The following is a 55,343-nucleotide window of genomic DNA, read 5'->3' as shown; positions in this document are numbered from 1 at the left end:
AGCGCGAGACGGCAGTAGGAATGGTTAGGGAACCGCAAGCCCCGCCGGGCAGTTAAGCCAGCGGGTCACGGTTGGCTCAATTCAAACAGGAGAGCGTTCCCAATGAACAATTTGATCTGGCTTGTCGGCGCTGTCGTCATCGTGCTCGCAATTTTGAGCTTCTTTGGCTTTCGCTGATTTAAGACCTTACCGATGTAAATTGTGGCGACGGGCCTTCTCTCCATTCAGATGGAGATGGGACCCGCTGGCGCCAACGGATCGATAAGCTTCGGAGCGACTTGTCTCTGTTGGCTTGACGTGACTGGGCCTATTTGCGCGCCTTGTCCGCCAAGGTCGATCTAAGATCCGCTGCCCTTTCATCGACAATCCACCGAATGTCTGTCGGATAGGCTACATCACCCCCGCCGGCGCGCTTCCCAGAGCCGACTATCTCGCCCATTCCTTCAGCCAGGCGCGCCCCTGGGAGGCTTTCGGCATCAGCCGCCGGACATGGGAGCGCCGCGGCAAACCCGTGCCGGGGACCGAGGCGATATCGGATTGCGGTTCGATGCCGCTGGCCGCTTAGACTAGGCCGCAATCTTTTCGGCATTAGCCAGGTGGTCCGAACCAGGTCGTCATCGCCTCGTGGAGACCATCCGGCTTGCCCTCGCCCACCCACGCCACATAGCCGTCGGGCCGGATCAGCACTGCGGCTGGGGCAGAGACCGCGCCCAATGCCGGCAGCTCCCATGCGCCATCATAGCTGGCCTCAACCAACTGGACGCGGGCCGACCACGGCGTGATGTCAAGGCTGCTGGGTGTGCCGAAATTCAGAAGCGCTGCCCGCGCATTTCGGAGCAGCGCATTGACGCGCAACGGGCCATCGGGCGTGATGAGGTCGAGGTCGGGCATGCGGCGGCCGAGCAGCGGGTGGCCCTCGCCGAGATCGTAATGGATGGCCAGTCCGGACATTTCGGCGGCGATCTTTTTGCGCGGCTCGTCCATGGCGAGGAGTTCCAGGACGATGTCCCGCAAGGCTTCGCTGCGGTCATCGGTCCGTTGCAAGGCGACCTGCGCCATCGTCGTGCGCAGCACGCGGGCAGCCACCGGATGGCGCTCGGCGTGATAGCTGTCGAGCAAGCTTTCCGGCGATATTCCCTTCACCACCTGCGCCAGCTTCCAGCCGAGATTGACGGCATCCTGCACGCCGGTGTTGAGGCCCTGCCCGCCCACTGGAGAATGCACATGCGCGGCATCGCCGGCCAGGAAGATGCGGCCCTTGCGATAAGCCTCCGCCTGCCGCGACATGTCGGTGAACCTGGAAATCCACCTCAGGCTATGGATTCCATAATCCGTGCCGCATGTTTCGATCAGGGCTTGCCTGAAATCGCTGAGCGTCGGCTCGGCCGTGCCGCCGGCACTCTTTTCCGTCACCATGACATTGACCGGGCCTTCGCTGGCAAAGACGACCTTGCCGTCGCGAATTTCATATTCCTCGCGGCCGAAGGCGTGCAGGCCGAGCACTGTGCGATGGACGCCGAGCGGCGGCTCCACCTCCATCTCGGCCTCAGCGAGAATATTGCTGGTGGTCGCATCCCATCCCGGAAATTCAATGCCGGCGATCTTGCGAACCAGGCTGCGGCCGCCATCGCAGCCGACGAGGTAGCCTGCCCTGAGCTTGAAATCATCGGAAAGTTCGACGGTGACGCCGGTGTCGTCCTGTACGAATCCGGTCAACTCGCAGCCACGATAGATCGTCACCGGCAGTTCGCCGACCCATCCGGCCAGAATGCGCTCGATATGCTTCTGCCGCAGCGCCAGCCCGTAATTGTGCCGGGTCGGAAAATCGCTGATATCGAGCCGCGTGACCGCAAACCCGGTAACCTGGGCGATCTGCCCTTCCGCGAGGAACCGGTCGACCACGCCGCGCTGATCGAGAACCTCAAGCGTGCGCGCGCTGAGACCGCCGGCACGCGAACCGACGATTTCCTGGTTCGGCCGGCGTTCGACGATCGCGACGTCGACACCTACCAGGGCCAATTCGCCCGCCAGCATCAGCCCCGTCGGCCCTCCTCCGGCAATCACGACAGCATGTTCTCTCATCCGCAAACTCCTCGGTTTGGATGTCCAGGCGCGATATAGGAGTTCAGGTGCTACCGGGAAGCCAAACCGATCGGGCTGGCCTGTTGTCGGTTTTGCCTGTCGCAGGTTGTTCCCTATCAGGCTGGCTCGTGAGCCCGCTCACAAAGCCATGCGCAGAGTTGCCTGGGCGCGAGACGGGAGTCGTCGGCGCGCATCAACGCGAAATGCCAGGCCGGCCCGGTCAACACATATTGAAAGGGTGCGATCAGCAGTCCCTTTTCCAAAAGCGGTCGAAACAAGGACGGCGACAACAGCGCCACGCCGACACCTGCCACCGCCGCACTGGCATCCAGTTCGTGCGTGGGATAGTCGACCATCACGAACCGCAGAGCCGGCGGCGTCTCGCATTGAGCGCCCCTGAACCAGGCATCCCAATCCGGGTGCGGCAAAAGCTCGAAATCGGCCAGCTCATTCGGCCTATTCAGGGTTCTTGTTCCAAGCAGAGAGGGCGCCAGCATCGGAGTTGCCTCAACCGGCGCGAGCCGATACTCGTCAAGCCCTTCCCATCCGCCACGCCCTGTCCGTATGGCGACGTCAAATGCGCTGGGATCGCGAATATCGGCGGAGACATCGACCTCGATCGGTGATGTTCCTCCTGAGTGATATCGTGACAGCCGGGGTGCGAGCCAACGCGAGGCGAATGTCGGAGGCGCTGTCAGCCGGAGCGGCGGCATGGCCGCCTGGAACTCATCAAGCGCGCCGGCAATGCCATCCAATGACGTCCGAATTCGGCCCGCCAGAACAGTGGCAGCAGCCGTCGGGACAACGCGGCGCCCGGCGCGCTGGAACAGCGACTGGCCAAGGTCGGCCTCCAACGTACGGATACGCAGGCTGACTGCCGCTGGGGTAAGGCATAAACGCTCTGCCGCGCGGGCAAAGCTGCCGACAGAAACGCACGCTTCCAGAATTCGCAAGGACTCCAACGGCGGCCGCATAATCTCTTCGCTTTTCATGAGTTTTTCTTGTGATGCTCACAAGCAAAGCGCGTTTTGGCGACAGAGCGCTTGCGGCTAGGGTTGAAGTCAACGATAGGCGATCTGACATGACCCTGCAATCTCGGCCCTTATTCAGACTTTTCATGACACTTCAGCCGGCCCTGGAGCTCGGCCAGACGCCGGCCGGAGGCCGCCGCATATTTTCCGTTTCCGGTGGATATTTTGAGGGCGAGCGCCTGAAGGGCGAGGTGTCGCCGCTGATTGGCTCCGATCTGCTGCTTGCGCGCGCAGACGGCACGTTTCAGCAGGATGTCAGGCTCCTGCTCGTCGCCGATGACGGCGATCTGATCTTGATGACCTATCGCGGCATCAGGCGCTCCACCGCGGCCGTTGATGAGCGTCTGGCACGCGGCGAAGCGGTCGACGCCTCCGAATATTATCTGCGGACAACTCCCTGGTTCGAGACGGCCGCGCCACGGCACGCGTGGCTCAACCAAATCGTCGCGGTTGCGCAGGGCGGACGGTGTCCGGGCGGCGTTGAGTATGACGTATTTGAAATTCTCTAGATGTGCTCCTAGGCCATCGGCGATGGGTAAACATCAAGCCGCAACGGCTTCTTTCAGCGGAGGCTGATTCCGTGTCGCAGGTAATTCTCCCTATAAATAAAGACCCTACTGGTTGGAACGACTTGCGACAGGGGTTTCTGCCCTGCTTTCCAAAGCCATGTTGCTTGCCGCTTGCTGCCTTCTTGCCGTGGAACCCGGACTTTTCAACACGACCAGACCGGGTTGGAAGCCCGTGTGGCAGGCACTCTCCCGGCCACCGTTTGTTCTCGAGGGGCGATCAATCAAATAGTTGGTGTGATGTGCCTCAATGCGGAGCCGCGGTTTTTTGCGGAATCGTCTCAGCCGCTGGTCGCTCGGACGGATCGGCGGGATGGCCATAAATCGTGTAGGCGGCGCCCGCCAGAACGCCCAAGACGAGAAGGGCGAGTACGTACAACATCATTCCGCGGATGGCTGTTTTCGGTGTCTTGTCCATTGGGATCTCCAGGATTGCTCAGTGCTCAAATTCACTGCGCGCGCTTCTGGTTCCGAGAATGGAGGTCTGTCGATGATCGCTTTTCTCACATGCCAGGTTGCGCTTCATCGAAGGCGCGACCGGCGCGCACAAGCCGCCGGCGAATGCCGGCGGCTTGAGATAGGCGATGTCTCTCTGATTACCAGGGCTGGCGGCCGTACCAGTCGTCTATGTCTCTCTTCGCACGGTCTTTTTCGTAACCGTAGCGCTCCTGGATCTTGCCTTCGAGCTGATCGCGCTTGCCAGCGATAACGTCAAGGTCATCGTCAGTGAGCTTACCCCACTGCTCCTTTACCTTGCCCTTCATCTGCTTCCAGTTACCTTCAACACGGTTCCAATCCATGGGTATTTCCTCCTATCGTTGGAATAGAAGAACGGGGATGGAGGTTAAGTGTTCCGATCCATAAATGGACAACCCGAAAGATGCAGTCACCCGGGAACAATCAGATCCAGATCCAGTTTAACGTGCACCCTTGTCCGTAGCGGAGGCGACGATGTGGGCAATCCTGATCGGTGCGGCTCTCATAATTGGAGGACTTCTTTTTCTCTTTCGGTCGACGCTCAGCCGAAGGCCGAGTGACTCGCGCCAGATGCCGCAAGGCGGCAGCACACTGGAACCGCGGCACCAGGGCCTCAGGTTCCTGGGCGTATCGCAAAATTGGCCGGCCCTGGCTGTGATTGCGGTTGGCGTGCTTCTATTGGCTTTTGGCGGATATTCATGACCACCGGCTATGTGTGTCCCACCCCGCACGGTTGAACCAGGCGACCAGCAGCGCCATGAATCGGTCGACCAATTAGACCGACCGTGCGACTTTGCGGTCGTCGCAAAAGCCGCACGCAACACCAGTATCTAATTGATTTTATGGTGAGAGCGTCGGGGTTCGAACCCGAGACCTACTGATTAAAAGTCAGTTGCTCTACCGGCTGAGCTACGCTCTCCCTCTCCGCGGGTGAAGCACCCCGGCTGGAAGTGGGCGGAACATAGGCAGGCGACCCATTGCGGTCAACCGAAAAATTCAGCTTTTTCCGGCAGTCGGCACATTTCTTGCGGACGCAAGGCACATCCTTGCGGACGCAAGGCACATGACGAGAAAATCGGCGGTGAGCTTGTCATCGAATCCTTGGCGATGCTCTGCGACCCGTGAGAAAACCGCAAGATCGGTCGAGCGCATCAGGCCGGCCTGCGCTTAGTTGATGCTGCCACGGAGAACAGACGGATGAAGGCGGCGCTTCAAAACTACCATGCCCGGATGCAGCGGGTGCTTGACTACATAGACCGCCACCTGGACGACGATCTGGACCTGGAAACGGTGAGCGGCGTTGCGGCATTCTCGAAGTTTCACCTCCACCGGCAGTTCACGGCGACCTTCGGTCTGTCTGTGCATCGCTATGTCCAGCTTGCCCGGATGAAGCGCGCTTCGCACCGGCTGGCCTACAGGGATGCGCAAAGCGTCACCGAGATAGCGATGGATGCCGGTTACGACGCACCGGATGCCTTCGCCCGCGCCTTTCGGCAACGGTTCGGGCAATCGCCTTCGTCGTTCCGGAAGTCTCCCGAATGGGAGCCGTGGCTTGCGGCCTTCGGGCCTCTCAATAACGCTAGGAGCAAGCGCATGCAGAAGAATTTTACCACTGACGACGTGACGATTCGATATGTGCCGCCGACGCCGGTGGCGATCATCGAGCATCGGGGCGACCCGACGACGCTCGGCGCCACCATCCAACGGTTCATCGTCTGGCGCACGGCCGCAGGCCTGCACCCCAGGACAAATCCGACCTTCAACGTCTGGCGTTCCGAGCGGCGTCCCGCCTCGCCTGCAGATTATAGCGTGGACCTTTGTGTCGGGACCGATCAGCCGATCGCGGCGAACGGCGATGAGATCAAGGCCGGCGAGATCCCCGGCGGACGCTGCGCCGTGCTGCGCGTCGTCGGCAACACCGATAATCTGGAGCCCGCCGCGCTCTATCTCTATCGCGACTGGCTTCCGCTGAGCGGCGAAGAAACTCGCGATTTCCCGATCTATTGCCAGCGGCTGAGCTTCTTTCCGGAGGTGCCGGAGCATGAGGCGGTTGCGGAATTGTTTCTGCCGCTGAAATAGCGCTCTCTGGTGGCGGCCTGTCGCTTCTGATCGCAAGATACGGACAGGCCGCTATCCCCCCATTTGCGGCTCAGGGCTCGCCAAACGCAAAAAGGTGATTGGCAATCCACGGCCTGCAAAGCTAGGAACATCATGCAGATTGCAGCCGGAGAGAATGCGTGTCGATTGCCGATATTTCCCTGTGGAGCGCGCTGATTGCCGGGGCGCTTTCCTTTCTGTCGCCCTGCGTGCTTCCCCTCGTCCCACCCTATCTCTGCTATATGGCCGGCATTTCAGTCGAGCAGTTCCGCGGCGGCGGTGCGGTTGCCGTCTCGCCGGACGTCCGACGCGGCGTGTTGTTTTCCGCTCTGCTCTTCACGCTCGGTTTTGCCACCGTCTTCGTGGCGCTTGGCGCCGGCGCCTCCAGCATTGGCATGGCGCTTCGCCAGCATCTCGACCTGTTGTCGAAGCTCGGCGGTCTGATCATCATCGTCATGGGGCTGAATTTCCTCGGCCTTTTCCGAATCGGCATCCTGGCCCGCGAGGCGCGCTTTCAGGGTGGCGGCAAGCCGGCGACGTTGACGGGGGCCTATATCATGGGCCTTGCCTTCGCCTTCGGCTGGACACCCTGCATCGGCCCGGTGCTCGGCGCGATCCTCGGCGTCGCCGCCTCGCGCGAGACGGTCGGCTCCGGGGCCGGGCTGCTCGCCGTCTATTCGCTCGGCCTTGCCATCCCCTTCTGGATCGCCGCCGGCTTTTCCGGTGCCTTCATGCGCTTCCTGTCGCGCTTCCGCCGCCATCTCGGCACGGTGGAAAAGGTGATGGGCGTCTTCCTCGTGCTGACCGGCCTCGCCTTCCTGTTCGGGTGGGTCAGCGATGTGGCGATCTGGTTTCAGCAGACCTTCCCGATCCTGATGCAGATCGGCTGAAGCGCGCCCGGTCGGTCGATCCGCGCCGGTTGTCCGACGCCGGTACCCTGCATGACAGGACCTATGCCGTGGTATAGGCCGCCCTCTCCCTCGACCCATCCGCCCTTACCTTCGACCCAATCGATCGAAAACACGCCTCGATGTAGCGTCGTCGATGCCGTGTTTAAGCGGCGGTCAGAAGGAGACAAACATGAGCCTCGCGACAAATATGAGCCTGGAAGACACCTCACATCCCGGTGGACCAGGGCCCGGTGAACTGGTTCCCTCGCGCTACGCAGTGCAGATCGGCGAGATCGAGGTGCTGGTGATCAGCGATGGAGTGCTGCCGCTCCCCACCACGATGTTGGCGCACAATGCCGAGCCTGCGGTGCGTGAAGCCTGGCTGAACCACATGTTCCTGCCGCAAGACTCGCTGGATTGGCCACTAAACGTGGTGGTGGCGCGCAGCGGCGGGCAGACCATACTTCTCGATGCCGGGCTCGGCCTCGACCCGGACCTGCACTTGCCGCGGGCCGGGCAGTTGATCAAACGACTGGAGGATGCCGGCGTCGATCTTGCATCCGTGACCGATGTGGTGTTGACCCACTTGCACATGGACCACATCGGCGGGCTTCTCGTGGACGGGGTGAAGGAGCGGCTGCGCCCCGACCTCAGGATCCACCTGGCGGCGGCCGAGGTGAAGTTCTGGGAAGCGCCCGATTTCTCCCGGACCCGCATGCCGCCGGGCTTCCCGGATGCGCTTCGGGCGACCGCCAAACGGTTCGTGAACGAGTACCGCAGCCACCTGCGGCTATTCGATGACGAGTGCGAAGTGGCGCCAGGCGTCGTCGCCCGCCGCACCGGCGGCCACACCCCCGGGCACAGCGTGGTTCGCCTGGCCTCCGGCGGCGACCGGCTGACCTTCGCCGGCGACGCGGTGTTCGCCGTCGGCTTCGACCAGCCTGACTGGCATAACGGCTTCGAGCATGACCCCGAGGAAGCGGCGCGCGTCCGGGTCGCTCTCCTGCGGGAACTGGCGGCGACCGGCGAACTACTGGTGGCCACCCACCTGCCCTTCCCCTCCGTCTGCCATGTGGCGGTTGAGGGCGAAACCTTCCGCTGGGTGCCGGTCTTCTGGGATTACTGACCGCTCTCTGGTCAGGTCTGCAACAAAAGGCGCCCCGCCTGTAGAGCGTTTCCGTCTTTCCCTCGAATGACGAAAACGCTCTATCGATTTGTTTTGCACAACTCCCGAGACCAAACCGCTACACAGTTTCGCTGGAATTGCTTAAGTCAGATCCTGACCCGCCGATCCCCGCGCACTGGAAGACCTCTTGGCCGATATCCTCAGCCTGCTCCTGCCGTTCTTCGGCCTGATCCTCATCGGCTATGCCGCCGCCAAGGCGACGAAGCAGCCGGCCGAAGCGCTGGGATGGCTGAACACCTTCATCATCTATGCCGCCCTGCCCGCCTTGTTTTTCAAGCTCGTCTCGCGCACGCCGATCGAAGAGCTGACGCGCATCGATTTCATCGTCACCGATATCGCCGCGACCTATGCGGTGTTCACGCTGCTGTTCGTCATCGGCCGCCTCGTGCGCCGCAATTCGCTTGCCGACTGCACCATCCAGTCCTTTGCCGGCGCCTATGGCAACATCGGTTATATGGGGCCTGGTCTGGCGCTGCTGGCGCTCGGTGAAGGTGCCGCCGTGCCGGTGGCGCTGATCATCTGTTTCGAGAACGCGCTGCATTTCATCGTGGCGCCGGCGCTGATGGCGGCGGCCGGCGACGACAGGCGTTCCGCCGGACGGCTTGTCGCCGATATCGCCCGCAAGGTGGCGCTGCATCCCTTCATCCTGTCGACGGCGGCAGGTTTTGCGGTCGCCGCCCTGCATCTCGACCAGCCGCTGGCGTTTCAGCGCCTGGTGGATTACCTCGCCCAGGCGGCCGCGCCCTGCGCTCTGTTTGCCATGGGCGTGACGCTGGCGCTGCGGCCGCTGAAGCGCATCCCGGCCGAAATCTCATATATCGTGCCGGCTAAGCTGATCCTACATCCGATCGTGGTGTTCCTGGCGCTGACTGCCGTCGGCGGTTTCGAGCCGGTGTGGATCCAGGCCGCGGTGCTGCTCGCCTCGCTGCCGACGGCGACCAATGTCTTCGTCATCGGCCAGCAATATGGCGTGTGGCAGGAGCGCGCCTCGGCGACGATCCTGATCACGACGGTGCTTTCAGTGGCGACGGTTTCGCTGTGGCTGATCGCGATCCGCTCAGGCCTTCTTCCGCTTCAGCTTTTCCCGTAGCGCATCGGGAATATCGCGGAAGCCCCGGCCGGGCTCGATGCCTTCGCGCATCACGATGCTGCGCAGCGGCGGAATGGCCGAGAGGATATGCAGGCCGGCGGCCCGTAGCATCTGCACCGGCAGGAAATCCGAGAGCAGCGAGCGGTTGAGAAGATCGACGCTTGCCGTGCGCGTCATGATGTCGGCACGGCGCTTGTGGTCGAAACTTTCGCCGGCATCGGCTGGCACCGGCAATTCCGCCCTGTCGCAAAGGATGTCGGTCAGCGCCATGATATCGCGCAGGCTGAGGTTCAGCCCCTGCGCCCCGATCGGCGGGAAGACATGGGCGGCCTCGCCGATCAGCGCGATGCGTCCCTTGCCGAAACGATGCGCCATCATGCCCGACAGCTGCCAGAGCTGGACGCCCTCCTCCACATCGACTTTGCCGAGCATGGACTGCATCTGCGCCTCGACAAGCCGGCCGAGTTCGACAACCGGCAATTCCATGCGGGCGGCCGCCTCAGCCGGATCCTGCACCCAGACGAGGCTCGAGCGGCTCCCCGGCAGCGGCACCTGGGTGAAGGGGCCGTGTTTGGTGTGGAATTCGCTCGAGATGTTCTGGTGCGGCAGGGAATGGGCGAAATTCAGCACCATGGCCGATTGCGGATAAGACCACTTGCGCACGCCGATCCCGGCCGTCTCGCGCAGTTTCGAGCCGCGACCATCGGCGCCGACGGCAAAATCGGCGAAAAGCGTCTCGCCGCCGGCTAGTGCGATCGACACTTTCTCGGCCGAGATCTCGATCGATTCGGCCATATCGGTGAAGCGGGTGATATTGCCCTCGTCGGCCGTGGCCTGTTCGAGGATCGCGGTCAGCGCCTTGTTGGGGAAATTATAGCCGAAGGCATCGAGGCCCACTTCGGCGGCGCGGAAGGTGGTGGTCGGCGCGCGCAGCAGCCGGTCGGTGCCGTCGATGATGCGCATGCTGGCAAGAGGTGCCGTCGCCGGGCGGAGCTTGTCCCAGAGCGCCAGCCGATCGAGAAAGCGGATCGACTGATCCATCAGCGCCGTGGTGCGCCGGTCCTCCTTTGCGGCAACGGGCGCCACCAGCGCCACGCTGCGGCCGCCGCGGGCGAGCGCGATTGCCGCGATCATACCGGCGAGGCCGCCGCCGATCACCGCCACTTCGAATGTCTTCATGCTACCGTTCCGTCATCGTGAAAAGACGGAGCGGCCGCTTATGCGGCCGGCTTCGCCTGACGGCGCCAACTATAGCCCTTGCCGGCTTCGGCGTCACGCACCGCCGGCTGATAATGATGGGGAATGGCGGGAAGACGGTTTTCGGAAAGCCGCTTCAGCGCCGTGGCATTGCTGACAGCAAAACTGTCGATGCCGACGCGCTGCATCAGCGGCACCTGATCGATCAGCACGTCGCCGACGGCGCGCAGCTCGTTGGTATAGCCGAGACGCTGGCGCAGCAGCGAGGCATGGCTGAAGGCGCGGCCGTCGTTGAACGCCGGAAAGGCGACGGCAACGATGTCGAGGCGGGATAGATAGGGCTCTAGCCGGCGCACGTCGTCGGCCGGCTTGATCAGCACGCCGAGGCCGACATCATTGCTTTCGTCGGCCTTGGCGATCAGTTCGTCGAGGCCGAGCAGCGGCTTCTGCTGCCCGCTCGCCTTCACCTCATCGGTCTCGATCACCCAGGGATCGTTCTCGACAAAACCGGTCTCTCTCCAGATCTTCGTCATCATCGCCTCCTTACGCCGCTTCCGCGGCGGCGCCATAGAGCGCGGTCTTGAAAGGCTGCGGTCCGACGCGGCGATAGGCAGCAAGGAAGATTTCGGACGGATCGAGGCGCAGGCCGAGATAGGTGTCGACGATCGTCTCGATCGCGTCCGTCACCCGGTCCGGCTCGAAGCCGCGGCCGATGATTTCACCGATCGAGGTATGTTCGTCGCCGGAGCCGCCAAGCGTGATCTGGTAGAGTTCGGCGCCCTTCTTCTCCACACCGAGCAGGCCGATATGGCCGACATGGTGATGGCCGCAGGCATTGATGCAGCCGGAGATCTTGATCTTCAGCTCGCCGATCTCGGCCTGGCGTTCGGCGCTGCCGAAGCGGCGGGAGATTTCCTGCGCCAGCGGAATGGAGCGCGCATTGGCGAGCGCACAGTAGTCCAGCCCCGGACAGGCAATGATATCTGTGATCAGGCCGGCATTGGCTTCCGCCAGATCGATAGCGACGAGACCGCGATAGACGGCTTCGAGATCGGCCAGCGCCACATGCGGCAGGATCAGGTTCTGCTCGTGGCTGACGCGGATTTCGTCGAAGGCATATTCCACGGCGAGATCGGCGATCGCATCCATCTGCGCGTCGGTGGCATCGCCCGGAATACCGCCGATCGGCTTCAGCGAAATCGTCACCATGCCGTAATCGGGGTTCTTGTGCGGCTGCACATTCTGCTGGACCCAGCGGGCGAAAGCCGGATCGGCCTTCTTCCAGCGGGCGAGGTTTTCCCAGCCCTCGGCGCGCTGAGGCAGGTCAGGCAGCGCGAAATAGCTGGTGATCGCCTCGACATCCTGTTCCGGCAGTTTCAGCTCACTATCCCTGAGCGAGGCGAATTCGGCCTCCACCTGGCGCGTCAATTCCTCGGCGCCGGTTTCGTGCACCAGGATCTTGATGCGGGCCTTGTATTTGTTGTCGCGGCGGCCATGCAGATTGTACACGCGCACGATTGCCGTGGTGTAGGAGAGCAGATCCTCCTCGGACAGGAAGTCGCGGATCAGCTTGGCGATCATCGGCGTGCGGCCCTGGCCCCCGCCCACATAGACGGCAAAGCCGATCTCGCCCTTGTCGTTCTTCTTCAGGTGCAAGCCGATATCATGGACCTGGATGGCGGCGCGATCGCGCTCGGCGCCGGTGACGGCGATCTTGAACTTGCGCGGCAGGAAGGAGAATTCCGGATGGACCGACGACCACTGGCGGAGGATTTCGGCATAAGGCCTGGGATCGGCAATCTCGTCGGCGGCTGCACCGGCGAAGTGATCGGCGGTCACGTTTCTAATGCAGTTGCCCGAGGTCTGCAGCGCATGCATCTCGACGCTGGCAAGATCGGCGAGCGCATCGGGGATTTCCGACAGCTTCGGCCAGTTGAACTGCAGGTTCTGGCGCGTGGTGAAATGGCCATAACCGCGGTCATAGGTGCGGGCGATATGGGCGAGCATACGCATCTGGCGCGCGCTCAGCGTGCCATAGGGAATGGCGATGCGCAGCATATAGGCATGAAGCTGCAGGTAGACGCCGTTCATCAGGCGCAGCGGCTTGAACGCATCCTCGGCAAGCTCGCCGGCAAGGCGGCGCTGAACCTGGTCGCGGAACTGCTCGACACGCTCGCTGACAAAGGCATGGTCAAATTCGTCGTAACGGTACATCGTCTTCCTCAGACTGCAATGAATTCGGGATCGGCCGGAGCGTAGCCCGGTGCATATTCCATGGTCGGACCTTGCGCACGGATGCGCTCACGAAGGCGAAGCGGCCAGAGAATACCGTCAGTTTCCTGAACGTCGACGACGGCGACGTCAACCACCTCGTTGTCGGCATAGGACTTCTTGCCGATCGCCTCCAGCGCTTCGACGGCTTCGTTATGACGGGCGACAAGCGCCTCCTGCAGCGAGGTGGACCATTTCCCGTTCGCATCCAGCCAGACGGCAATGCCGTCCGTCAGCCGGTTGGCCGTCAGAACCTTGTCTACCATATTCAGCTCCTTGCAAGTTCCTCGAGCCGGGCGTTCGCACGCACCAGCGGCTCGGACAGTTCGAAATTGGCGCCGGCAACCGCATCGCCGATAATGACCATGACTGGTCCCGTCAACTCGTCACGGTGCTGCAGATCGGGAAGATCGGCAAGCGTGCCATGCAGCAGACGGCGCTCCGCGCGGCTGGCATTTTCGATAACGGCGACTGTGGTCTCGGAGGGAATGCCGGCCTGCATCAGCCGCTCGGCGACCGAGGCGGCAACCGTGCGGCCCATATAGACGGCGATCGTCGCGCCCGAGACAGCAAGGCTTGCCCAATCGGGTAGCACGTCGCCGGTGAGATCATGGCCCGTGGTGAAGACGAGCGAGGAGGCAACGCCGCGTAGCGTCAGCGGCAGCTCGAAATCGGCAGCAGCGGCGAAAGCCGAGGTGATGCCGGGCACGACCTCATAGGTGATGCCGGCAGCGCGCAATGCGGCCATCTCTTCGCCTGCCCGGCCATAGACCAACGGATCGCCCGACTTGAGGCGGACGACGCGCTTTCCCTGGCGGCCGAGCTCGACCAGAAGCTCGTTGATCTCTTCCTGCGATTTCGAATGGCAGCCCTTGCGCTTGCCGACGGAAAGCCGCTCGGCGTCGCGGCGGCCCATATCGACGATCGCCTGCGGCACGAGCGCGTCAAAGACGATGACATCGGCTTCCATCATGACCCGCTGGGCGCGCAGCGTCAGCAGATCCTCGGCGCCTGGGCCGGCGCCAACCAGCCAGATATGGCCGGCGACCTTGTCGATAGACCTTAGCAGCCGGTCGGCGGCATGACGGGCCTGCGGCAGGTTGCCGTTGGCGACCGCATCGGCCACAGCGCCTGAGAAGAAGCGGCGCCAGAAGACGCGGCGGGAAACGCCGCGTGGCACCAGTTGTTCGACGACTTTGCGGTAGCTCGTTGCGAGTGCAGCAAGCCGCCCGAGCGAGGGGGAAAGAAGCTGATCGATCTGCGCCCGGATCATCTGCGCCAGAACCGGCCCTGCCCCTTCGGTGCCGATCGCTACAGCGACCGGGGCGCGATTGACCAGCGCCGGGGTGAAGAAATCGCAGTAATCGGGCTGATCGACGGCATTGGCCGGAATTCGGGCGGCGCGGGCGGCATCGACGATCTCGCGATCCTCGGCTTCATCGCCGGTGGCGGCGAAAACCAGTGCCGAATCCGCGACCTGCTCGGCGGAAAAGCCGGCGCGTACGGTCTCGATGCGGTTGGCAATCAGGAAGGCGTGATAATCGGCTTCCGGCCTGTCGGCATAGGCAACGATCCGCGCCCGCGTGTTGAGCAGCAGCCGCACCTTGGCGAAAGCCTCGTCGCCATTGCCGAAGACAGCCGTCTTCTGGCCTTCCACGCGAAAGAAGGCTGGAAATACCGAAAGCTGCTCAGTCTTGGGAGACATCATCAATCCACTTCGAAGTTGCCAGAATATGCCCGTGATCGACAAGGGATTGAAGGAACAGAAATTCGAAAGCCCCAGCAAGCGCGTATTCTTTTGCTCGCGTCGTCGGCGATTTGAGAAAAGTCACCCGTGCTGACGAAAACCACCTGATCCCACTCTCTTTGCTGCAGCGCAGTATAAAGCCTGTGACAAACGGCGTCCACCGGCGTTTGGCGCATTTCGCTCGCGCCGCCAAGACGATAGACTGAGGGAAAACCGGAGACGCCAATGCCTGACAAGACGATCGCCGCCCGCCTGCTTTCGGTCATCGAGAACGATATCCTGCCGCTGACCGAGCACGGCGTTTCCCTGGGCAACAAGGTGTTCGGCGCGGCGATCCTGCGCAAATCCGATCTGTCGCTCGTCGTCGCCGAGACCAATAACGAGTTGGAGAACCCGCTCTGGCACGGCGAGGTGCATACGCTGAAGCGCTTCTACGAACTTGGCGAGAAGCCGGCGACCAAGGATCTGATCTTCCTGTCGACGCACGAACCCTGCACCATGTGCATGTCGGCGATCACTTGGGCGGGCTTCGACAATTTCTATTATTTCTTCAGCCATGAGGATTCCCGCGATGCCTTCGCCATTCCGCACGACCTGAAGATCCTCAAGGAGGTCTTCGGACTTGAACCCGGCGGCTATCGCAGGCAAAACGGCTTCTGGAATAGCTTTGCCATCGCCGATCTCGTCGAGACCGAAGAGGCTCAGCCGAAGACCGCGCTCATGGCGCAGACCGCGCGCATCAAGGCCCGCTACGACGCGCTTTCCACGACCTACCAGTCGTCGAAGAGCGCCAACGATATTCCCCTTAACTGAGTCCCGCTCAACTGAGGCACCATGGAACCTTCCAAAGATATTTCCCGGCTGATCGAGATCATGGCGGCATTGCGCCATCCCGAGACCGGCTGCCCCTGGGACATCGAGCAGAATTTTGAGACGATCAAACCCTATACGATCGAGGAAGCCTATGAGGTCTCCGACGCGATCGAGCGCGGCGATATGGACGATCTCTGCGACGAGCTGGGCGACCTGCTGCTGCAGGTGGTATTCCATGCCCGCATGGCCGAGGAGGCCGGCGAATTCTCCTTCGGCGACGTCATCAACGCCATCACCACCAAGATGATCCGCCGCCACCCGCATGTCTTCGCCCGCTCGGCAGCCGACACGCCGGACGCGGTGAAGATTCAGTGGGACGAAATCAAGCAGGCGGAAAAACGCGATCGCGCCGAGCGCCGGGCAAGGCGCGGGATCACCGAAGATTTCAAGGGCGGCTTCCTGGGATCGGTGCAGCGCAGCTTTCCGGCTTTGACGGAAGCGCTGAAGCTGCAGGAACGCGCCGCCAAGGTCGGTTTCGACTGGTCGGCGCCCGAGCCGATCCTCGACAAGATCGAGGAAGAGATTGATGAGCTGCGGGTGGCGCTGAGAGACGGTGATCGGGCAAAAGTCAGCGACGAACTCGGCGACCTGATCTTTGCGGTGGTCAATATCGGCCGGCATGTGAAGGCCGATCCAGAACAGTCGCTGCGCGGAACGAATATGAAATTCCGTCGTCGTTTCAATCACATCGAGAATGTTCTTGATGCAGCAGGCGAGACACTGGAAGCGGCCAGCCTGGAGCGGATGGAGGAGATCTGGCAGGCGGCGAAGGCGATTGAGCGGGCTGTGATCTCGGGCACTGAGTGAGCACTCGGCGGCATCGCCTCTCGGCCCATCTGACACGGGATATTCACTTGCTTTGAAAAGAGTGATTCACCGCGCAGACGCGCGGTGGCTGGATTCCTGTGACAGGCACAGGAATGAGGGAGGGTGAGTTTGGCGCCTTCCAAGTCCTTGAGCGCGAACGATTCAGTGGCTGGAGCCCAGAGAGAATAGGTGCCTTACCGCTCCCAATCTTCCTTCGAAGCCTTCGGCCCACTGCCGATGCGGCGTTCGAGTTCGGTCGCTTCGGTTTCGGAGAGGCGCAGATCGAGCGTGATCGAGCCGTCTTCATTGTCCTCGCGGCCGTCGACGATCGCGTGGTCGTAGAGCCAGGGCAGCAGCGCCAGCTTATCGACGGGAAGGCGGACTGTGGTTTCGGTCATGACGCCGGAAAGCCGGCGGCTGATCTCGTCCATCAGCGTGTCGACGCCCTCGCCGCTGACGGCTGAGACGGCTACGACATTGCTGGCGCCTGTTGATTTCTGCACCATGGTGTCGTGCACCTCTGGCTCCAGCCGGTCGATCTTGTTCCAGACCTCGATCAGCCGCTTCGCCGCTTCGGCCTCGTCGATGCCAAGATCACCAAGGATGCGCATCACGTCGGAGCTTTGGGCCTGATTGTCGGGATCGGACATATCCCGGACATGCAGGATGAGATCGGCTTCCAGCACCTCTTCCAGCGTCGCCCGGAAGGCGGCTACCAGATGGGTCGGCAGGTCGGAGATGAAACCGACGGTGTCGGACAGGATGACGGTGCGGCCGTGCGGCAGCTTCATCCGGCGCAGCGTCGGGTCGAGCGTGGCAAAGAGCATGTCTTCGGCCAGCACGCCGGCGCCGGTGATGCGGTTGAACAGGGTCGACTTGCCGGCATTGGTATAGCCGACGAGCGCCACGATCGGGTGCGGCACCTTGCGGCGCTTGGCACGGTGGAGCTGGCGGGTGCGCACGACCTGCTCCAGCTCGCGTTCGAGCTTGATGATGCGGTCCTGAAGCAACCGCCGGTCGGCTTCGATCTGGGTTTCGCCGGGGCCGCCCATGAAGCCGCCGCCGCCGCGCTGGCGTTCAAGGTGGGTCCAGCTTCTGACCAGCCGGCCCTTCTGATAATTCAGATGGGCGAGATCAACCTGCAGCGTGCCCTCCTTGGTGGAGGCGCGGCGGCCGAAGATTTCGAGAATGAGGCCCGTCCGGTCGATGACCTTGGCGTTCCATTCCTTCTCGAGATTGCGCTGCTGCACCGGTGTCAACGGGTGATCGACGATTACGAGACCGGAATCGCGCTCATCGAGCAGCGCCTTGATTTCCTCGATCTTGCCGGTGCCGAGCAATGTCGCCGGTCGCGGGTCATTGACCGGCACGATCGAGCCGCTGACGACGTCGAGGTCGATCGCCTGGGCAAGGCCCGTCGCCTCTTCGAGGCGGCTTTCCGGCGTGCGGGTCGAGGCCGATTCGGTCTGACCGCCGCGGCTGCGCGATTTCAGAACCGGCACGACGACGGTCGCGCGCATGTCGTCCCTGTGCTTGGCGGCCTCAGGGATGATCGAATCGTTCTTGGTATCGCGTGTCGAAATGACGGCTGATCCTGTTAGGACGCTGCTTCTTCGCTCTCGAACATCTGCATGGGCTGGCCCGGCATGATCGTCGAGATCGCATGCTTATACACGAGCTGCGAATGGCCGTCACGGCGAAGAAGAACACAGAAATTGTCAAAAGACGTAACAACGCCCGTGAGTTTCACGCCGTTGATCAAAAAGATTGTCAGGGAAATCTTTTGCTTGCGAACAGTATTAAGAAATAGATCCTGAAGATTCTGAGAACGTTCCGCCATCGCGCCGCTTCTTTCTTTATTGCCGACCTGAGCTGGCCGGTGGAGTATCAATCAATCTCACCATGAAAGACCGGTGGCACCCTCATTCCACCCGTCCAGCAAATCTTGGTATCAAATCGCAATCTTTTCCGCAACGTCGAAAAAGGCTTCGCGGACTTTCTGCGAAACGCTGCCCGGATGACCGTTGGCGATCGTCTGGTCATTGACGGAAACGACCGGAAAACAAATACTTGTGGCTGCGGTGAGGAAGACCTCGCGAGCCGCGAGCATCTCGGCAACCGAGAAATTCCGCTCGGCGATTTCAAGGCCGAGCTTGGCTGCGACATCTATTAAGGTGGTGCGGGTAATGCCGCGCAGGATGCCGTGTTCGGCCGGCCGCGTCACCAGCATTCCCTCGGAATCGACGATCCAGACATTGGTCGCCGCTCCTTCCTTCACCATGCCGTGGCCATCGACATAGATGGCCTCCTGGGCGCCGACCTCCTTGGCCTGCTGGCGGGCCATGGCATTGGGCAGCAGGCCGACGGACTTGATATCGACGCGGTCCCAGCGGTTGTCGGCGAGCGTGATCGCCTTGATGCCATTGGCGTTCTTGGCGGCGATGATTTTGGGATCGGTGCTCTTGGCGGTGATGACAAGCGACGGCGGCGTCCCCTTGGCCGGGAAGACATGATCGCGCCGCGCGACGCCGCGCGTTACCTGCATATAGAAAAGCCCGTTGCGGACATGGTTGCGGCGCAGTGTCTCGCGGATGACCTGTGTCAGCGCGGCCCGGCCCATCGGCCAGGCGATGCTGAGCTCACCCAGCGACCGGTCGAGACGGTTCAGATGGCGGGTGAGATCGACGATATAGCCATGGCGGACCTCGCAGACCTCGTAGACGCCGTCGGCGAACTGGTAACCGCGATCCTCGATATGCACGCTGGCATCGGAATGCTTGACGTAACGGCCATTCACATAAGCAATTCTCGGCATGGGAAACCCGGTCTTGCAGAAAGCGATAGAGGGAATGTGGCGCGGCAATGCCCGCGCCGGAAAGATCAGACGCCGAGCGACTTCAGCTTGCGGTGCAGTGCCGACCGCTCCATGCCGACGAACTCGGCAGTGCGCGAGATATTGCCGCCGAAGCGGTTAATCTGGGCGATCAGATAGTCCTTCTCGAACATCTCGCGGGCTTCGCGCAGCGGCAGCGTCATGATGTGATAGTCGTTCTTGGCGGACACCTTCGGCAGCATGTCGCCGAGATCGGTCGGTAGCATGTCGGCGGTGATCGGCGCATCCGGTCCGTCGGTGCGGGCAAGGATCATCAGCCGCTCGATATTGTTGCGCAGCTGGCGGATATTGCCCGGCCAGTCATGGGCCTGCAGCACCGCCATGGCGTCGTCGCCGATGCGGCGCGGACGGATGCCGGCCTGCTCGGAAATCTGGCGCATCAGCTGATCGACGAGGAAGGGAATATCCTCGCGCCGTTCGGCCAGCGCCGGCACGCGCACCGGCACGACGGCGAGGCGATGATAGAGATCCTCGCGGAACCATCCCTCAGTGATGCGGCTTTCGAGATTATAGGCGGTAGAGGAGATGATGCGGACGTCGACCTTGACGCGCTTGGAGCCGCCGACGCGCTCGAACTGCTGATCGACCAGCACGCGCAGGATCTTGTTCTGCGTTTCGCGCGGCATCTCGCCGACTTCGTCGAGATAGAGGATGCCGCGATGGGCTTCCTCGAGCGCGCCGATCTTGCGGGCCTGGCCGGGTGTGCCCTCGGTGCCGAACAGCGCCACCTCCATGCGATCCGGCGTGATGTTGGCGGCGTTGATCGCCACGAAGGGGCCGTTGGCGCGCGTCGACTTCTTGTGGATCATCCGCGCCACCAGCTCCTTGCCGGAGCCGGATGCGCCGAGGATCATGATGCGGCTGTTGGTCGGCGAGACCTTCTCGATCGTCTGGCGCAGCTGCGACACGGCGACCGAGGTGCCGATCAGCTCCAATGCGTCGCCGGTGCGGCGTTTCAGCTCAGAAACCTCGCGCTTCAGCTTGGAATTCTCCAACGCCCGTTCGGCGATCAGGATCAGCCGGTCGGCCTTGAAAGGCTTCTCGATGAAATCGAAGGCGCCGCGCTTGATCGCCGAGACGGCGGTCTCGATGTTGCCATGGCCTGATATCATCACGACGGGCAATTCCGGATGGCGGGTCTTGATCTCGTCGAGTAGCGACAGACCATCGAGCTTGCTGCCCTGCATCCAGATATCGAGGAAGATCAGCCGCGGTACGCGATCGGAAATTGCCGCCAGCGCGCTGTCGCTGTCATGGGCGGTGCGCGTCTCGTGCCCTTCGTCGGAGAGAATGCCGGAAACGATCTCGCGAATATCATGCTCATCGTCGACGACGAGAATATCAGAGGCCATAAACGCTTTCCTTGTCATTGGCTGCGGGGGCAGCAGGCGTCGGATCCAGGCGTGGCAGATGCACGCGGATCATGGCCCCTCTTCCCCGGTCAAAATCGGCGGGCGCATCATGCAGCTCGAGCTGCCCGCCATGTTCCTCGATGATCTTCTTGACGATGGCGAGGCCGAGGCCGGTGCCCTTCTCGCGCATCGTCATATAGGGTTCCAGAATGCTGTGGCGGTTCTCCACCGGCAGCCCGCGGCCATTGTCGATCACGTCGACGGTGAAGCGGTCGCGGTCGGCATCGAGTGCGGCGCGCACGAGAATTTTGCGTTCGTCCCGCTCGTCGCTCGGCACCGCCTCGATCGATTCCACAGCATTCTTGATGAGATTTCCGAAGGCCTGGCCGAGCATGCGGCTGTCGAACAGGCCCTCCAGCGGCTGGTCGCCGAAATCCTGCTCGAAGGTGACGTGATGGTTGCCCATCTCACGCAAGAAGATCGCGTCGCGCAGGATATCGCGCAGGTCGCTCGGCTCCTTGGTCGGCTTCGGCATGCGGGCAAAGGCGGAGAATTCGTCGACCATGCGGCCGATATCACCGACCTGGCGGATGATCGTATCGGTGCACTGATCGAAGACGGTCCGGTCGTTCGGGTCGATCTGCTTGCCGTAACGGCGCTGGATGCGCTCGGCGGAAAGCTGGATCGGGGTCAGCGGGTTCTTGATCTCATGGGCGATGCGCCGTGCCACGTCGCCCCAGGCGGTCGAGCGCTGGGCGATGACGAGGTCGGTGATGTCGTCGAGCGTGATCACATAGGATTCGCTCATATCGCGCACTTCTTCGCGGGTGACCTGCACGCTCAGTGTGCGCACCGTGCCGCCGCGCACCAACGCGATCTGCTTGCGGAAATCGCCGCGATGACGCGACGCCGCTTCGGTCAGCACGTGATCGACCTCAGGCGCGATATCGGCCAGCTGCTTGCCGAGCATCTGATCGGCCGACAGCGACATCAGCGTCTCGGCCGAACTGTTCACAATGGCGATACGGCGGTCCTGCTCGACGCCGATGACGGCGGCGGTGACGCCGGACAGCACCGCCTCGATGAAACGGCGGCGGTCGTCGACCTCGTCCTTGGCTTCGAGGATCTCGTCGCGCTGGGTACGGATTTCCGAGATCATCTTGTTGAATGTGCGCGACAGATTGGCGACGTCGCCATCGACGGCGTGCACCGGCACGACGATGTCCATATTGCCCGATGCGACGCTATCGGCTGCGGTGATCAACAGCCGGATCGGCCGGACGATGCGGTCGGCAACGGCAATCGCGGTCCAGATCGCCGCGAGCAGCACGATCAGCGCGAAGCCGATATAAAGCACCGCGAAGGCGATCTGCAGCGAGAAGCGATTGGCTTCCATCGACCGATATTCGGTGGCGTTCTCCTCCATCATGCGCATGGCGCCCATGACCTTGGGATCAACGGCGCGCACCGTATAGAGGAAGGTGCCCGGGATGGCATCGAGCTTGATGATGGCGCCGACGAGGTTGGTGACGCCTGGCGGAATGAGCGTCGGCTGGCCGGCCGCGGCCTTCTCCAGCGCGTCCTGCGGGATTGCCGGCAACGGTTTTTCAGTGGTGATGTCGGCCTGGACGACGACCGAGCCGTCGCGCTCGACGAGGAAGGAGCCGAGCAGGCCGCGACCCCTCGCCTGGCGCGTCATCAAGTCGGCAAAGCCCGTTCTATCCAGACTGTAGAGCGCGCGGTTGCGCTCCAGGTCGTTGGCCATGGAAACCGTCTGCCCCTGCAGGTAGCTGGCGTTTTCCATCATATAGGCCTGGCCGATATTGCGCGACGAGCTGACGATCGACTGGGTGCGCAGCGCAAACCAGCGGTCGAGGCCGGCATTCAGCGTGATGCTGGCAAAGATGGCAACGAGGATCGCCGGCGTGATCGCGACGATCGAGAAGAGCACGACGATGCGGATATGCAGGCGTGCAGCCGCCCGGCCGCGGGTGCGCGCCTTGAGCAGCCTTGCCACCTCACGGGCGATCAGCGCCAGCAGCGTCAGGACGAAGAAGGAATTGACGATGACCGAGGTGATGACGACATGCGACGTCGGCGCGATCGGCGTGAGGCCGAGCAGCACGAACAGTGTCGCGGTGGCGCAGAGAAGCGCGCCGCCGGCAAGTACCAGGCCGGGCACGGCGAAAAGGGCGCGGCGATCGGTCACCGTAGTCACCGCCTCGCCCGCCGCCGGCGATACCCCATCCTGCGTCATTCGGCCTCTCTTCAGACGGCACCCGCCGCCCGCGCCATCCGATCGAAACCAAAGAACGCCGGCTCAAGAAAGCCAGCGCTGGAACGACTCGATCGGGAGCGAATGTCCAAAACCCTGCGTGACCTTTAAGCAACGCATTGTGGCGAAAATGCAACGCACTCCGTCACATTGTCAAGCCGCGGATGAACGTGGTCCGTCACTCACGAGAATGGAAGTTCGATGGGTGATCCCGCTCCTGCTGACCTGAGCATGCCGCGGTCAGCCCATGCGCTCCGACGCGTAGGAGCCGGGTGAAGCAGGAAAGACGACGGTCTGGTTGCCGTTGATGAACACCCGGCCATGGATGTGGGCGTGGATGGCCCGGGCCAGCACCTGGCTTTCGACGTCGCGGCCGAGGCTGACATAGTCCTCGCCGCTCTGCGCATGGGTGACGCGGACGATGTCCTGCTCGATGATCGGGCCTTCATCGAGGTCTGCGGTGACGTAGTGCGACGTCGCGCCGATGAGCTTCACGCCCCGTTCGAATGCCTGCTTATAAGGATTGGCGCCCTTGAAACTCGGCAAGAAGGAGTGGTGGATGTTGATGATCCTGCCGGACATCTTGCGGCACATGTCGTCGGACAGGACCTGCATGTAGCGGGCCAGCACGATGAGTTCGGCGCCTGACTCCTCGACGATCTGCATCTGCTTCGCCTCGGCCTCGGGCTTGTTTTCCCTAGTCACCTTGATGCAGTGGAACGGGATGTCGTGGTTCACGACGACCCGCTGGTAATCCGTGTGGTTGGAGATCACGCCGACGATGTCGATCGGAAGCGCCCCGATGCGCCAGCGGTAGAGGAGATCGTTCAGGCAGTGGCCGAAGCGGCTCACCATCAGGATCACCTTCTTCTTCTCGCTCTCATCGAAAAATTCGGCGCTCGCCTCGAACTTCCCGGCGATCGGTTCGAAGCCCTGACGAAGCTGGTCAAGTGTATGTCCGTCATGCGGCTGGAAACTGATCCGCATGAAATAGCGTCCGGTGTCGGCGTCGTCGAATTGCGCGCTGTCGGAGATGTTGCAGCCGTTCTGGGAGAGATAGCCGGCGATGGCGGCTGTCACGCCGCGGATCGACGGGCATGCGACACGCAGAGCGTAGCGAGGGGCCGTGATGGTCATGTCTATTTCCTTGTTCGTCGTCTCAGGCCGCGGCAATCATCGCGTGATGACGGCGGAATGCGGCGAGCGTGTTGGACAGCAGGCATGCGATCGTCATCGGGCCGACGCCGCCCGGCACCGGCGTGATGGCGCGCGCGTGGCCGGCTTCGCCATATGCCACGTCGCCGACGATCCGTGATTTTTCGCCGTCCTGGATCCGATTGATGCCGACGTCGATCACGACGGCGCCGGGTTTGATCCAGTCACCACGAACCAAGCCTGCCCGACCTGCCGCGACGACAAGAATGTCGGCTGTCCGGCAGAGCTCCGCCGCGTTCCTTGTCTGCGAGTGAACGACCGTGACGGTACAGTGGGCATTCATCAGCATCTGCGCCATCGGCTTTCCGACGATGTTGGACTTGCCGACGATGACGGCATGAAGGCCGGAGAGGCTCTCGCCGAGCGTATCCTTAATGAGCATCATGCAGCCGAGCGGCGTACAGGGAATCAAAGCCGGGTTGCCGGTGGCAAGGCGGCCGGCATTCGATACATGGAAGCCGTCGACATCCTTGTCGGGATTGATGGCCTGGATCACGGAGTTCGGATCCAAATGCGCCGGCAGCGGCAACTGAACAAGAATTCCATGTACTTCTGCATCGTTGTTAAGGTGATGCACGAGGTCAAGAAGTTCGCCCTGCGTGGTTTCCTGAGCAAGCCGATATTCGAAGGACCGCATCCCGGCGGCAACGGTCTGACGGCGCTTTGAACTCACGTAGATTGCGCTTGCCGGGTCGTGCCCCACCAGAACGACGGCCAGACCGGGAACGGTTCCAGTCGTTGCCTTGAGCGTTTCGACATCGGTCTTGATGCGCTCGAGGAGCCCTGCTGCGTACGCTTTGCCGTCGATGTTTGCGGCGCGTGTGAATCTGTCCATTCCCATGGTGTGCTCCATTGCATCCAAGCTCCAACCGGCAAAATGCCGCGCCTAGCGATGTGGGCGGGGCATTTCCGCATCGTGGGTACGTTGCCTAGTGGCCGTAGACCGGGAACTTCTCGGTTAATTCCGCGATCTTCGCCCGGGCGGTTCCGACGATCTCGTCGGTCCTGCCCTCTGTTTCGGCGTCGATGAGATCCGCGATGACATGGCCGAGGACCCGGAATTCCTCCTCCTTCAGGCCGCGCGTCGTCGCAGCGGACGAGCCAAGGCGCATGCCCACCCACTCCGGAGGACGGGGACTGTCGCCGGGGATCGGGTTCTTGTTGGATGTGATGTTCGCCTTGGCGAGCAGCGTCTCGGCCTGTTTTCCAAGCAGTCCCTTGCTCGACAGATCGAGCAGGATGATGTGGGTGTCGGTGCCGCCGGAAACGATGCGAATACCACGATCGGCAAGCGTTTCGGCGAGGACTTTCGCGTTCGCCACGACCTGGCGGGCATAGACCTTGAAATCGTCGCGGAGGGCTTCGCCCAGGCAGATCGCCTTGGCGGCCAGGACGTTGCTGTGCAGCGAGCCCTGGACGCCGGGAAACACTGCCGCTTGCAGCTTCTTGTACCATTCCTCGTTGTTCGTGAGGATCAGGCCGCCACGCGGACCGCGCAGCGTCTTGGTCGTGGTGCAGGTCACGATGTCGGCATGCGGGAACGGCGAAGGATGGACGCCGCCTGCAACAAGGCCGGCGATATGGGCCATATCCACCAGGAAGTGGGCGCCGACCTTCTTTGCGATCTTCGACATGCGCTCGAAGTCGAGTTCGCGCGGATATGCCGAACCACCGGTGATCAGCAGCTTCGGGCGGATCTCTTCGGCGATGCGCTCCATCTCATCGAGGTCGATGACCTCGTTCTGCGGGTTGACGCTGTAATTGTTGGCGTCGAACCAGCGGCCCGACAGGTTCGCCTTCATGCCGTGCGACAGGTGGCCACCGGCCGCAAGGTCCAGCGATAGCACCTTTTCGCCTGGCTTCAGCAGCAGGAAGAAGACGGCAAGGTTGGCCTGCGTCCCCGAATGCGGCTGGACGTTGGCGTAGCCGCAATTGAACAGCTGCTTGGCGCGGTCGATCGCGGCCTGTTCGGCAATGTCGACGAACTGCCCGCCACCGTGAAAACGGTTGCCCGGATAGCCTTCGAGCGTCTTATTGGTGATCTCGTGCCCCAAGGCGTCCAGAACCGCACGGCTGACGATATTCTCCGAAGCGATGAGCTCAATCTGGTTCTGCTGGCGGGCCCGCTCGGACGCGAGGGCATCGGCGACGAGTGGATCAGCCTCCTGGACGGTGGTGTTGAAATGCACCCTTGCAGCGTTGGTCATCTGAGTTCTCCAATTCCTCGAATTCGTGAGGCGGACCCTAGATCGATCGAAACACCAGAAAAAGTTAATAATATTTGCTTATACGTTCAGACATGCTAATGATTTCGGAGCTGCGAGGAGGTCGAAATGGATGTCGGACGTCTGCGGGCGCTGCGCGAACTGTCGATCCGCAAGACCATGGCCGCGGTGGCAGAAGCCTTGCACGTCTCGCCGTCGGCCGTGTCGCAACAAATTGCGCTTCTTGAAGAAGAGGTCGGCATACGGCTCGTCGAGCGACGCGGCCGGGGCGTTGTCATGACGCCCGCCGGCCAGCAGCTGGTGCTGCGGGCAGAGAAGATCCTCATCGAAATCGAATCGGCGAAAGCAGACATCGCTGAATTGAAAAGCGTCGTTTCCGGCGAACTTCGGGTGGCGGCGTTTCCTTCCGTGGCCGCCGCCCTCATTCCGAAGGTCGTCTACGATCTCGCCGAACGGCACCCTCACCTCACCGTCCAGTTCGAAGAAATGGAGCCGGGCGAAAGCGTTGCCGCGCTGCGCAGCTGGCAGACTGACGTCGCGATTATCGATGACTTGAACATACCGACCGGCGCGCTCGATCCCAACATCGAGACGATCTTCCTGATGGAGGACGTCTTCAACGTCATGGTCTCGAGGGATCACAGGCTGTCGGAGCGGCCGACCGTCGGCCTGCATGAGCTTCGGGATGAGCGGTGGGCGATCGACACCGCGTCCGACACCTATACGAGGATGCTGGTGGAAGCCTGTCAGGAAGAGGGCTTCAAGCCCAACATCGTAGCGAGATGCAAAGGTTTCGAAGTGACCATCGCGCTAATCCGGCAGAATTACGGCATCTCGATCCTGCCTGGCCTGCGCGCCAGCTACGATCTCGAAGACGTCTGGGTCTGCAGGCTCGTTCCGGAAATCCGCCGGAGGATATTTATCGCCTTCCGGACAGAGGAAAAGCGCAGTCCGGCCCTTCAGGCGTTCCTCGACCGGATGGCCGAGAAGCCGCCCCTCTCCTGACGCCGGGTGCCGGCGCACCGAGCACCACCCCGATAAACCTCACGGGGGCATCGGGGCAAAACCAACAGATTTCCTAATGTATCACCTCAGGAGAATTAAGTAGATTTGAAGAGACCCCGCTCCTACTGTCCATCTGCCAATTGATGGGACTGGGAGCGAGGATCGCACGCAGACCTTGGCCAATAATGGGAACGACGTATTCAGAAAGGCGATAACGCCTCCAGCGTCTTACCGGACTTTCGATCGAGCCATTGCTCATTGATTTGGCGTCACCGTCACTATGCGATCCGAAAGGGGAACTTCGATGAAACTACTCAAAATCCTGACTGCCGGCGTTTTCGCAGGCGTTGCGTTCACGGCGGCCAATGCTTCCGCTTCCGTTCTCGACACGGTCAAGCAGCGCGGTGTGCTCAACTGCGGCACCGATAACACCGCTCCCGGCTTCGGGTATCTCAATACCACGACCGGACAGATGGAAGGGCTCGATGTCGACTTCTGCAAGGCGGTTGCCGCCGGCGTTCTCGGCGACGCCGCCAAGGTCAAGTTCATCACGGTGACCGACAAGAGCCGCTTTGACGCAGTTCTCACCGGCCAGGTCGATGTCGTCTTCGCCCACACCACGATCAAACCGGCGCGTGAATCGTCAATCGCGATCGATTTTCTGCCGATCAACTTCTACGACGGTACCGGCCTCATGGTGAAAACTGATGCCGGGATCAAGGAATTCGCAGACCTCGATGGTGCAACAATCTGCACCACCCAGGGATCGGCCACCGAGACGGTTCTGGCTGCTGTCTTCAAGGCGCGTGGTTGGAAGGACTCCAAGGTCCTGACCTATGAAAACCTCGAGAAGCTTTTCTCCGCGCTCAACTCGGGTCGTTGCAATGCGATGAGCACCGACAAATCAGCTCTTGCCGCCTGGGCGGGGAATGCACCGAAGCCAGCCGACTATCTGATCCTCCCGGATACGCTGGACAAGTCTCCGTTCGGCGGCTTCGTGGCTGCCAACGACTCCAAGTGGCGCAATGCGCTGCGCTGGATCGAGTACGGCCTCTTCCAGGCCGAGGAGTCCGAGATCACCCAGGCCAATCTGGCCGAAAAGCTGAAGAGCGAGGATCCCTTCATTCAGAAGTTCCTCGGCAGCAATGGCGGCGGCTACGGCAAGGACTTCGGCCTCTCCGACGACTTCATGGCTCAGGCGATCAAGGCCGTCGGCAACTACGGCGAGGCCTATGATCGCAACCTCGGTCCGAAGACCAAGATGTATCTCGACCGCAGGGGCACGCCGAACGCCTTGTGGACGCAGGGTGGCGCAATCTACTCGCCGCTCTGGAACTGACGCCGGCCGGGGGTCGGAACCATGTCGTTCCGCCCCCCAAGCACTTGGAGCCTGAACATGACAATCCACGAAACGAGTGCGATCCACGGCATGCCAGACAACGATAGGCTGAGGTCGCTGCGCCTGCGCAATCGCATCCGGCACGAAGCGATCCAGCTGGGAATCGTCGCTCTGGTCGTCGTGCTGCTCGGCATCCTGGCATATGCGGTCAAGGCGGGGCTTGCCGAGAAGGGCATACGGTTCAGCTTCTCGTTTCTTGCTAACACCGCCGGCTTCGATATTAGCGAAGGATTAACGCTGACGTCTGTTGAAGGCTTCGTCCCCAACCTCGCCCAGTTCTCTTCGGAGATGTCGATCGCGTCGGCTTTCGTCACAGGCATTTTCAACACCGCCAAGATCGCACTGCTGGCGATCATCCTCAGCACGATCCTCGGAACGATGCTCGGCGTCGGCCGTCTGTCGACCAACTGGGTGGTGAGAAATCTCTGTTTCTGGATCGTCGAATTCGTTCGCAACACGCCGCTGCTCATACAGCTTGTCTTCTGGTATTTCGCGGTCGTACTGCACTTTCCGCCAATGGCGTCTGCAGCAAAGCTCTACGGTGGCCTTATCGTCAGCCAGCAAGGCATATACCTCCCCACGCTGTCCTGGACCGGCGGCGCATCCACCCTTTCGCTGATCCTGGTCACCGCCACAGGAGTGTCGGCGCTCGGCGCAATATTCGACCCCATCCGTGGAGCGCGGCGGATATGCGTCGGCGCGGCGGTCGTCTGCCTCGGGCTGCTGGTCGCGACCGGCGGGATGATCGTGAATTTCCCCGTCGCCAACAAGTTCAAGGCCAGCGGGGGAACGAGCATCAGCCCGGAGATGGCAGCCCTTCTCGTTGCCGTCGTCGTGAGCAGCGCTTCCTTCATCGCCGAAACCGTCCGCGGCGCGATCGACGCTCTTCCGAAGGCCCAATGGGAAGCCGCCGGATCGCTGGGGCTCAGCCGGCGCGACACCGTCAACGACATCATCCTTCCGCAAGTGTTCCGCGTCGTTCTCCCCTCCTTCGGCAATCAGTATATCAGCCTGACCAAAAACACCGCGCTCGGGATCGCGGTCGGATTTCCGGATCTGTTCAACATTTACGGGACGATCGCCAATCAGACCGGCCACAGCCTTGAAGGCATCATCATCGTCATGGCGTCCTACCTGGTCCTCAGCTGGATCATCAGTTCGTCGGTGTACTGGGCGAACCGCCGTCTTAACCCCATGGGAGTGTCGCAATGATCGCCACCTCAATAAAATGGACCCGCCACAACCTGTTTGGAAAGCCTTTCGACGTCGCCCTGTCGCTGCTGGTCATTCCGGGCGTTCTCTGGATTGCCTGTTCGATCCTTGACTGGGCGCTCACCACGGCAAGGTGGGATATCATCGTGCAGAGCCTGCGGGTGCTGATGATCGGCGTTTTTCCAGCCGATCAGGCGTGGCGCGCATGGACGGCGTCGGCGATCATGGCAGCGACCCTCGGCGCCGGTCTCGGCTGCGTGTTTTCGTTCAAGCCTCACCATGGGCTGGTTCTCGCTCTCGTTCCCTTGTTGATTTTGATCGTCGATCATGGCGATCCGCAGAACGCCCTGTCCGCGGCAGGCATCGTTGCCGCAACCTCGCTGGGATGGGTGCTGACGTCGTATGTGCCATTGTCCAGGAAGGCGATGCCTGCTGCGGCGTTTACGGGCTTCATCGTCGTCGTTGCGGTCATGGCCCCTCCGGGCGTGGAGCTCTGGGGCGGACTTCTTCTCAGCGTCCTGCTGACGCTGGTGACGTCGGTCCTGTCTCTGCCGATCGGCATCCTGCTCGCGTTCGGACGGCAGAGCCGGCACTCAAGTCTCAGGATCATCTGCACCTGGTACATCGAAGTCATGCGCTCGGTGCCGCTCATCCTCGTCGTTTACTGGATCTGGATTCTCATGCCGGTCCTTGCACCGCAGTTGGGACTGGCCGACGTCGCGCGCGGCATGATCGGCTTCACGATCTTCTACTCCGCCTATGTCGCCGAATATGTCCGAAGCGGGCTTCAGGCGGTTCCGCGCGCCCAGACCGAGGCGGCAAGGTCTCTCGGCATCAGCGAATTCGACATCAACCGCTCGATCGTTCTGCCACAGGCGCTCCGGGTCGTGGTGGCGCCGCTGGTCGGCAACGTGCTCGACATCTTCAACTCCGCGCCGCTCGTCTTCATCATCGGGCTGACGGATTTTCTCCGCGCGGGGCAGATGATCCTGGCGAACCCGCAATATGGCGACCGGACTTTCGAAGTCCTCTCGTTCCTGCTCGTCACCTATTTCCTGGTCGGCTCGATGATCACCTATGCCGCCAGAAAGCTCGAAGACCATATGGCAACGAGTGCGCGCTGAGCTGTTCCAACACGGAGACATCACGATGAACGCCATCGTCGAAATGAAAAGCATGAACAAGTTCTACGGCGCCCACCATGTGCTCAAGGACATCGATCTCGCCGTCACACGCGGTGAAGTCATGGTCATCCTCGGGGCCAGTGGCTCAGGAAAGTCGACCCTCATCCGCTGCGTCAACGGCCTCGAAATGTACCAGACCGGCAGCCTCGTCGTGGACGGCTATGACATGCCGGTCGAGGCCGACCGGAAGCTCGGCGGAGAACGCGAACTCGCGGCGATCCGTAAGGGCGTCGGCATGGTATTCCAGCAATTCGGCCTGTTCCCGCACAAGACGGTGCTGGACAATATCGCCATCGCGCCGATGCGGGTCCGCAAAAAGTCGCGGGAAGAAGCCGAAGCGACCGCCATGAAGCTCCTCGACCGCGTCGGCCTCAAGGCGCATGCGCACAAATATCCGGGCCAGTTGTCCGGCGGTCAGCAGCAACGCGTGGCCATCGCGCGCTCGCTCGCCATGGAGCCGCATTTGATGCTGTTCGACGAGCCCACCAGCGCGCTCGATCCGGAAATGGTCGGCGAAGTCCTCGACGTCATGCGGGAACTGGCCGCCGAAGGCATGACCATGATGGTGGTGACGCACGAAATGGGTTTCGCCAGAGAGGTCGCCGACCGCGTCGTTTACATCGACCAAGGCTCGATCATCGAGGTCGGGAAGCCGGACGAGTTCTTCGAAAATCCGAAAAACGACCGGGCTCGCTCTTTCCTCGCCCGCGTCCTGAGACACTGACCAACCGCAGCCCGGCTCACGAATGGAAATGTCCATGAACACGATACTCCCCAGTGATCCTGCTCGCGATGATGTTCTCGCAGGCCGCCCCACCCTCTGGCTCAATCCATCCTATCGGAAACAGGCGATCGACACCTCGGACCTGCCGGTTTCACCGGCCGACGTGCAGAGCGCGCGCCAGAACTGGCAGCGCTTGGCGCCGGTTCTTGCCGAATGCTTTCCGGAACTGAAGGATACGGGCGGCGAGATCCGCTCCGAACTGGTGGAACTCAAGAAACTCCGCGAGGCGCTCGGCTACCGAACGAGAGAGTTCGGCAACGTCTTCATCAAGGCCGACAGCCACCTGCCGGTTGCCGGCTCCATCAAGGCGCGCGGCGGCGTCTACGAGGTTTTCCTCTTTGCAGAAGGCCTCGCCCGTCAGAAGGGACTGCTCGGCGCCGGCGAGGATATCCGGAAGCTGGCAACGGAAGAGGCCCGCTCGTTATTTTCAGGCCATACCGTGGCGGTGGGCAGCACCGGCAATCTCGGCTTGAGCGTCGGCATCGCCGCGCGCGCGCTTGGCTTCAAAGCCACGGTCCACATGTCGTCCGACGCCAAGGCCTGGAAGGTCGAGCGCCTGCGGAAGCTCGGCGTCGATGTCATCCAGCACGAGGCTGACTATACGACCGCCGTCGAAAACGCCCGCGACATCGCCGACACCGACCCAACGATCTATTTCGTCGACGACGAGCAGTCTCGGCACCTGTTCCTCGGCTACAGCGCGGCGGCGTCAGAGCTGGCAACGCAGCTCGACGAGCGCGGGATCACGATCGACGAGGAAAATCCGCTTTTCCTCTACTTGCCCTCCGGCATCGGCGGCGCACCGGGGGGCGTCGCCTTCGGCGCCAAGGCGATCTTCGGCGACAATGTGCACGCCTTCTTCGTCGAGCCGGTGCAGTCGCCCTGCGCCCTCGTCCACATGATGTCGGGTTCGCAGGAGCTGGTGTCGGTCTATGACGTCGGCCTGACCAACAAGACCGAAGCCGACGGCATGGCCGTCGCCCGTATGTCGGCCTTCGTGGCCAAAGTGATGCGAGAGATGCTCGCCGGCGTCTACACGACCGCCGACAATGATCTGTTCAAACTGCTTCGCATGGCGTGGATCACCCAAAGGCAGAAGCTGGAGCCTTCGGCCGCCGCCGCCTTGCTCGGGCCCGACTTCCTCTTGCGCCACAGCGAAGGCCGGCGTTTCCAGGCTGAACAGGGCGTTGCGGAGAAGATGTCGCGAGCGACGCACGTGCTCTGGACGACAGGCGGCTCGTTCGTCCCGGAGGAGCAGTTCCAGAACTTTCTCCGTCAGGCGGAAGCCCTCGCGTAGTCCCGCATGCCGAATGGTGCCACAGGCGCGGGTCGGGAACGATCCGCGCCTGTCGACCTGATGCCGCAGCCTTTAGGTCTCTATTTTCATGCAGGTCGTTAGCGCAAAGTCTCGCGCGACAGGTTCTAGAATCGACGCGGGGCTTCCGGTTTGTTTCCGACGATCCCATCGATCCGGTCCAGTACCTCAGGCGTCATCTTCTGCCTGTGGGACAGGGCCGCAAGATTGTCCTGCAGCTGGCTGGCGCGCGAGGCGCCGAGAATGACGGTGGAGACGTTGCGGTTGGCGAGGCACCACAGCAGGGCGAGATGGGTGATCGACAGGCCGATCTCGTCGGCAAGCTTGGCGAGTTCGCCAACCTGTTTGAGCTGGGCGCGGCCGGCATCGCTGGACCACTTCTCTTTCAGCCATTCGTAGCCCGGCAGGTTCATACGGCTGTCGGCCGGCACACCGTTATTGTATTTGCCGGTCAGGACGCCTGAGGCGAGCGGAGACCAGATCGTGGTGCCGAGGCCGATGAGGTCGTAGAGCGGCAGATAATCGGATTCGACCTTGTGGCGTTCGAAGATATTGTACTGCGGCTGCTCCATGGTCGGCGGCGTGATGCGCAGATCGCGGGCCACGGCATAGGCTTCCGTCAGTTGCTGCGCCGACCATTCCGAGGTGCCCCAATAGAGCACCTTGCCCTGGGCGACAAGATCGTGCATCGCCCGGACCGTTTCCTCGACCGGCGTGTCGATATCCGGGCGATGGCAGAAATAGAGGTCGAGGTAATCGACCTGAAGTCTCTTCAACGCGGCATGGCAGGCATCGGTCACGTGCTTGCGCGAAAGGCCGCGCTGCGTCGGCTTCTGGCCTCCCCAGAACACCTTGCTGGAGACGACGAAGCTGTCGCGGCTCCAGCCAAGCGATTTCAGCGCCTCGCCCATGACGATCTCGGACTTGCCGCTTTCGTATCCTTCGGCATTGTCGAAGAAGTTCACCCCATTGTCATAGGCAAGCTTCATCAGGTCGACGGCGTCGCCACCATTGACCTGCTTGCCGAATGTCACCCATGAGCCGAAGGAGAACTCGCTCACTTGCAGACCCGACTTTCCCAGACGACGATATTCCATCATGCAGCTCCTGAAAAACGTGCCGGCCGCTCGCCGGCATTGCGCGATCGATCGACGACCGACTCGCGTAATCTATGGCATGAACGTCGATATGCGAGGAGCGGAAAGCAAAAGGGCGCTCGACGACATCAGCCGGAGCGCCCGTTGCATGCAATCGACGACGTTTGCGGCGGAGGTCGACAGCAGCTGAGGCAGATGACGAGATTCGGAACGGATTGGCAACATGCAAGTGGAGTTGCGGACGTTATCGCCCGCCGATCGCCCGGGTCATCCACCTGTTATCCACAGCCTATCCACAGGCACGGCGGCTACGACCACAGCAACTTCAATGACATTCGCCGGGCGGCAATCCGCACGTCGCAAATGCTCTGTGACCGTTGAATGACACTGCGCTTTTGTTTGTCCGCCCGGATATAAACCGCGACCCGGCTCAGCTAGATTCAATTCTCTTCCCGACCGTGGCGGCGGACGCCGGGAGGAAGTGGGCGGTGGGCAACATGAGGGCCCGCCGCCCTCTTTTCATTCAGCCAGTTTTCATTCAGGCGGTGCGCGAGCTTCTATAGACCGAGACACCAAGCTCCCTGATTTTCTTGCGCAGCGTGTTGCGGTTGAGGCCGAGAAGATCGGCCGCCTTGATCTGGTTGCCGCGCGTTGCCGTCAGCGCAGCGAGGATCAGCGGATATTCCATTTCCGTCAGCACGCGGTCGTAGAGGCCGGGCGGCGGCAGGTTTTCGCCGAAGCCCGAGAAATAGGTGCGCATATTCTCCTCGACGGCCTGGGCAATCGTCATCGAGCCGCTGCGCATCGGACCCTTGTCGATCGGGCTGTCGGGCACGTCGGAGCGAAGTTCCGCGTCGATGATCTCGCGGGTGATGACATCCTGAGGATAGAGCGCCATCAGGCGGCGGATGAGGTTTTCCAGCTCGCGGACATTGCCCGGCCAGGCATAGGCCTTCATCAGTTCCAGCGCTTCCTGATCGAAGCGCTTGGAGCCGAGTCCCTCCTTCTCCGCCTGCTGGATGAAATGGCGCACGAGATCGGGAATGTCCTCGGCGCGGTCGCGCAGCGGCGGCAGGCGCAGCGGCACGACGTTGAGGCGATAATAGAGATCCTCGCGGAAGAGGCCTTGGTTGATCGCCTGTTTCAAATCTTTGTTGGTGGCGGCGACGATGCGCACGTCGGTGCGGATTGGCGTACGGCCGCCGACGGTGGTGTATTCGCCCTGCTGCAGCACGCGCAGGAGCCGGGTCTGGGCGTCCATCGGCATGTCGCCGATTTCGTCGAGGAACAGCGTGCCGCCTTCGGCCTGCTCGAAGCGGCCGGTCGATCGGGTCTGCGCGCCGGTGAAGGCGCCCTTCTCGTGGCCGAAGAGTTCGGATTCGATCAGGTCGCGCGGGATTGCCGCCATGTTGATCGCGACGAAGGGGCCGTTGCGGCGCTTGCCGTAATCATGCAGGGCGCGGGCGACGAGCTCCTTGCCGGTGCCGGATTCGCCGGTGATCATCAGCGTCAGGTCGGTCTGCATCAGCCGGGCGAGCACGCGGTAGATTTCCTGCATCGCCGCCGAGCGGCCGACGAGCGGCATGCCATCCTGCATGTCCTCTTCGAGCTTGGCGGGCTTGCGCTTCGGCTCGGCGAGCGCCCGGCCGATAATGCCGATCAGCTCGGTGAGATCGAAGGGTTTCGGCAGATAGTCGTAGGCACCCTTCTCCGAGGCCTTGATGGCGGTCATGAAGGTGTTCTGCGCGCTCATGACGAGGACGGGCAGATCGGGACGCGCCTTTTTGATACGCGGCAGCAGATCGAAGGCATTTTCGTCGGGCATCACCACGTCGGTAACGACGAGATCGCCCTCACCCGCCGAAATCCAGCGCCAGAGGGTAGCGGCGTTGGAGGTGATGCGAACGTCATAGCCGGCGCGGCTCAAAGCCTGGTTGAGCACGGTGCGGATGGCCGCATCATCATCTGCAACGAGGATCGTAGCTGTCATCGAGAAGGTCCTGTCGAGCTTGCGGAAGAGGCGTCTTCGAGCGAGGCGTCCTTCGACGCCGGCATAAGGACGCGGAATGTCGTGCGGCTATTCTGGCTGTCGCATTCGATGATGCCGCCGTGATCGCCGATGATCTTGGCGACCAACGCCAGGCCGAGGCCGCTGCCGTTAGTCTTGGTGGTGATGAACGGATCGAAAAGATGCGGCAGCAGATCGGCGGGAACGCCAGGACCGTTATCGTGGACGCAGAACTCCAGCGGCAGCGAGATCTTTTCGCGCGTGCCGGCGACCGAAAGGCGGATGCCCGGGCGATAGGCGGTCGTCAGCATGATTTCGCCGTCCGGCCGGTCACCGACCGCTTCGGCAGCATTTTTCACCAGATTGAGGAAGACCTGCACGAGCTGATCCCGATTGGCATAGACGGCCGGCAGCGACGGGTCGTAACTCTCGGTCACGCGGATGTTGCGGGCAAAACCCGCCTTGGCGACGGCCTTCACGTGATCGAGCACGGAATGGATATTGACCGGCATGCGGTCGACCGGACGCTCGTCGGAAAAGACTTCCATGCGGTCGACCAGCGAGACGATGCGGTCGGTTTCATCGCAGATCAGCCGGGTCAGCGCCCGGTCGTCGTCGATTGCAGACTGTTCGAGAAGCTGGGCGGCACCGCGGATGCCGGAGAGCGGGTTCTTAATTTCGTGCGCCAGCATCGAAGCGAGGCCGGTCACCGAACGGGCGGCGGCGCGATGCGTCAGCTGCCGGTCGATCTTGTCGGCCATCGAGCGTTCCTGAAAGACGATGACGACGGCGCCGGGTTCGCTGAGCACCGGGGCGACGTAGAGGTCGACAAGCTTGTCCTGGCCGAGACGCGGCGAACTCAGGTCGACGCGATATTCGTTGACCGGGGCCTTGCGCTCCCGCACCTGGTCGATCAGGGCGAGCAGCGGGCTGCCGAAGGGAATGAAGGTCGAGATGCGGTAACGCGCCAGATGCGAGGCGCTGGCGCCGAAGAAGGCCTCCGCCTCCCAATTGGCGAAAACGACGAAGCCGGATTCGTCGACCATGACGACGGGGTTCTGGATGGCGTTGAGCACGGCCATGGCGACGGTCCCGCCGGCCTGATCGGGCGGAGAAGTCGTATCCTTCGTCATGCCGCCTCCCGGCTGTCGACAACACCCGATGCCAATGCCTCGTAAAGGCGCGCGGCCACCTCGCGCGGATCGCGCGAGGTCATGATCACAGCCTTGTCGCCGCCGGCGAGATCAGCGGCGAAACGGTCGAGATACCAGCCGAGATGCTTGCGGGCGTGGCGGATCGCCACCGCCTCTCCGTAGAAATCCAGCATCATCGTGTAATGTTCGACGGCGATATCGGCGATCTCGTGTGGCGGAGGCTCCGCTGCACCGGCAAGCACACCGGCATGCCACGGCCTGCCTTGGCAGCCCCTGCCGATCATGACGGCATCGGCGCCGGAGCGGCGCAATATTTCCTGCGCGTCCTCGGCCGTTTCGACATCGCCATTGGCGATCAGCGGAATGGAGATTTCTTCACGGACGGGACGGATCGCATCCCAATCGGCGCGGCCTTCATAGAATTGCATGCGGGTGCGCCCATGAATGGTCACGAGCTGTATGCCGGCCGCCTCGGCGCGGCGCGCAATCTCGGGCGCGTTGATGGAGCTCTCGTCCCAGCCGAGGCGCATCTTCAGCGTCACGGGAATATCGACGGCCTTGACCGTCGCCTCGATGAGGCCGAGCGCGTGATCGGGATCGCGCATCAACGCCGAGCCGGAGTAACCGCCGATCACCTTCTTTGCCGGGCAGCCCATATTGATGTCGATGATATCGGCGCCATGATCGGCAGCGATCTTCGCCGCCTCCGCCATCCAATGCGCCTCGCGGCCGGCAAGCTGCACCATATGCGGCCGGAAGCCTGCGGCTTTGAGCCGCGACCAGGATTCGGCCGTGTCGTTGACCAGTTCGCGGCTCGCCACCATTTCGGTCACGACGAGGCCGGCGCCGAAGCGCCAGGCGAGTTCGCGGAAGGGCATGTCCGTGACGCCGGACATCGGCGCCAGAACGACGCGGTTCCGCACGGATACGGATCCGATTCGGAAAGGCGCTGCGAGGTCCTTGGAAATCAAATGATTATCTTTCGGGCACACTATAGAACTGCATGATTTTTAGCCATTGTTCCCCGGCTTGCCAAGGGGGCTAAGATCGAAATCGATATTTTTCGGGCAGATGCTGGAAAAGGCCAAAACAAGACGTTAGAGCACTCGGGTCAATTCCGCATAATTTAGGGGATTTATGCTGCAAATGCCTTCTAAGCAACCGATATCGGCTGGAATTGTCATCGTCGCCGCCGGCCGCGGCGAGCGTGCAGGCTCCTCCGAGGAAGGCCCCAAGCAGTATCGCCTGATCGGCGGCAAGCCGGTTATCGCTCATACGCTTGAAAACTTCATGACGTGGGGGCCGACGACCGAGATCGTCGTCGTTATTCATCCTGATGACGAGGCACTGTTTGCAAAGGCGTTGCGCCACATCGTCTCGGCAACCCCGATCGAAACCGTGCATGGCGGCGCGACCCGGCAGCAATCCGTGCTGGCCGGGCTGAGATACCTCAAGAGCAAGCAAATCAGCCATGTGCTGATCCATGACGCGGTGCGGCCGTTCTTCGACCATGCGCTTCTCGACCGCATCGCCGAGAACCTTGGCGACGGCGCGCAGGCAGTGCTGCCGGCGATCCCGGTCACAGACACGCTGAAACGTGCCGACAGTGCCGGCACCGTGCTGACGACGGTGTCGCGCGACCACCTCTACGCCGCGCAGACGCCGCAATCCTTCGCCTTCGAAACGATCCTCGACGCGCATGAAAAGGCGGCGGCGAGCGGGCGCAGCGATTTCACCGACGATGCCTCGATCGCGGAATGGGCGGGCATTCCGGTGACGATCGTCGAGGGCGCGGCCGATAACGTCAAACTCACGGTGAAGAAGGATATCGCCATGGCCGACGACAAACTGTCGACGTCGCTGCTTCCTGATGTGCGCACCGGCAATGGCTACGACGTGCACCAACTCGTAGCGGGTGATGGCGTCACACTCTGCGGCGTGTTTATCCCGCACGACCAGAAGCTCAAAGGCCACTCGGATGCCGACGTCGCGCTGCATGCGCTGACGGACGCGCTGCTCGCCACCTGCGGCGCCGGCGATATCGGCGATCATTTCCCACCCTCCGACCCGCAATGGAAAGGGGCGGCGTCGCGCATCTTCATCGAACATGCCGCCCGGATCGTGCGCGAGCGCGGCGGCACGATCATGAATGCCGATGTCTCGCTGATCGCCGAGGCGCCGAAGGTCGGCCCGCATCGCGAGACCATGCGGATGAGACTGTCGGAGTATCTCCGCATCGATATCGAGCGCTGCTCGGTTAAGGCGACGACCAACGAGACGATCGGCTTCGTCGGCCGGCGCGAAGGCATCGCGGCGATCGCCACGGCGACCGTCGTCTATCGCGGGGGGAATCGATGAGCCTTTTTCCCGAGGAAATTCTGTCGGCGGCGCAGACGATTATCCGGGACTTCACGGCCGCGGGACTGATGATCTCGACCGCCGAATCGTGCACCGGCGGGCTGATATCAGGCGCGCTGACCGAGATATCGGGTTCATCCGCCGTCGTCGACCGCGGCTTCGTCACCTATACCAATACCGCAAAGATGGAGCTGCTTGGCGTGCAGGAGGCAACGCTTTTGCGCTTCGGGGCGGTCTCCGAGGAAACGGCGCGGCAAATGGTGCATGGCGCCCTCTTCCGCTCGCGCGCGGCGATCGCCGTCGCCGTCACCGGCATTGCCGGCCCCGGCGGCGGATCGGCGGAAAAACCGGTCGGCCTCGTGCATCTCGCCGCCCAATCGCGCGCCGGCGCGCTCGTCCATCGGAAAATGCTCTATGGCGATATCGGCCGCAGCGAGGTTCGGCTGGCAACGGTCGGAACGGCGCTGGAGATGGTGCGCTCCCTCCTTGACGGACGCCGGCAATCGCCGCGTCAGGCCGGCGCGTAGATCCTGCTCGCCCTAGTCTCGAAGGCTTCCGTGAACATGCGGAAGGCGCGGTCGAACATCGAGCCCATCAATGCCCCGAGAATGCGGCTCTTGAACTCGTAGTCGATGAAGAAATCGACGGTGCAGCCGCCGGTCGGCGTCTCGGCGAAATGCCAGCGATTGTCGAGGTATCTGAACGGGCCGTCGATATATTTGACCTCGATGACGTGCTCGGCGCGGTTCAGCAACACCTGCGTCGTGAAGGTTTCGCGGATCGCCTTGTATCCCACCGTCATATCGGCAACGAGCAGGATCTTGCCATCGCGCTCTTTGCGGCTCCTGATGGCGAGCGCTTCACAGAGCGGCAGGAATTCCGGATAGCGCTCGACATCGGCAACGAGGTCAAACATCTGATCGGGCGTGTGCGGGACGGGACGATGGGTTTCGAATTGCGGCATAGGCGGCAATTAAGCGGGCCGGGCGAGAAGATCAAGAAGCTCACGCATCTGACGGCGGGATTTTAGCTGGAGCACGGGTACTTCAGGGCCATGTTCAGCAATGCCGGCGGTGATGCGCGGTGCGATTTTCTCCTCGAATGTCCAGATGAAGCGCAGGAATTCCAAATCGATCTTCTCGGGACAGCCCGGTGCCATTTCCGGGCGGTTGCGACCGATCCATTTCGCCCATCGGCTGATTGCGCCCCAGATACAGAGAAGTCGCGGCATTCGGACCCAGAGGACGAAATCGGTCCGCGGCATCCGAATGTCCAACGAGGACGGATTGCTGCCATCCATAATCCAGCGTTCTTCGAGGATGCGGCTGGCGATGATATTTCTCTGCTCTGCCCTTTCGCGCACCACCCAGCCGGGAAGCCAGAAAACGTCGCGATCGAGCGAAATATACGGCAGCCCGAAGCGCTTGGCGATCTTCAGCGAAATAGTTGATTTTCCACCACCCGAGCAGCCCACGACGAGGATGCGTCCGGCTCTACGGATATGCTCCGCAGCCTGTTCGATGTCGGTGATCGTCTGATGCGGCGGCAGCTCTGCTCTCTGGTCCATCGTGTCGTCCTCGGTCCGTCCGCGCCAAAGGCTGCCCCTCACCCTAACCCTCTCCCCGTAAACGGGTAGAGGGGACGTGCCAAACGCAGCGTTAAAGTTGAGGAGGCGGGTGCGGCATATCCCCTTCGCCCCGTTTACGGGGAGAAGGTGCCGGCAGGCGGATGAGGGGCATGCGGCGATCGCGAGGGCGAGGATATTCTCATGTCGCGGAGCGCGAACCCTTACTCAGCTGCCATCAGCAGCTTCTTTTCGCGCGCCGCTCTCAGCCTTGCGAAATCATCGCCGGCGTGGTGGGAGGAGCGGGTCAGCGGACTGGAGGCAACCATCAGGAAGCCCTTGCTGTAGGCGACCGTCTCGTAGGACTTGAACTCGTCCGGCGTGACGAAGCTTTCGACCTTGTGATGCTTGCGGGTCGGCTGCAGGTACTGGCCAATCGTCAGGAAATCGACGTCGGCGGTGCGCAGGTCATCCATCAGTTGCAGCACCTCGTTGCGCTCCTCGCCAAGGCCGACCATGATGCCCGATTTGGTGAACATCGTGGGATCGAGTTCCTTCACCCGCTGCAAGAGACGGATGGAGTGGAAGTAGCGGGCGCCGGGGCGAACCGTCAGATAATTGCCGGCGACCGTTTCCATATTGTGGTTGAAGACGTCGGGTTTGGCGGCGACGACCCGCTCCAAGGCACCCGGCTTCTTCAGGAAGTCCGGCGTCAGGATCTCGATCGTCGTTGCCGGCGAAGCGGCGCGGATCGCCCAGATCACCTTTTCGAAGTGTTCGGCGCCGCCGTCCTCCAGGTCGTCGCGGTCGACCGAGGTGATGACGACGTGGGATAGGCCCATTTCCTTGACCGCCTTGGCGACGTTCTCCGGCTCGGCCATATCGAGCGCGTTCGGCTTGCCGGTGGCGACATTGCAGAAGGCGCAGGCGCGCGTACAGATCTCGCCCATGATCATGAACGTCGCGTGCTTCTTGTCCCAGCACTCGCCGATATTCGGGCAGCCGGCCTCCTCGCAGACGGTGACGAGCTTGTGCTCCTTCACGATCGCGCGCGTTTCGGCATAGCCCTTGGAGGTCGGCGCCTTGACGCGGATCCAGTCCGGCTTGCGCATGACCTCGGTATCGGGCCGATGCGCCTTCTCGGGATGGCGCACGCGCTTGGCGTCAGGATTGATCGTATCGAGAATGGTCACCATTGCAGTATCAGCTTTCCGCCGCCCCTAAGCGGCATCATCTCTTGGATCTAAAGCGCATCGCGATCTTTCAGATTCGCTCCTCGCGCTTTAGCTCTTTGTTTTTCCGCACGTCGTTGCCGCAAAACCGCTGCACACTTTTGCGCGACATACTTTAGCGCCGCACCAGCCGCGCAAGGAATATCAGCAGGCAGGCGCCGAGGAAACCGGTCACGAAATAACCGAGCCGTCCGCCGGCAAGCTGGACATGGAACTCAGCGAGGATGGCAGTGGCGACGACCGAGCCGACGATGCCGAGCACAATGTTCAGGAAAATCCCATACCGCGCCTCCATCAGCTTGCCGGCAAGCCAACCCGCAAGCCCGCCGATGATGATTGCCGAAATCCAGCCCACGCCTTCCATGCCTGCCCTTACCCTTAAGCGACCGCCCTGGCGATCAGCACCACGATGATGGCGCCGACGGTGGCGTGGATGATCTGCACGACCAGCGCGTTTTCAATGCCCAGCGAAATGCCGAGCGCGCTGAACAGATAACCGCCGACGAAGGCGCCGATGATTCCGCTCAGCAGGCATCTGATCAAGCCGCCGCCACCGACGACCAGACTTGCTAGGAAGCCTGCAACCAGGCCGATCAGCAAAAACACCAACAACGCCTGCGTCTCCATAGACATGATGATTTCCTTTCGTTTTTTCCAGCCCCCGATGGATGGCCTAGGCCATCCCGTAGGATGGCTTCGCCGCCTCTGCGGGACGGCTTGCCGCCCTGGGATAGAGGGCAGCCCTGGAAATTATCAAGCGTTCAGCACGCGGCCATAGGCATCGAGCACCGCTTCCTTCATCGTTTCGGAGACTGTGGGATGCGGGAAGATGGTGTGCATCAATTCTTCCTCGGTCGTCTCCAGGTTCATCGCAACGACGAAGCCCTGGATGAGCTCGGTGACTTCGGCGCCGACCATGTGGGCACCGAGCAGTTCGCCGGTCTTCTTGTCGAAGATCACCTTCACCATGCCCTGGTCTTCACCGAGCGCGATCGCCTTGCCGTTTGCCGCGAAGGAGAAGCGACCAACGCGAATGTCGCGGCCGAGTTCCTTGGCTTTCGCTTCGGTGAGCCCGACGGAAGCGACCTGCGGATTGCAATAGGTGCAGCCGGGAACCTTACCCTTATCGGTCGGATGAACGTTCGGCAGGCCGGCGATCCTTTCGACGCAGACGACACCCTCATGCTCGGCCTTGTGCGCCAGCATCGGCGGGCCGGCAACGTCGCCGATCGCATAGATGCCGGCGACATTGGTCTTGCCGTAACCGTCGGCGACGACACAGCCGCGGTCGGTCTTGATGCCGAGCGCTTCCAATCCGAGATTTTCGATGTTGCCCTGAACGCCGACGGCGGAGATCATCCGGTCGGCGGTAATCTGCTGCACCTTGCCATCCGCAGTCTCGACATGGGCGGTGATGCTGCCGGCACCCTTCTCGACCTTCGTGACCTTGGCGCTGGTGAAGATCTTCAGGCCGCGCTTTTCAAGCTGCTTGCGGGCGATGGCGGTGATCTCGGCATCTTCGACCGGCATGATGGTCGGCATGACTTCGACAACCGTCACGTCGACGCCCATCGAGCGGTAGAAGCTGGCGAATTCGATGCCGATCGCGCCCGAGCCCATGACGATCAGCGACTTCGGCAGCGCATCCGGCTTCAGCGCCTCGAAATAGGTCCAGATCAGCTTGCCGTCGGGCTCGATGCCGGGCAGCGCGCGCGGGCGGGCGCCGGTGGCGATGATGATGTGCTTGGCGGTGTAGGTGCCCTCGCCCTTGACATTCTTCGGCAGCGGGTGCTGCGGCTCGACGACCGGCTTCGACGACTTGCCGACGACGATCTCGCCTGGTTTGGTGATCTTTCCCTCGCCCCAGATGATGTCGATCTTGTTCTTCTTCATCAGGAAGCCGACGCCGGCGTTGAGGCGGGCGGAGACGGCGCGCGAGCGGCCAACGACGGCCTTGGCATCCGGCTTGACCGTGCCTTCGAGGACGAGGCCGAAATCCTTGAAGTGATTGGCGTGATCCAGCACCTCGGCCGAGCGCAGCAGCGCCTTTGTGGGGATGCAGCCCCAGTTCAGGCAGATGCCGCCCATATGCTCGCGCTCGACTATCGCGGTCTTGAGGCCGAGCTGAGCGGCGCGGATGGCGGCGACATAGCCGCCGGGACCGGAGCCGATGATGATGACGTCGTAGGATTCAGCCATGTGTTTCCTGCCCTTTGTTTTACGCTGCGCTGCGGGTCATGAGCACCCACGCGTGGCTCTTGCTGTTTTCGAAGAGCGGCACGGCATCGGCGCGCGCAGCCTCCAGGAATCCGTTTCTTCCATAAAGCGACAAAGCCGCTTCGTTATCACTTGCGGTGATCAGGCTGACGGGGCGGCGATCGGCCCTGTCGATCTGATCTTCCAGCAGCCTGCGTCCGATGCCGATGCCGCGCAGATGACGATAGACGCCGAGACTGCCGATGAACCAGCTTCCCACAACCGTTTTCTGCAAGGCGAGCATCGGCTCGGTCGCCGGGATCGTCGCCTCGATATCACCTATGCCGTCCTCCAGCGCATGGCCGATCGCCACACCTGCGACTTCGCCATAGGCCTCGGCGATGACGGAATCCCGCCAGCTGCCGACAGCGTCCTCCTCGCTCATCTTCAGCCTGCCCCGCTCCATCGGCGTGTCGCTGACGCCATTCGCCACATCGGCGCACCAGAGCCAGGAGGCAAAACCGTGCGAAGCAATATCCGCCAGAATCGCCAGCTCCGAGGCATCCCGCCGTGAGGCCTGCCGCAGCGCGATGAAGGCGGTCATCGTCAGATCCCCAGCATCATCCGAACGATCGATTCCAGCCCGCGCCCCAGCGACCGCGTATTCTCCGCATCGAGATGGATGCCATCAATCGGCGTGGTCCTGGCGACGGAATTGCCGTCGAAAAAGCCGCAACCGAGTTCGTCGGCAAGATCACGATAAAGCGTCGCAAGCTTTGCCGATTCGTCGATGCCGCCCGGAAAGGACGCGGCGAAAGGCACATTGCCCGTCGCGCAGATCGCCGGCGGCGCCACGATCAGGATCTCCGGCCCGTCGAATTCGAAGGGCCAGGCGTGATTGCGGATCAGCCGCACGAGGCGGCTGATGCCCTGGCAGGCGGCAAAGGCCGAACCCGCCACGACCGGCTTCATATCGTTGGTGCCGAGCAGGAGGATGACGAGATCGAGCGGCGCATGCGTCTGCAGGATCGTCGGCAGAACGCGCGCACCATTGCGGTCGCAATCGGCGAGATGATCGTCGAAAGCGGTCGTGCGGCCGTTCAGCCCTTCGGCGATGATGCGCGCCTCGCTGCCGAGCGCTGCCTGAAGCACGCTCGGCCAGCGGTTTTTGTAGTCATGACGGCCGATCGTATCGGCGTCATAACCCCAGGTCAGCGAGTCGCCATAGCAAAGAACGGTCTTGGTCATTTCCGCCTCCGCCCAGCTATCAGACAAGCATGCCCATCGGGTTCTCGATGTAGCCCTTGAAGGCCTGGAGCAGCTCGGCGCCGAGCGCACCATCGACGCAGCGATGGTCGGTCGACAGCGTAACCGACATCACCGTGGCGATCGCCATTTCGCCGTTCTTGACGACGACCCGCTGTTCGCCGGCGCCGACCGCGAGGATCGTCGCATGCGGCGGGTTGACGACGGCGGCGAAGTTCTTGACGCCCATCATGCCCATGTTCGACACCGAGCTGGTGCCGCCCTGATATTCCTCGGGCTTCAGCTTGCGGTCCTTGGCCCGCTTGCCGAGATCGCGCATCTCGTTAGAGATGACAGACAGCGTCTTCTGCTCGGCCTTGCGGATGATCGGCGTGATCAGGCCGCCGGGGATCGAGACGGCGACGCCGACATCAGCATGCTTGTGCTTGACCATGTTGGTCTCGGTCCAGGAAACGTTGGCATCCGGCACGTCACGCAGCGCCAGCGCCAGCGCCTTGATGACCATGTCATTGACCGAGAGCTTGTAGGCCGGAGCGTTGTCCTTGCGGGGAGCAGCGTCGTTCAGCTGGGCGCGCAGCGCCATCAGCGCATCGAGCTCGCAATCGACACTAACGTAGAAATGCGGGATCGTCTGCTTGGATTCGACCAGACGCCGGGCGATCGTCTTGCGCATGCCGTCATGCGGCACGAGCTCGTAGGAGCCCGGCTCGAAGAGCTTGAGCACGGCATCCTCGGAAGCGCCCTTCGGCGCTGCGGCCGGAGCCGGAGCGGCGGCAGCCTGCGGGGCAGCAGCGGACGGCGCGGCGGCAGGTTTGGCGCCACCACCGGCAACGGCGGCTTCGACGTCGCTCTTAACGACGCGGCCATGCGGTCCAGAGCCGGCGACAGCCGAAAGATCGATACCGGCGTCCTTGGCAAGCCTGCGGGCAAGCGGCGAAGAGAAGGTGCGGTTGCCGTTTGAGGAAACCGCCGCGGGTGCGGCGGCGGGCGCCGGCGCTACAGCCGCCTCAGCCTTCGCCGGTGCAGCCTCGGCCTTCGGCGCGGGGGCGGCGTCAGCCTTCGCCGGAGCGGCAGAGCCTGCACCGCTTGCCGCAGTGGCGACATCCTCGCCATCAGCGGCGAGAACGGCGATCAGCGCATTGACCTTGACACCTTCGGTGCCGGCGGCAACGACGAGCTTGGCGACCGTGCCTTCATCGACGGCTTCGACTTCCATCGTCGCCTTGTCGGTCTCGATCTCGGCGATCACATCGCCAGACTTGACCGTGTCGCCTTCCTTGACCAGCCATTTGGAAAGATTGCCTTCCTCCATGGTCGGAGAGAGGGCGGGCATCGTGATATTGATCGGCATATTAGTGGCCCTCCCTGAGCGAACCGGCAACGGCGAGTTCAAGCTGCCGCCCGCCAATCGACTTTCCAATTGTGCGTGCCAAAATAAAGTTGAACACAAAAAAACTTGCGATCAGACCGCTAATAGCACCACCCCATTGCAGAAGCGGAGTTATCGTCTCCCGAGGTATGCCGGCAATTCCACCAGCAACCCCTAAAACGAACCCAAAAGCTGCACCGGCAACAAAACCGCAGATGGCGCTGAGTAAAACCAACTTCCAATAGATCGACCAAGCAATGCGCCTGACATCTTTCATCACGGCCATCACCCGCCCCTTATTTGTAGCAAACAGCCTTCACCGCATCGACGACTTCGCCGACGTTCGGAAGCGCCAGCTTTTCGAGATTGGCGGCGTAAGGCATCGGTACGTCCTTGCCCGCAATCGTCAGGATCGGCGCATCGAGATAGTCGAAGGCCTGCTGCATGACGCGGGTGGCGATTTCGGTGCCGACTGAAGACTGCGGATAACCTTCCTCGACGGTGACCAGACGGCCGGTCTTCTTGACCGATTCGATGACCGTCGGAAGGTCCATCGGCCGGATGGTGCGAAGATCGATAAGCTCGACGTCGATGCCGATCCTTTCGAGTTCGGCAACCGCCTTCGTCGCATAGGTCATACCGATGCCGAAGGAGACGACTGTGACGTCCTTGCCCGAACGGTGAATACGGGCCTTGCCGATCGGCAGCACGAAATTGTCGAGCTTCGGCACGTCGAAGTGCTGGCCGTAGAGAATTTCGTTTTCGAGGAAGATGACCGGGTTCGGATCGCGGATCGCTGCCTTCAGCAGGCCCTTTGCGTCGGACGCCGTATAAGGCATGACGACCTTCAGGCCGGGGATCGCGCTGTACCAGGCCGCATAATCCTGGCTGTGCTGGGCGCCGACACGGGCGGCCGCACCGTTCGGGCCGCGGAAGACGATCGGAGCACCCATCTGGCCGCCGGACATATAGAGCGTCTTGGCGGCGGAGTTGATGATGTGGTCGATCGCCTGCATGGCGAAGTTGAAGGTCATGAACTCGACGATCGGGCGCAGGCCGGCCATGGCGGCACCGACGCCGACGCCGGCAAAGCCGTGCTCGGTGATCGGCGTATCGATGACGCGGCGGGGGCCGAATTCCTGCAGCAGGCCTTGGGTGACCTTGTAGGCGCCCTGATATTCGGCGACTTCCTCGCCCATGACGAAGACGTCGTCGCTGGCGCGCATTTCTTCGGCCATGGCGTCGCGGAGCGCTTCGCGCACGGTCATCGACACCATTTCGGTGCCGGCCGGGATTTCCGGATCGTTCGGAACGGCAGCCTTCGGCTCGGCCGGAACGGGAGCAGTAGCCGAACCGGTATTGGTCGGCTTTTCTTCCTGGGCAACCTGCGGAGCAGCGACTGGCTGAGCAGCAGCAGGCGCAGTGGAAATCGCGTCGGCCGATTCGCCGTCCTGCAGCAGCACGGCGATCTTGGTGTTGACCTTGACGCCTTCGGTGCCGGCATCGACCAGCAGCTTGCCGATGACGCCTTCGTCGACGGCTTCGACTTCCATCGTCGCCTTGTCGGTTTCGATTTCGGCAATCACGTCGCCTGAGGTGACCTTGTCACCTTCCTGCTTCAGCCATTTGGACAGCGTGCCTTCTTCCATCGTCGGAGAGAGGGCGGGCATGAGGATATCGATAGGCATGGGTTCCCTCCCCCGATTAGAGCAGAATGTCGGTGTAGAGCTCGGATGCATCCGGCTCCGGATCGGCCTGGGCGAAATCGGCGCTGTCGGCGACGATGTCGCGGACATCCTTGTCGATCGCCTTCAGATCGTCTTCGGAGGCCCAGCCCTTTTCGATGAGGCGCGCCTTGACCTGCTCGATCGGATCCTGCTCGGAGCGCATCTTCTGCACTTCTTCCTTCGAGCGATATTTCGCCGGATCCGACATGGAGTGGCCGCGGTAACGATAGGTCAGCATTTCGAGAATGATCGGGCCCTTGCCGGAGCGGCAATGTTCGAGCGCCTCGTCGGCAGCCGCCTTGACGGCGCGAACGTCCATCCCGTCAACCTGGATGCCGGGGATGCCGAAGCCGGAGCCGCGCAGCGAGTAGTTCGACTGCGCAGTGGCGCGGGCCGTCGAGGTGCCCATGGCGTAGCGGTTGTTCTCGACGATATAGACGATCGGCAGCTTCCAGAGGGCCGCCATGTTGAAGCTCTCGTAGACCTGGCCCTGGTTGGCGGCGCCATCGCCGAAATAGGCGATCGAGACATTGCCGTTGCCGCGGTAATGGTTGGCAAAGGCAAGACCGGTTCCGAGCGAAACCTGGGCGCCGACGATGCCGTGGCCGCCGTAGAAATGCTTCTCTTTCGAGAACATGTGCATCGAGCCGCCCTTCCCGTGGGAATAGCCGCTGCGGCGGCCGGTCAGCTCGGCCATGACGCCGCGCGCTTCCATGCCGGTTGCCAGCATGTGGCCGTGGTCGCGATAGGCGGTGATGACCTGGTCGCCTTCCTTCTGCGCCATCTGCATGCCGACGACGACAGCTTCCTGACCGATATAGAGGTGGCAAAAGCCGCCGATGAAGCCCATGCCGTAAAGCTGGCCGGCCTTCTCCTCGAAGCGGCGGATCAGCAGCATCTCGCGATAGGCCTTGAACTCCTCATCGCGATCGAAGTCGGCTACCGGGCCTCCATTCGATGCTTTGGCTGCCGGTTTTGCTGCAGTTTTGCGGCTGGAAACGGTCGCGGTCTTTCGCGGCGCCATTCAACCCTCCCTATGGGTTTGTCGTTTCTCGATGGCGCGTACCATAGGGAAGAAATATGACCACAGCAATGCCATAATTGCATGGCTCGTATTCAGCACTAAACTATTGGAAATACGAAGAAAATTCCAATTAACCGAATTCCGGTTAATTGGAATAATGGTTGAATATGACGATCTCGTCCGCGCGCGACATATTGAGCTGATAGCGCGCTTTTTCGTCCAACATATCCTTGTCGAGCGAGCCATCACTCAGAAGCGCGACCTCATTTTCCAGATGTTCGCGCTTCGCCTTCAAGATCGCAAGCTCTTTTTCACGCGCGACGCGCTGGTGCTCGAACGTCTCCGTTGCGCGCAGGCCGTAATCGCCGTGAATGCAATGATAGCCGAAATAGGAGAGGAAGGCGACCGTCATGGCAGGAATGACGAAGCGGCCGAATTTTCTCTTCTTATGATGCTTTGTCCACATACACGCATGCTCTTGAACGCATTACCAATTCGTTCAGCATAACGCCCAGAGATTAACCGTTCGTTGACCGTAAAAACGGCCAACAAAAAACCCGCGCCGGGAGGGCGCGGGTCAAATTATCGAAAGCAGATCCGATCAGCCGCGAATGATCGAGCGGCCGGCATACTGGGCCTGGGGGCCGAGGCCTTCCTCGATGCGGATCAGTTGGTTGTACTTGGCAAGACGGTCCGAACGGGACAGCGAGCCGGTCTTGATCTGGCCGCAGTTGGTGGCGACAGCGAGATCGGCGATGGTCGAATCTTCGGTTTCGCCGGAGCGGTGCGACATGACGGCTGTGTAGGCAGCCTTATGCGCCGTGTTGACGGCGTCGAGCGTTTCCGTCAGCGAACCGATCTGGTTGACCTTGACGAGGATCGAGTTGGCGACACCCATGCGGATGCCGTCGCGAAGACGGGCGGAGTTGGTGACGAAGAGATCGTCGCCGACGAGCTGGGTCTTCTTGCCTGTGAGGTCGGTCAGCGTCTTCCAGCCGTCCCAGTCGTCTTCAGCCATGCCGTCCTCGATCGAGATGATCGGGTACTTGGCGGCAAGTTCGGCCAGATATTCGGCCATGGCGCCCGATTCGAGCGTGCGGCCTTCACCTTCGAGGACGTATTTGCCGTCCTTGAAGAACTCCGTCGAGGCGCAATCGAGACCGAGGTAGATGTCCTCACCCGGCCTGTAGCCGGCTTTCTCGACCGACTTGACGATGAAATCGAGGGCTTCCGAAGCGCTCTTCAGGCCCGGTGCGAAACCGCCTTCATCGCCGACATTGGTGTTGTGGCCCTGGGCGGCCAGTTCCTTGCGGAGCGTGTGGAAGACTTCCGAACCCATACGCACGGCTTCGGCGATCGTATCGGCGCCGACCGGCAGGATCATGAATTCCTGGAAATCGATCGGATTGTCGGCATGGGCGCCGCCGTTGATGATGTTCATCATCGGCACCGGAAGCAGGCTCGCGGAAGCGCCGCCGACGTAGCGATAGAGCGGCAGGCCGGAGGCCTGGGCAGCAGCCTTAGCCACGGCCAGCGACACACCGAGGATAGCGTTGGCGCCGAGGCGCGACTTGTTCGGCGTGCCGTCGAGCTCGATCATGATGTTGTCGATCTGGATCTGGTTTTCGGCATCGATGCCGCCGATCGCGTCGAAGATCTCGGTATTGGCCGCATCGACCGCTTTCTGCACGCCCTTGCCGAGGTAGCGCTTGCCGCCGTCGCGCAGCTCGACCGCCTCATGGGCGCCGGTCGAAGCGCCCGAGGGAACGGCCGCGCGGCCCATGCTGCCGTCTTCGAGATAGACATCGACTTCGACGGTGGGGTTGCCACGGCTATCGAGAATCTCGCGGGCGATGATATCGGTGATTGCAGTCATGGGTTCTTCCTGCTCGGTGGGTGATCAATCGTTCGAAGCCTGTCATAATCGAAGGCGTGCAAATTACAATGGCACATTGCGGCACCCTCGACCTGCATGTCCGATCGTCGCTATAGCACGAACATGTCAGGCTTTTGACTGTCAGCCCTTGGCGACAGCGTCAAAGGCCAGCAGCTTTTCCAGAAGCCGCGGCATGTCCTTCAGATAGACCATGTTCGGGCCGTCGGACGGTGCGTTGTCGGGGTCCTGGTGGGTTTCGACGAAGACGCCGGCAATGCCGGTCGCCACCGCTGCGCGCGCCAGCGTTTCCACGAATTCCCGCTGACCGCCGGAGGAATCGCCCTGCCCGCCCGGCTGCGCCACGGAATGGGTCGCATCGAAGATAACGGGCGCGCCCATCGACGCCATGATAGGCAGCGAGCGCATGTCGGAAACCAGCGTGTTGTAGCCGAAGGAGGCGCCGCGTTCGCAGAGCAGCACGTTAGGATTGCCGCTGGCGTTGAGCTTCTTCAGGACGTTCTTCATGTCCCAGGGGGCGAGGAACTGGCCCTTCTTGACATTGACGGCACGGCCGGTCTCGGCGGCGGCGATCAGAAGGTCGGTCTGACGGCAGAGGAAGGCCGGGATCTGCAGGACATCGACCACCCTCGCCACTTCGGCGCATTGCTCGGCGGTATGAACGTCGGTGAGAACCGGAAAGCCGAATTCCTTCTTGAGATCGGCGAAGACCTGCATGCCTTTTTCAAGCCCGATGCCGCGCTCGGCCGACAGCGAGGTGCGGTTCGCCTTGTCGAAGGAGCTCTTGTAGACGAGGCCGATGCCGAGCTTGGCGCAGAGCTCCTTGAGCGTGCCGGCAACCATGAAAGCGTGGTCGCGGCTCTCCATCTGGCAGGGGCCGGCAATCAGCGACAGGCGGCCGGTATTGGAAAAGGTGACCTGGCCTGCGCCCTCGCCGATCCTGACTTCCGAATTCGTATCAGTGCTCATCATCTTTCCTCGAAGGCGAAAAGCGTGCCCTGCCCGGGCGCCGGCTTCACCAGAATGCGATTGTTCTTGCGCGTGTAGGTCACTCCGTTAGCAGCCAAATGCGCTTCTGTCACGGCAAGATCGGCGACGGTGAAGAGGATGGCCCGGCCGCGCAGGCCGCGGTCGGCGGATAAGACGGCAACCTCGAAATAGGCCTCCAGCCCCTCCGGCGTCATCAGGCTGATTTTCGCATTCGGCGCCGCGATATTGGCGCCAAAACCGGTTTTCTCGACCGCCGACTGCGCCATGGCAAGGCTGACGAAACCGGCGTAGGTCGCGGCATCAGGCGCGCACAGCGCGATCTCGGCGATGCCGGTCACGCCATTGGCATGTGTCTCCAGCGCGCCGCGGTCGGCGGGCAATGGATTGATGCGCTGGCAGGTAAAGAGAAAGAAGTCCGGCGCACGCAGATCCGCTGCAAAGGCCAGTTTGAAGCTGCCGACGCTTTCGGAACCGTCCGGCATCTTCATTGGCCGGCTGAACTCCAGCATCTCGCCGGCGCTCGATCCGCCGGCAGCGAAGTGCCGATGATCGTGGCCGGCATCCTCGGTGCCGAAAACCACCGCCGAAAGCCCCTCATCGCCGCAACGGAAGCGGAAGGCCCGGTTGCGGGCGGTGAAGACATTCCCTTGCCGCGCCGAGGCCTCGCTCTCCTCGACGCTGGCGATACCGAGCGGCTCCAGATAGGTCTTGTCGGCGAAGAAGACACAGGCATTCTCCGTTCCGAAGGGATGGCGGGCATCGGCGGCAACCGTGAAGCCGAGCTTGCCGAGCCGCTCGCGGGCCAGATCGATATTGACGACGGGCAGCACGACATGATCCAGCGGGTGCGGTTTGGCGGAACGCTCGTTCATCATATCCCTCCCTCAAACGATAAGAGATGTGCGACAGCACCACCCCCAATGCAAGACATGTGTGCCAATCCGGCGAATGAAAATAAAAATCTCAAAGAGTTGGCGGCAAGTTTTACGGAAATTTAGCTACTTGCAGAACACATATGGAACATATAGTGTCTGTTCTGGATTTGTTTCAATCAGGGGTCACACGCCGATGCTCACGCGCAAACAACAGGAGCTTCTCCTTTTCATTCATGAGCGCATGAAGGAATCCGGCGTTCCGCCATCTTTCGACGAGATGAAGGATGCCCTGGATCTGGCCTCCAAATCCGGCATTCATCGCCTGATTACAGCGCTCGAAGAACGCGGTTTCATTCGCCGCCTACCGAACCGCGCCAGGGCGCTCGAGGTCATCAAGCTTCCCGAAGCCTATAGTCCCAGCATCCAGCCCCGGCGCGGCTTTTCGCCGAGCGTCATCGAAGGCAGCCTCGGCAAGCCCCAGCCGGTCGCCGCCCCCGCGCCTGTAAAACCCGTCGCCGACAACGGCAACTCGGTCTCGGTGCCGGTCATGGGCCGAATCGCTGCCGGTGTTCCGATCTCGGCAATCCAGAACAATACCCACGACATCGTCGTTCCCGCCGACATGCTCGGCTCCGGTGAACATTATGCGCTCGAGGTGAAGGGCGATTCGATGATCGACGCCGGCATCTTCGACGGCGACACGGTGATCATCCGCAACGGCAGCACCGCAAGCCCCGGCGACATCGTCGTTGCCCTCGTCGATGACGAGGAAGCGACGCTGAAGCGCTTCCGCCGCAAGGGCGCCTCGATCGCGCTTGAGGCGGCCAACCCGGCTTACGAGACCCGGATCTTTGGGCCCGACCGCGTCAAGGTGCAGGGCAAGCTCGTCGGCCTCATTCGCCGCTATCACTGACACTGGACAGGCCGGATTCGGTAAAACTGTTGCTGCGCCAGTCATAGGCGCGCTGGCGCATCCATGGCCGCGACAGCGTTTCGAATGCGGTTGCGACCTCCAGGCCGGTATCTGCGAAGCGCAGCTCGAGGGAACCGGTCTTGCGCAGCGTCTCACCGGTGAAGAGCGTCGCGCCTGAGCGGCAGCTGTTGAAACGCAGGCGGACCGGCGTCACGACGATATCGGCTGCATCGCAGGCCGGGCCGAGATAAGCGGCATTGTCGATGATGCTTACCACACGGCCATTGCCAAGCCTTGATATGCACCAGGCCTTTTTGACGCAGGAGAAGCGGTTTGTTTCACCGCCCGCGGCGGCCCCCCGCATCGCTGTCCTTGCTTCATTCTGTTGCTCGCGGGAAAGCCTGACGCGTCGGTCTTCCCCCTCCGGCGGGATAGCGGGGCCACCCAGCATCTTCGGCGGGTGATGCGTCGGCAGGACCAGCGCTCTTTGCCACTGGTCGAAG

The 55,343-nt window shown here is 62.0% G+C and carries 55 protein-coding genes and 1 tRNA gene (1 of these 56 running past the window's edge); 17 read left to right on the top strand and 39 right to left on the bottom strand.

The genetic code is table 11. The annotated features are described in order from the left end of the window. Positions 1-588: 588 nt before the first annotated feature. Positions 589-2,082, bottom strand: a complete 1,494-nt coding sequence (locus K6N12_RS08740) for an FAD-dependent monooxygenase (protein WP_097625406.1) — start codon at positions 2,080-2,082, stop codon at positions 589-591. A 116-nt stretch (positions 2,083-2,198) separates the two neighbouring features. Further along, on the bottom strand, positions 2,199-3,056 hold the full coding sequence (locus K6N12_RS08735; RefSeq protein ID WP_097625470.1) for a LysR family transcriptional regulator: 858 nt from the start codon (positions 3,054-3,056) through the stop codon (positions 2,199-2,201). Positions 3,057-3,163: 107 nt separating this feature from the next. On the opposite strand from K6N12_RS08735, the gene K6N12_RS08730 reads away from it, so the two are divergent. Beyond that, positions 3,164-3,622 carry a DUF3237 domain-containing protein gene (locus K6N12_RS08730; RefSeq protein WP_097625405.1) on the top strand — a complete coding sequence of 153 codons (459 nt, stop codon included), beginning with the start codon at positions 3,164-3,166 and terminating at the stop codon, positions 3,620-3,622. 304 nt (positions 3,623-3,926) lie between these two features. Here the strand turns inward: K6N12_RS08730 and K6N12_RS08725 are convergent, their stop codons facing one another. Beyond that, positions 3,927-4,097, bottom strand: coding sequence for a hypothetical protein (locus K6N12_RS08725; RefSeq protein ID WP_165503887.1), 171 nt, complete (start codon positions 4,095-4,097; stop codon positions 3,927-3,929). A gap of 178 nt (positions 4,098-4,275) precedes the next feature. Then, positions 4,276-4,479 (bottom strand): CsbD family protein, encoded by a 204-nt coding sequence (locus K6N12_RS08720; protein ID WP_097625404.1) that lies wholly within the window; start codon positions 4,477-4,479, stop codon positions 4,276-4,278. 151 nt (positions 4,480-4,630) lie between these two features. Between K6N12_RS08720 and K6N12_RS34070 the strand changes: the two genes are divergently transcribed. Further along, positions 4,631-4,858 (top strand): hypothetical protein, encoded by a 228-nt coding sequence (locus tag K6N12_RS34070; RefSeq protein ID WP_131710885.1) that lies wholly within the window; start codon positions 4,631-4,633, stop codon positions 4,856-4,858. 141 nt (positions 4,859-4,999) lie between these two features. Here K6N12_RS34070 and K6N12_RS08715 read toward each other — a convergent pair. After that, positions 5,000-5,075 (bottom strand) — tRNA-Lys (locus tag K6N12_RS08715). A 278-nt stretch (positions 5,076-5,353) separates the two neighbouring features. On the opposite strand from K6N12_RS08715, the gene K6N12_RS08710 reads away from it, so the two are divergent. The 4 genes from K6N12_RS08710 to K6N12_RS08695 all read left to right on the top strand — a co-directional run bounded on the left by K6N12_RS08710 (position 5,354) and on the right by K6N12_RS08695 (position 9,419). Beyond that, positions 5,354-6,235 carry an AraC family transcriptional regulator gene (locus K6N12_RS08710; RefSeq protein WP_097625402.1) on the top strand — a complete coding sequence of 294 codons (882 nt, stop codon included), beginning with the start codon at positions 5,354-5,356 and terminating at the stop codon, positions 6,233-6,235. Between the two features lie 158 nt (positions 6,236-6,393). Continuing rightward, positions 6,394-7,143 carry a cytochrome c biogenesis CcdA family protein gene (locus tag K6N12_RS08705; RefSeq protein ID WP_097625401.1) on the top strand — a complete coding sequence of 250 codons (750 nt, stop codon included), beginning with the start codon at positions 6,394-6,396 and terminating at the stop codon, positions 7,141-7,143. 190 nt (positions 7,144-7,333) lie between these two features. Continuing rightward, positions 7,334-8,269: an MBL fold metallo-hydrolase gene (locus K6N12_RS08700; protein ID WP_165503886.1), complete on the top strand. Its 936-nt coding sequence runs from the start codon at positions 7,334-7,336 to the stop codon at positions 8,267-8,269. A gap of 187 nt (positions 8,270-8,456) precedes the next feature. Continuing rightward, entirely contained in the window at positions 8,457-9,419 is a 963-nt protein-coding gene (locus tag K6N12_RS08695; protein WP_097625400.1) for an AEC family transporter, read from the top strand. On the opposite strand, the gene K6N12_RS08690 is transcribed toward K6N12_RS08695, so the two are convergent. From K6N12_RS08690 to cysG, 5 genes are read right to left on the bottom strand one after another with little or no spacing between them, the layout of a single operon-like run. Beyond that, positions 9,387-10,598 carry a UbiH/UbiF family hydroxylase gene (locus K6N12_RS08690; RefSeq protein ID WP_097625399.1) on the bottom strand — a complete coding sequence of 404 codons (1,212 nt, stop codon included), beginning with the start codon at positions 10,596-10,598 and terminating at the stop codon, positions 9,387-9,389. The two genes, K6N12_RS08695 and K6N12_RS08690, sit on opposite strands and share 33 nt — an antisense overlap. A gap of 38 nt (positions 10,599-10,636) precedes the next feature. Beyond that, complete coding sequence (locus K6N12_RS08685) at positions 10,637-11,149, bottom strand: DUF934 domain-containing protein (RefSeq protein ID WP_097625468.1); 513 nt, start codon at positions 11,147-11,149, stop codon at positions 10,637-10,639. A gap of 10 nt (positions 11,150-11,159) precedes the next feature. Beyond that, positions 11,160-12,830, bottom strand: a complete 1,671-nt coding sequence (locus K6N12_RS08680) for a nitrite/sulfite reductase (protein WP_097625398.1) — start codon at positions 12,828-12,830, stop codon at positions 11,160-11,162. Positions 12,831-12,838: 8 nt separating this feature from the next. Then, positions 12,839-13,153 (bottom strand): DUF2849 domain-containing protein, encoded by a 315-nt coding sequence (locus K6N12_RS08675; RefSeq protein ID WP_064838392.1) that lies wholly within the window; start codon positions 13,151-13,153, stop codon positions 12,839-12,841. Positions 13,154-13,155: 2 nt separating this feature from the next. Further along, the gene (gene cysG, locus K6N12_RS08670; protein WP_097625467.1) at positions 13,156-14,592 is read right to left on the bottom strand and encodes a siroheme synthase CysG; all 1,437 of its coding nucleotides are present in this window, start codon (positions 14,590-14,592) and stop codon (positions 13,156-13,158) included. Positions 14,593-14,859: 267 nt separating this feature from the next. On the opposite strand from cysG, the gene K6N12_RS08665 reads away from it, so the two are divergent. Next, positions 14,860-15,447, top strand: a complete 588-nt coding sequence (locus K6N12_RS08665) for a deaminase (protein WP_097625397.1) — start codon at positions 14,860-14,862, stop codon at positions 15,445-15,447. 21 nt (positions 15,448-15,468) lie between these two features. After that, positions 15,469-16,314: a nucleoside triphosphate pyrophosphohydrolase gene (gene mazG / locus K6N12_RS08660; protein ID WP_097625396.1), complete on the top strand. Its 846-nt coding sequence runs from the start codon at positions 15,469-15,471 to the stop codon at positions 16,312-16,314. Between the two features lie 194 nt (positions 16,315-16,508). Here mazG and hflX read toward each other — a convergent pair whose 3' ends face one another. The 8 genes from hflX to K6N12_RS08620 form a co-directional block, all read right to left on the bottom strand. Then, entirely contained in the window at positions 16,509-17,834 is a 1,326-nt protein-coding gene (gene hflX / locus K6N12_RS08655) for a GTPase HflX (RefSeq protein WP_097625395.1), read from the bottom strand. Positions 17,835-17,911: 77 nt separating this feature from the next. Further along, complete coding sequence (gene hfq / locus K6N12_RS08650; protein ID WP_003539403.1) at positions 17,912-18,154, bottom strand: RNA chaperone Hfq; 243 nt, start codon at positions 18,152-18,154, stop codon at positions 17,912-17,914. Between the two features lie 111 nt (positions 18,155-18,265). After that, positions 18,266-19,129 carry a D-amino-acid transaminase gene (locus tag K6N12_RS08645; RefSeq protein WP_097625394.1) on the bottom strand — a complete coding sequence of 288 codons (864 nt, stop codon included), beginning with the start codon at positions 19,127-19,129 and terminating at the stop codon, positions 18,266-18,268. Positions 19,130-19,194: 65 nt separating this feature from the next. Then, the gene (ntrX, locus tag K6N12_RS08640) at positions 19,195-20,559 is read right to left on the bottom strand and encodes a nitrogen assimilation response regulator NtrX (RefSeq protein ID WP_097625393.1); all 1,365 of its coding nucleotides are present in this window, start codon (positions 20,557-20,559) and stop codon (positions 19,195-19,197) included. Further along, the gene (locus K6N12_RS08635) at positions 20,549-22,816 is read right to left on the bottom strand and encodes a sensor histidine kinase NtrY-like (RefSeq protein ID WP_097625392.1); all 2,268 of its coding nucleotides are present in this window, start codon (positions 22,814-22,816) and stop codon (positions 20,549-20,551) included. Before K6N12_RS08635 ends, ntrX begins: the two co-directional genes overlap by 11 nt. 258 nt (positions 22,817-23,074) lie before the next feature. Then, entirely contained in the window at positions 23,075-23,971 is an 897-nt protein-coding gene (gene purU, locus K6N12_RS08630; RefSeq protein WP_097625391.1) for a formyltetrahydrofolate deformylase, read from the bottom strand. Positions 23,972-23,993: 22 nt separating this feature from the next. Further along, a complete protein-coding gene (gene folD / locus K6N12_RS08625) occupies positions 23,994-24,890 on the bottom strand; it encodes a bifunctional methylenetetrahydrofolate dehydrogenase/methenyltetrahydrofolate cyclohydrolase FolD (protein WP_097625390.1) in 897 nt (298 codons plus the stop codon). Between the two features lie 88 nt (positions 24,891-24,978). Next, positions 24,979-26,256, bottom strand: a complete 1,278-nt coding sequence (locus tag K6N12_RS08620; protein ID WP_097625389.1) for a serine hydroxymethyltransferase — start codon at positions 26,254-26,256, stop codon at positions 24,979-24,981. 126 nt (positions 26,257-26,382) lie between these two features. On the opposite strand from K6N12_RS08620, the gene K6N12_RS08615 reads away from it, so the two are divergent. The 6 genes from K6N12_RS08615 (at position 26,383) to dsdA (ending at position 33,155) form a co-directional block, all read left to right on the top strand. Next, positions 26,383-27,279: a LysR family transcriptional regulator gene (locus tag K6N12_RS08615; RefSeq protein WP_097625388.1), complete on the top strand. Its 897-nt coding sequence runs from the start codon at positions 26,383-26,385 to the stop codon at positions 27,277-27,279. Positions 27,280-27,583: 304 nt separating this feature from the next. Further along, the gene (locus K6N12_RS08610) at positions 27,584-28,618 is read left to right on the top strand and encodes a transporter substrate-binding domain-containing protein (RefSeq protein WP_097625387.1); all 1,035 of its coding nucleotides are present in this window, start codon (positions 27,584-27,586) and stop codon (positions 28,616-28,618) included. 57 nt (positions 28,619-28,675) lie between these two features. Then, positions 28,676-29,890: an ABC transporter permease subunit gene (locus tag K6N12_RS08605; protein WP_097625386.1), complete on the top strand. Its 1,215-nt coding sequence runs from the start codon at positions 28,676-28,678 to the stop codon at positions 29,888-29,890. Continuing rightward, the gene (locus K6N12_RS08600) at positions 29,887-31,014 is read left to right on the top strand and encodes an amino acid ABC transporter permease (protein WP_097625385.1); all 1,128 of its coding nucleotides are present in this window, start codon (positions 29,887-29,889) and stop codon (positions 31,012-31,014) included. The genes K6N12_RS08605 and K6N12_RS08600 overlap by 4 nt, the downstream gene beginning before the upstream one ends. Before the next feature lie 25 nt (positions 31,015-31,039). Continuing rightward, positions 31,040-31,798, top strand: a complete 759-nt coding sequence (locus K6N12_RS08595; RefSeq protein WP_097625384.1) for an amino acid ABC transporter ATP-binding protein — start codon at positions 31,040-31,042, stop codon at positions 31,796-31,798. A 34-nt stretch (positions 31,799-31,832) separates the two neighbouring features. Beyond that, on the top strand, positions 31,833-33,155 hold the full coding sequence (gene dsdA / locus K6N12_RS08590) for a D-serine ammonia-lyase (RefSeq protein WP_097625383.1): 1,323 nt from the start codon (positions 31,833-31,835) through the stop codon (positions 33,153-33,155). Positions 33,156-33,280: 125 nt separating this feature from the next. On the opposite strand, the gene K6N12_RS08585 is transcribed toward dsdA, so the two are convergent. From K6N12_RS08585 to dusB, 4 genes are all read right to left on the bottom strand, one after another. Then, positions 33,281-34,270, bottom strand: a complete 990-nt coding sequence (locus K6N12_RS08585; RefSeq protein WP_097625382.1) for a potassium channel beta subunit family protein — start codon at positions 34,268-34,270, stop codon at positions 33,281-33,283. Between the two features lie 538 nt (positions 34,271-34,808). Then, positions 34,809-36,260 (bottom strand): nitrogen regulation protein NR(I), encoded by a 1,452-nt coding sequence (ntrC, locus tag K6N12_RS08580; protein WP_097625381.1) that lies wholly within the window; start codon positions 36,258-36,260, stop codon positions 34,809-34,811. Beyond that, entirely contained in the window at positions 36,257-37,411 is a 1,155-nt protein-coding gene (locus tag K6N12_RS08575) for a two-component system sensor histidine kinase NtrB (protein WP_097625380.1), read from the bottom strand. Before K6N12_RS08575 ends, ntrC begins: the two co-directional genes overlap by 4 nt. Beyond that, complete coding sequence (gene dusB, locus K6N12_RS08570; RefSeq protein ID WP_179867104.1) at positions 37,408-38,424, bottom strand: tRNA dihydrouridine synthase DusB; 1,017 nt, start codon at positions 38,422-38,424, stop codon at positions 37,408-37,410. Before dusB ends, K6N12_RS08575 begins: the two co-directional genes overlap by 4 nt. Before the next feature lie 145 nt (positions 38,425-38,569). Here dusB and K6N12_RS08565 point away from each other — a divergent pair, with 145 nt between their 5' ends. After that, the gene (locus K6N12_RS08565) at positions 38,570-39,790 is read left to right on the top strand and encodes a bifunctional 2-C-methyl-D-erythritol 4-phosphate cytidylyltransferase/2-C-methyl-D-erythritol 2,4-cyclodiphosphate synthase (RefSeq protein ID WP_097625378.1); all 1,221 of its coding nucleotides are present in this window, start codon (positions 38,570-38,572) and stop codon (positions 39,788-39,790) included. Then, positions 39,787-40,317: a CinA family protein gene (locus K6N12_RS08560; RefSeq protein ID WP_097625377.1), complete on the top strand. Its 531-nt coding sequence runs from the start codon at positions 39,787-39,789 to the stop codon at positions 40,315-40,317. Before K6N12_RS08565 ends, K6N12_RS08560 begins: the two co-directional genes overlap by 4 nt. Here the strand turns inward: K6N12_RS08560 and K6N12_RS08555 are convergent. The 16 genes from K6N12_RS08555 to K6N12_RS08480 form a co-directional block, all read right to left on the bottom strand. Then, a complete protein-coding gene (locus K6N12_RS08555; protein ID WP_003586640.1) occupies positions 40,302-40,754 on the bottom strand; it encodes a type II toxin-antitoxin system RatA family toxin in 453 nt (150 codons plus the stop codon). The genes K6N12_RS08560 and K6N12_RS08555 overlap by 16 nt on opposite strands. A gap of 9 nt (positions 40,755-40,763) precedes the next feature. Next, on the bottom strand, positions 40,764-41,357 hold the full coding sequence (locus K6N12_RS08550; RefSeq protein ID WP_097625376.1) for a P-loop NTPase family protein: 594 nt from the start codon (positions 41,355-41,357) through the stop codon (positions 40,764-40,766). A gap of 221 nt (positions 41,358-41,578) precedes the next feature. Then, positions 41,579-42,550, bottom strand: coding sequence for a lipoyl synthase (gene lipA, locus K6N12_RS08545; RefSeq protein ID WP_054183185.1), 972 nt, complete (start codon positions 42,548-42,550; stop codon positions 41,579-41,581). Between the two features lie 151 nt (positions 42,551-42,701). Continuing rightward, entirely contained in the window at positions 42,702-42,950 is a 249-nt protein-coding gene (locus K6N12_RS08540) for a GlsB/YeaQ/YmgE family stress response membrane protein (protein WP_097625375.1), read from the bottom strand. Between the two features lie 14 nt (positions 42,951-42,964). Then, positions 42,965-43,219 (bottom strand): GlsB/YeaQ/YmgE family stress response membrane protein, encoded by a 255-nt coding sequence (locus K6N12_RS08535; RefSeq protein ID WP_003539329.1) that lies wholly within the window; start codon positions 43,217-43,219, stop codon positions 42,965-42,967. Between the two features lie 120 nt (positions 43,220-43,339). Continuing rightward, a complete protein-coding gene (gene lpdA / locus K6N12_RS08530) occupies positions 43,340-44,785 on the bottom strand; it encodes a dihydrolipoyl dehydrogenase (protein WP_097625374.1) in 1,446 nt (481 codons plus the stop codon). Positions 44,786-44,804: 19 nt separating this feature from the next. Further along, positions 44,805-45,386, bottom strand: coding sequence for a GNAT family N-acetyltransferase (locus tag K6N12_RS08525; RefSeq protein ID WP_097625373.1), 582 nt, complete (start codon positions 45,384-45,386; stop codon positions 44,805-44,807). Positions 45,387-45,388: 2 nt separating this feature from the next. Beyond that, complete coding sequence (locus tag K6N12_RS08520) at positions 45,389-46,030, bottom strand: SGNH/GDSL hydrolase family protein (RefSeq protein WP_131710883.1); 642 nt, start codon at positions 46,028-46,030, stop codon at positions 45,389-45,391. Positions 46,031-46,049: 19 nt separating this feature from the next. Then, entirely contained in the window at positions 46,050-47,399 is a 1,350-nt protein-coding gene (locus tag K6N12_RS08515; RefSeq protein ID WP_097625371.1) for a pyruvate dehydrogenase complex dihydrolipoamide acetyltransferase, read from the bottom strand. A 1-nt stretch (position 47,400) separates the two neighbouring features. Next, positions 47,401-47,703, bottom strand: a complete 303-nt coding sequence (locus K6N12_RS08510; protein WP_097625370.1) for a hypothetical protein — start codon at positions 47,701-47,703, stop codon at positions 47,401-47,403. Between the two features lie 10 nt (positions 47,704-47,713). Then, positions 47,714-49,105, bottom strand: a complete 1,392-nt coding sequence (locus tag K6N12_RS08505; protein WP_097625369.1) for a pyruvate dehydrogenase complex E1 component subunit beta — start codon at positions 49,103-49,105, stop codon at positions 47,714-47,716. Positions 49,106-49,121: 16 nt separating this feature from the next. Next, the gene (pdhA, locus tag K6N12_RS08500; RefSeq protein ID WP_097625368.1) at positions 49,122-50,168 is read right to left on the bottom strand and encodes a pyruvate dehydrogenase (acetyl-transferring) E1 component subunit alpha; all 1,047 of its coding nucleotides are present in this window, start codon (positions 50,166-50,168) and stop codon (positions 49,122-49,124) included. Between the two features lie 145 nt (positions 50,169-50,313). Continuing rightward, complete coding sequence (locus tag K6N12_RS08495; protein WP_097625367.1) at positions 50,314-50,634, bottom strand: FtsB family cell division protein; 321 nt, start codon at positions 50,632-50,634, stop codon at positions 50,314-50,316. Positions 50,635-50,769: 135 nt separating this feature from the next. After that, positions 50,770-52,044, bottom strand: a complete 1,275-nt coding sequence (eno, locus tag K6N12_RS08490) for a phosphopyruvate hydratase (RefSeq protein ID WP_064838359.1) — start codon at positions 52,042-52,044, stop codon at positions 50,770-50,772. Positions 52,045-52,185: 141 nt separating this feature from the next. Then, positions 52,186-53,031, bottom strand: coding sequence for a 3-deoxy-8-phosphooctulonate synthase (gene kdsA, locus K6N12_RS08485; RefSeq protein WP_097625366.1), 846 nt, complete (start codon positions 53,029-53,031; stop codon positions 52,186-52,188). Next, the gene (locus K6N12_RS08480) at positions 53,031-53,924 is read right to left on the bottom strand and encodes a VOC family protein (RefSeq protein ID WP_097625466.1); all 894 of its coding nucleotides are present in this window, start codon (positions 53,922-53,924) and stop codon (positions 53,031-53,033) included. Before K6N12_RS08480 ends, kdsA begins: the two co-directional genes overlap by 1 nt. A gap of 196 nt (positions 53,925-54,120) precedes the next feature. Here K6N12_RS08480 and lexA point away from each other — a divergent pair, with 196 nt between their 5' ends. Beyond that, on the top strand, positions 54,121-54,840 hold the full coding sequence (gene lexA / locus K6N12_RS08475; RefSeq protein WP_097625365.1) for a transcriptional repressor LexA: 720 nt from the start codon (positions 54,121-54,123) through the stop codon (positions 54,838-54,840). On the opposite strand, the gene K6N12_RS08470 is transcribed toward lexA, so the two are convergent. Further along, a protein-coding gene (locus tag K6N12_RS08470; protein ID WP_097625364.1) for a ComEC/Rec2 family competence protein crosses the window boundary here: on the bottom strand, positions 54,821-55,343 show its final stretch. 1,907 nt of this gene lie beyond the right edge of the window; only the last 523 of its 2,430 coding nucleotides appear in the window; the start codon falls outside the window, past its right edge — the gene reads right to left on this strand; the stop codon is at positions 54,821-54,823. The genes lexA and K6N12_RS08470 overlap by 20 nt on opposite strands.

The organism is Rhizobium redzepovicii, from assembly GCF_019793435.1.
Lineage (GTDB): Bacteria > Pseudomonadota > Alphaproteobacteria > Rhizobiales > Rhizobiaceae > Rhizobium > Rhizobium redzepovicii.
Note: the sequence above shows the minus strand (reverse complement) of the source record. Positions and strands in the feature narration are given on the sequence as shown.

What these genes read in the sequence shown, in the direction of transcription:
- K6N12_RS08700 (WP_165503886.1), top strand. Translation starts at nt 7,334, where the DNA reads ATGAGCCTCGCGACAAATATGAGCCTGGAAGACACCTCACATCCCGGT.
- K6N12_RS08685 (WP_097625468.1), bottom strand. Translation starts at nt 11,149, where the DNA reads ATGACGAAGATCTGGAGAGAGACCGGTTTTGTCGAGAACGATCCCTGG.
- K6N12_RS08690 (WP_097625399.1), bottom strand. Translation starts at nt 10,598, where the DNA reads ATGAAGACATTCGAAGTGGCGGTGATCGGCGGCGGCCTCGCCGGTATG.
- pdhA (WP_097625368.1), bottom strand. Translation starts at nt 50,168, where the DNA reads ATGGCGCCGCGAAAGACCGCGACCGTTTCCAGCCGCAAAACTGCAGCA.
- K6N12_RS08635 (WP_097625392.1), bottom strand. Translation starts at nt 22,816, where the DNA reads ATGACGCAGGATGGGGTATCGCCGGCGGCGGGCGAGGCGGTGACTACG.
- K6N12_RS08595 (WP_097625384.1), top strand. Translation starts at nt 31,040, where the DNA reads ATGAACGCCATCGTCGAAATGAAAAGCATGAACAAGTTCTACGGCGCC.
- K6N12_RS08585 (WP_097625382.1), bottom strand. Translation starts at nt 34,270, where the DNA reads ATGGAATATCGTCGTCTGGGAAAGTCGGGTCTGCAAGTGAGCGAGTTC.
- K6N12_RS08495 (WP_097625367.1), bottom strand. Translation starts at nt 50,634, where the DNA reads ATGTGGACAAAGCATCATAAGAAGAGAAAATTCGGCCGCTTCGTCATT.
- K6N12_RS08540 (WP_097625375.1), bottom strand. Translation starts at nt 42,950, where the DNA reads ATGGAAGGCGTGGGCTGGATTTCGGCAATCATCATCGGCGGGCTTGCG.
- mazG (WP_097625396.1), top strand. Translation starts at nt 15,469, where the DNA reads ATGGAACCTTCCAAAGATATTTCCCGGCTGATCGAGATCATGGCGGCA.
- K6N12_RS08525 (WP_097625373.1), bottom strand. Translation starts at nt 45,386, where the DNA reads ATGACCGCCTTCATCGCGCTGCGGCAGGCCTCACGGCGGGATGCCTCG.
- K6N12_RS08565 (WP_097625378.1), top strand. Translation starts at nt 38,570, where the DNA reads ATGCTGCAAATGCCTTCTAAGCAACCGATATCGGCTGGAATTGTCATC.
- K6N12_RS08725 (WP_165503887.1), bottom strand. Translation starts at nt 4,097, where the DNA reads ATGGACAAGACACCGAAAACAGCCATCCGCGGAATGATGTTGTACGTA.
- K6N12_RS08555 (WP_003586640.1), bottom strand. Translation starts at nt 40,754, where the DNA reads ATGCCGCAATTCGAAACCCATCGTCCCGTCCCGCACACGCCCGATCAG.
- K6N12_RS08665 (WP_097625397.1), top strand. Translation starts at nt 14,860, where the DNA reads ATGCCTGACAAGACGATCGCCGCCCGCCTGCTTTCGGTCATCGAGAAC.
- K6N12_RS08610 (WP_097625387.1), top strand. Translation starts at nt 27,584, where the DNA reads ATGAAACTACTCAAAATCCTGACTGCCGGCGTTTTCGCAGGCGTTGCG.
- K6N12_RS08730 (WP_097625405.1), top strand. Translation starts at nt 3,164, where the DNA reads ATGACCCTGCAATCTCGGCCCTTATTCAGACTTTTCATGACACTTCAG.
- K6N12_RS08575 (WP_097625380.1), bottom strand. Translation starts at nt 37,411, where the DNA reads ATGACGAAGGATACGACTTCTCCGCCCGATCAGGCCGGCGGGACCGTC.
- K6N12_RS08560 (WP_097625377.1), top strand. Translation starts at nt 39,787, where the DNA reads ATGAGCCTTTTTCCCGAGGAAATTCTGTCGGCGGCGCAGACGATTATC.
- lipA (WP_054183185.1), bottom strand. Translation starts at nt 42,550, where the DNA reads ATGGTGACCATTCTCGATACGATCAATCCTGACGCCAAGCGCGTGCGC.
- purU (WP_097625391.1), bottom strand. Translation starts at nt 23,971, where the DNA reads ATGACCATCACGGCCCCTCGCTACGCTCTGCGTGTCGCATGCCCGTCG.
- K6N12_RS34070 (WP_131710885.1), top strand. Translation starts at nt 4,631, where the DNA reads ATGTGGGCAATCCTGATCGGTGCGGCTCTCATAATTGGAGGACTTCTT.
- K6N12_RS08680 (WP_097625398.1), bottom strand. Translation starts at nt 12,830, where the DNA reads ATGTACCGTTACGACGAATTTGACCATGCCTTTGTCAGCGAGCGTGTC.
- K6N12_RS08740 (WP_097625406.1), bottom strand. Translation starts at nt 2,082, where the DNA reads ATGAGAGAACATGCTGTCGTGATTGCCGGAGGAGGGCCGACGGGGCTG.
- K6N12_RS08480 (WP_097625466.1), bottom strand. Translation starts at nt 53,924, where the DNA reads ATGAACGAGCGTTCCGCCAAACCGCACCCGCTGGATCATGTCGTGCTG.
- K6N12_RS08645 (WP_097625394.1), bottom strand. Translation starts at nt 19,129, where the DNA reads ATGCCGAGAATTGCTTATGTGAATGGCCGTTACGTCAAGCATTCCGAT.
- K6N12_RS08620 (WP_097625389.1), bottom strand. Translation starts at nt 26,256, where the DNA reads ATGACCAACGCTGCAAGGGTGCATTTCAACACCACCGTCCAGGAGGCT.
- lpdA (WP_097625374.1), bottom strand. Translation starts at nt 44,785, where the DNA reads ATGGCTGAATCCTACGACGTCATCATCATCGGCTCCGGTCCCGGCGGC.
- kdsA (WP_097625366.1), bottom strand. Translation starts at nt 53,031, where the DNA reads ATGAGCACTGATACGAATTCGGAAGTCAGGATCGGCGAGGGCGCAGGC.
- K6N12_RS08710 (WP_097625402.1), top strand. Translation starts at nt 5,354, where the DNA reads ATGAAGGCGGCGCTTCAAAACTACCATGCCCGGATGCAGCGGGTGCTT.
- ntrC (WP_097625381.1), bottom strand. Translation starts at nt 36,260, where the DNA reads ATGACAGCTACGATCCTCGTTGCAGATGATGATGCGGCCATCCGCACC.
- K6N12_RS08505 (WP_097625369.1), bottom strand. Translation starts at nt 49,105, where the DNA reads ATGCCTATCGATATCCTCATGCCCGCCCTCTCTCCGACGATGGAAGAA.
- K6N12_RS08520 (WP_131710883.1), bottom strand. Translation starts at nt 46,030, where the DNA reads ATGACCAAGACCGTTCTTTGCTATGGCGACTCGCTGACCTGGGGTTAT.
- K6N12_RS08510 (WP_097625370.1), bottom strand. Translation starts at nt 47,703, where the DNA reads ATGGCCGTGATGAAAGATGTCAGGCGCATTGCTTGGTCGATCTATTGG.
- eno (WP_064838359.1), bottom strand. Translation starts at nt 52,044, where the DNA reads ATGACTGCAATCACCGATATCATCGCCCGCGAGATTCTCGATAGCCGT.
- folD (WP_097625390.1), bottom strand. Translation starts at nt 24,890, where the DNA reads ATGGGAATGGACAGATTCACACGCGCCGCAAACATCGACGGCAAAGCG.
- K6N12_RS08675 (WP_064838392.1), bottom strand. Translation starts at nt 13,153, where the DNA reads ATGGTAGACAAGGTTCTGACGGCCAACCGGCTGACGGACGGCATTGCC.
- cysG (WP_097625467.1), bottom strand. Translation starts at nt 14,592, where the DNA reads ATGTCTCCCAAGACTGAGCAGCTTTCGGTATTTCCAGCCTTCTTTCGC.
- lexA (WP_097625365.1), top strand. Translation starts at nt 54,121, where the DNA reads ATGCTCACGCGCAAACAACAGGAGCTTCTCCTTTTCATTCATGAGCGC.
- K6N12_RS08535 (WP_003539329.1), bottom strand. Translation starts at nt 43,219, where the DNA reads ATGTCTATGGAGACGCAGGCGTTGTTGGTGTTTTTGCTGATCGGCCTG.
- dsdA (WP_097625383.1), top strand. Translation starts at nt 31,833, where the DNA reads ATGAACACGATACTCCCCAGTGATCCTGCTCGCGATGATGTTCTCGCA.
- K6N12_RS08605 (WP_097625386.1), top strand. Translation starts at nt 28,676, where the DNA reads ATGACAATCCACGAAACGAGTGCGATCCACGGCATGCCAGACAACGAT.
- K6N12_RS08600 (WP_097625385.1), top strand. Translation starts at nt 29,887, where the DNA reads ATGATCGCCACCTCAATAAAATGGACCCGCCACAACCTGTTTGGAAAG.
- K6N12_RS08515 (WP_097625371.1), bottom strand. Translation starts at nt 47,399, where the DNA reads ATGCCGATCAATATCACGATGCCCGCCCTCTCTCCGACCATGGAGGAA.
- ntrX (WP_097625393.1), bottom strand. Translation starts at nt 20,559, where the DNA reads ATGGCCTCTGATATTCTCGTCGTCGACGATGAGCATGATATTCGCGAG.
- K6N12_RS08615 (WP_097625388.1), top strand. Translation starts at nt 26,383, where the DNA reads ATGGATGTCGGACGTCTGCGGGCGCTGCGCGAACTGTCGATCCGCAAG.
- K6N12_RS08735 (WP_097625470.1), bottom strand. Translation starts at nt 3,056, where the DNA reads ATGCGGCCGCCGTTGGAGTCCTTGCGAATTCTGGAAGCGTGCGTTTCT.
- hflX (WP_097625395.1), bottom strand. Translation starts at nt 17,834, where the DNA reads ATGCGCGCGACCGTCGTCGTGCCGGTTCTGAAATCGCGCAGCCGCGGC.
- hfq (WP_003539403.1), bottom strand. Translation starts at nt 18,154, where the DNA reads ATGGCGGAACGTTCTCAGAATCTTCAGGATCTATTTCTTAATACTGTT.
- K6N12_RS08550 (WP_097625376.1), bottom strand. Translation starts at nt 41,357, where the DNA reads ATGGACCAGAGAGCAGAGCTGCCGCCGCATCAGACGATCACCGACATC.
- K6N12_RS08720 (WP_097625404.1), bottom strand. Translation starts at nt 4,479, where the DNA reads ATGGATTGGAACCGTGTTGAAGGTAACTGGAAGCAGATGAAGGGCAAG.